The 56,422-nt window shown below is 61.0% G+C and carries 56 protein-coding genes, 2 tRNA genes and 1 riboswitch (2 of these 59 only partly in view); of the genes, 13 read left to right on the top strand and 45 right to left on the bottom strand.

The window, feature by feature from the left end; all coding sequences use genetic code 11:
• Together KSW38_RS14020 and KSW38_RS14015 are read right to left on the bottom strand one after the other, a co-directional pair.
• Positions 1–134 carry the 5' end (the start) of a DUF6504 family protein gene (locus KSW38_RS14020; RefSeq protein WP_216925528.1) on the bottom strand. It extends 211 nt beyond the left edge of the window, so only the first 134 of its 345 coding nucleotides appear in the window; it begins with the start codon at positions 132–134; its stop codon lies beyond the left edge, outside the window.
• Positions 135–243: 109 nt separating this feature from the next.
• Positions 244–1,317, bottom strand: coding sequence for an FAD-dependent monooxygenase (locus KSW38_RS14015; RefSeq protein ID WP_216925527.1), 1,074 nt, complete (start codon positions 1,315–1,317; stop codon positions 244–246).
• Between the two features lie 58 nt (positions 1,318–1,375).
• Between KSW38_RS14015 and KSW38_RS14010 the strand changes: the two genes are divergently transcribed.
• On the top strand, positions 1,376–1,915 hold the full coding sequence (locus KSW38_RS14010) for a TetR/AcrR family transcriptional regulator (RefSeq protein WP_216925526.1): 540 nt from the start codon (positions 1,376–1,378) through the stop codon (positions 1,913–1,915).
• A 45-nt stretch (positions 1,916–1,960) separates the two neighbouring features.
• Positions 1,961–2,350 (top strand): hypothetical protein, encoded by a 390-nt coding sequence (locus KSW38_RS14005; protein WP_216925525.1) that lies wholly within the window; start codon positions 1,961–1,963, stop codon positions 2,348–2,350.
• Here the strand turns inward: KSW38_RS14005 and KSW38_RS14000 are convergent, their stop codons facing one another.
• On the bottom strand, positions 2,351–3,097 hold the full coding sequence (locus KSW38_RS14000; RefSeq protein WP_254186518.1) for an SOS response-associated peptidase: 747 nt from the start codon (positions 3,095–3,097) through the stop codon (positions 2,351–2,353). It lies immediately after the preceding gene.
• Between the two features lie 166 nt (positions 3,098–3,263).
• Between KSW38_RS14000 and KSW38_RS13995 the strand changes: the two genes are divergently transcribed.
• Positions 3,264–3,521, top strand: a complete 258-nt coding sequence (locus KSW38_RS13995) for a mycoredoxin (RefSeq protein ID WP_017197512.1) — start codon at positions 3,264–3,266, stop codon at positions 3,519–3,521.
• A 5-nt stretch (positions 3,522–3,526) separates the two neighbouring features.
• On the opposite strand, the gene KSW38_RS13990 is transcribed toward KSW38_RS13995, so the two are convergent.
• The 4 genes from KSW38_RS13990 to KSW38_RS13975 form a co-directional block, all read right to left on the bottom strand.
• Complete coding sequence (locus KSW38_RS13990) at positions 3,527–5,854, bottom strand: FdhF/YdeP family oxidoreductase (protein WP_216925651.1); 2,328 nt, start codon at positions 5,852–5,854, stop codon at positions 3,527–3,529.
• A gap of 86 nt (positions 5,855–5,940) precedes the next feature.
• Positions 5,941–6,711, bottom strand: a complete 771-nt coding sequence (locus tag KSW38_RS13985; protein ID WP_216925523.1) for a lipoate--protein ligase family protein — start codon at positions 6,709–6,711, stop codon at positions 5,941–5,943.
• Positions 6,711–7,514 carry a thioesterase family protein gene (locus tag KSW38_RS13980; protein ID WP_216925522.1) on the bottom strand — a complete coding sequence of 268 codons (804 nt, stop codon included), beginning with the start codon at positions 7,512–7,514 and terminating at the stop codon, positions 6,711–6,713. Before KSW38_RS13980 ends, KSW38_RS13985 begins: the two co-directional genes overlap by 1 nt.
• 31 nt (positions 7,515–7,545) lie before the next feature.
• Positions 7,546–8,034 carry a DedA family protein gene (locus KSW38_RS13975; protein ID WP_216925521.1) on the bottom strand — a complete coding sequence of 163 codons (489 nt, stop codon included), beginning with the start codon at positions 8,032–8,034 and terminating at the stop codon, positions 7,546–7,548.
• A gap of 105 nt (positions 8,035–8,139) precedes the next feature.
• Between KSW38_RS13975 and KSW38_RS13970 the strand changes: the two genes are divergently transcribed.
• Positions 8,140–9,102 carry a hypothetical protein gene (locus tag KSW38_RS13970; protein ID WP_216925520.1) on the top strand — a complete coding sequence of 321 codons (963 nt, stop codon included), beginning with the start codon at positions 8,140–8,142 and terminating at the stop codon, positions 9,100–9,102.
• Here KSW38_RS13970 and KSW38_RS13965 read toward each other — a convergent pair whose 3' ends face one another.
• Together KSW38_RS13965 and KSW38_RS13960 are read right to left on the bottom strand one after the other, a co-directional pair.
• On the bottom strand, positions 9,103–10,611 hold the full coding sequence (locus KSW38_RS13965; protein WP_216925519.1) for an FAD-dependent oxidoreductase: 1,509 nt from the start codon (positions 10,609–10,611) through the stop codon (positions 9,103–9,105).
• A gap of 79 nt (positions 10,612–10,690) precedes the next feature.
• A complete protein-coding gene (locus KSW38_RS13960) occupies positions 10,691–11,176 on the bottom strand; it encodes a DNA alkylation repair protein (protein ID WP_216925518.1) in 486 nt (161 codons plus the stop codon).
• A 60-nt stretch (positions 11,177–11,236) separates the two neighbouring features.
• On the opposite strand from KSW38_RS13960, the gene KSW38_RS13955 reads away from it, so the two are divergent.
• Positions 11,237–12,340 carry a PDDEXK nuclease domain-containing protein gene (locus KSW38_RS13955; RefSeq protein WP_216925517.1) on the top strand — a complete coding sequence of 368 codons (1,104 nt, stop codon included), beginning with the start codon at positions 11,237–11,239 and terminating at the stop codon, positions 12,338–12,340.
• A gap of 2 nt (positions 12,341–12,342) precedes the next feature.
• On the opposite strand, the gene KSW38_RS13950 is transcribed toward KSW38_RS13955, so the two are convergent.
• Entirely contained in the window at positions 12,343–13,299 is a 957-nt protein-coding gene (locus KSW38_RS13950) for a dienelactone hydrolase family protein (RefSeq protein WP_216925516.1), read from the bottom strand.
• Between the two features lie 123 nt (positions 13,300–13,422).
• Between KSW38_RS13950 and KSW38_RS13945 the strand changes: the two genes are divergently transcribed.
• Together KSW38_RS13945 and KSW38_RS13940 are read left to right on the top strand one after the other, a co-directional pair.
• Positions 13,423–14,460, top strand: a complete 1,038-nt coding sequence (locus KSW38_RS13945; protein WP_254186492.1) for a restriction endonuclease — start codon at positions 13,423–13,425, stop codon at positions 14,458–14,460.
• A 66-nt stretch (positions 14,461–14,526) separates the two neighbouring features.
• Complete coding sequence (locus KSW38_RS13940; protein WP_428982389.1) at positions 14,527–15,843, top strand: HNH endonuclease; 1,317 nt, start codon at positions 14,527–14,529, stop codon at positions 15,841–15,843.
• Between the two features lie 240 nt (positions 15,844–16,083).
• On the opposite strand, the gene KSW38_RS13935 is transcribed toward KSW38_RS13940, so the two are convergent.
• The 7 genes from KSW38_RS13935 to nrdH all read right to left on the bottom strand — a co-directional run bounded on the left by KSW38_RS13935 (position 16,084) and on the right by nrdH (position 23,544).
• Positions 16,084–16,641: a hypothetical protein gene (locus tag KSW38_RS13935; RefSeq protein WP_254186491.1), complete on the bottom strand. Its 558-nt coding sequence runs from the start codon at positions 16,639–16,641 to the stop codon at positions 16,084–16,086.
• 269 nt (positions 16,642–16,910) lie between these two features.
• A complete protein-coding gene (locus KSW38_RS13930; RefSeq protein WP_216925515.1) occupies positions 16,911–18,266 on the bottom strand; it encodes a nucleotide-binding domain-containing protein in 1,356 nt (451 codons plus the stop codon).
• Positions 18,266–19,426: an SAVED domain-containing protein gene (locus tag KSW38_RS13925; protein ID WP_216925514.1), complete on the bottom strand. Its 1,161-nt coding sequence runs from the start codon at positions 19,424–19,426 to the stop codon at positions 18,266–18,268. Before KSW38_RS13925 ends, KSW38_RS13930 begins: the two co-directional genes overlap by 1 nt.
• Before the next feature lie 93 nt (positions 19,427–19,519).
• Complete coding sequence (gene nrdF, locus KSW38_RS13920) at positions 19,520–20,494, bottom strand: class 1b ribonucleoside-diphosphate reductase subunit beta (protein ID WP_216925513.1); 975 nt, start codon at positions 20,492–20,494, stop codon at positions 19,520–19,522.
• 121 nt (positions 20,495–20,615) lie between these two features.
• On the bottom strand, positions 20,616–22,757 hold the full coding sequence (nrdE, locus tag KSW38_RS13915) for a class 1b ribonucleoside-diphosphate reductase subunit alpha (RefSeq protein ID WP_308169382.1): 2,142 nt from the start codon (positions 22,755–22,757) through the stop codon (positions 20,616–20,618).
• An 11-nt stretch (positions 22,758–22,768) separates the two neighbouring features.
• The gene (gene nrdI, locus KSW38_RS13910) at positions 22,769–23,239 is read right to left on the bottom strand and encodes a class Ib ribonucleoside-diphosphate reductase assembly flavoprotein NrdI (RefSeq protein WP_216925512.1); all 471 of its coding nucleotides are present in this window, start codon (positions 23,237–23,239) and stop codon (positions 22,769–22,771) included.
• A 62-nt stretch (positions 23,240–23,301) separates the two neighbouring features.
• On the bottom strand, positions 23,302–23,544 hold the full coding sequence (gene nrdH, locus KSW38_RS13905; RefSeq protein WP_011775022.1) for a glutaredoxin-like protein NrdH: 243 nt from the start codon (positions 23,542–23,544) through the stop codon (positions 23,302–23,304).
• 394 nt (positions 23,545–23,938) lie between these two features.
• On the opposite strand from nrdH, the gene KSW38_RS13900 reads away from it, so the two are divergent.
• Both KSW38_RS13900 and KSW38_RS13895 read left to right on the top strand, forming a co-directional pair.
• On the top strand, positions 23,939–24,904 hold the full coding sequence (locus KSW38_RS13900) for a LysR family transcriptional regulator (protein ID WP_216925511.1): 966 nt from the start codon (positions 23,939–23,941) through the stop codon (positions 24,902–24,904).
• A 50-nt stretch (positions 24,905–24,954) separates the two neighbouring features.
• The gene (locus KSW38_RS13895; protein WP_216925510.1) at positions 24,955–25,461 is read left to right on the top strand and encodes a DUF2004 domain-containing protein; all 507 of its coding nucleotides are present in this window, start codon (positions 24,955–24,957) and stop codon (positions 25,459–25,461) included.
• 52 nt (positions 25,462–25,513) lie between these two features.
• On the opposite strand, the gene KSW38_RS13890 is transcribed toward KSW38_RS13895, so the two are convergent.
• The 7 genes from KSW38_RS13890 to KSW38_RS13860 form a co-directional block, all read right to left on the bottom strand.
• Positions 25,514–26,479, bottom strand: coding sequence for a methylenetetrahydrofolate reductase (locus KSW38_RS13890; protein ID WP_216925509.1), 966 nt, complete (start codon positions 26,477–26,479; stop codon positions 25,514–25,516).
• A 389-nt stretch (positions 26,480–26,868) separates the two neighbouring features.
• Complete coding sequence (locus KSW38_RS13885) at positions 26,869–27,579, bottom strand: hypothetical protein (protein ID WP_216925508.1); 711 nt, start codon at positions 27,577–27,579, stop codon at positions 26,869–26,871.
• On the bottom strand, positions 27,576–28,598 hold the full coding sequence (locus KSW38_RS13880; protein ID WP_308169374.1) for a vWA domain-containing protein: 1,023 nt from the start codon (positions 28,596–28,598) through the stop codon (positions 27,576–27,578). The genes KSW38_RS13885 and KSW38_RS13880 overlap by 4 nt, the downstream gene beginning before the upstream one ends.
• On the bottom strand, positions 28,595–29,578 hold the full coding sequence (locus tag KSW38_RS13875) for a vWA domain-containing protein (protein WP_216925506.1): 984 nt from the start codon (positions 29,576–29,578) through the stop codon (positions 28,595–28,597). Before KSW38_RS13875 ends, KSW38_RS13880 begins: the two co-directional genes overlap by 4 nt.
• Entirely contained in the window at positions 29,569–30,039 is a 471-nt protein-coding gene (locus tag KSW38_RS13870) for a hypothetical protein (protein ID WP_216925505.1), read from the bottom strand. Before KSW38_RS13870 ends, KSW38_RS13875 begins: the two co-directional genes overlap by 10 nt.
• Complete coding sequence (locus KSW38_RS13865) at positions 30,029–30,955, bottom strand: DUF58 domain-containing protein (RefSeq protein ID WP_216925504.1); 927 nt, start codon at positions 30,953–30,955, stop codon at positions 30,029–30,031. Before KSW38_RS13865 ends, KSW38_RS13870 begins: the two co-directional genes overlap by 11 nt.
• A 10-nt stretch (positions 30,956–30,965) precedes the next feature.
• Entirely contained in the window at positions 30,966–31,973 is a 1,008-nt protein-coding gene (locus KSW38_RS13860; protein ID WP_216925503.1) for an AAA family ATPase, read from the bottom strand.
• Between the two features lie 76 nt (positions 31,974–32,049).
• Here KSW38_RS13860 and KSW38_RS13855 point away from each other — a divergent pair, with 76 nt between their 5' ends.
• Positions 32,050–32,283, top strand: a complete 234-nt coding sequence (locus tag KSW38_RS13855; RefSeq protein WP_216925502.1) for a hypothetical protein — start codon at positions 32,050–32,052, stop codon at positions 32,281–32,283.
• On the opposite strand, the gene KSW38_RS13850 is transcribed toward KSW38_RS13855, so the two are convergent.
• The 5 genes from KSW38_RS13850 to KSW38_RS13830 all read right to left on the bottom strand — a co-directional run bounded on the left by KSW38_RS13850 (position 32,280) and on the right by KSW38_RS13830 (position 37,919).
• Positions 32,280–33,095, bottom strand: coding sequence for a carbohydrate ABC transporter permease (locus KSW38_RS13850; protein WP_216925648.1), 816 nt, complete (start codon positions 33,093–33,095; stop codon positions 32,280–32,282). The two genes, KSW38_RS13855 and KSW38_RS13850, sit on opposite strands and share 4 nt — an antisense overlap.
• Positions 33,095–33,964 carry a carbohydrate ABC transporter permease gene (locus KSW38_RS13845; RefSeq protein ID WP_216925501.1) on the bottom strand — a complete coding sequence of 290 codons (870 nt, stop codon included), beginning with the start codon at positions 33,962–33,964 and terminating at the stop codon, positions 33,095–33,097. Before KSW38_RS13845 ends, KSW38_RS13850 begins: the two co-directional genes overlap by 1 nt.
• A gap of 24 nt (positions 33,965–33,988) precedes the next feature.
• Positions 33,989–35,344: an extracellular solute-binding protein gene (locus KSW38_RS13840; RefSeq protein WP_216925500.1), complete on the bottom strand. Its 1,356-nt coding sequence runs from the start codon at positions 35,342–35,344 to the stop codon at positions 33,989–33,991.
• A gap of 32 nt (positions 35,345–35,376) precedes the next feature.
• On the bottom strand, positions 35,377–36,576 hold the full coding sequence (locus KSW38_RS13835) for an ROK family transcriptional regulator (RefSeq protein ID WP_254186489.1): 1,200 nt from the start codon (positions 36,574–36,576) through the stop codon (positions 35,377–35,379).
• Positions 36,577–36,785: 209 nt separating this feature from the next.
• Positions 36,786–37,919, bottom strand: coding sequence for a class I SAM-dependent methyltransferase (locus tag KSW38_RS13830; RefSeq protein ID WP_216925498.1), 1,134 nt, complete (start codon positions 37,917–37,919; stop codon positions 36,786–36,788).
• A 251-nt stretch (positions 37,920–38,170) separates the two neighbouring features.
• On the opposite strand from KSW38_RS13830, the gene KSW38_RS13825 reads away from it, so the two are divergent.
• Entirely contained in the window at positions 38,171–38,548 is a 378-nt protein-coding gene (locus KSW38_RS13825; RefSeq protein WP_216925497.1) for a cupin domain-containing protein, read from the top strand.
• Positions 38,549–38,634: 86 nt separating this feature from the next.
• Here KSW38_RS13825 and KSW38_RS13820 read toward each other — a convergent pair.
• Positions 38,635–38,707, bottom strand: a tRNA-Ala gene (locus KSW38_RS13820).
• A gap of 391 nt (positions 38,708–39,098) precedes the next feature.
• Between KSW38_RS13820 and KSW38_RS13815 the strand changes: the two genes are divergently transcribed.
• The gene (locus KSW38_RS13815; RefSeq protein ID WP_216925496.1) at positions 39,099–39,689 is read left to right on the top strand and encodes a ScbR family autoregulator-binding transcription factor; all 591 of its coding nucleotides are present in this window, start codon (positions 39,099–39,101) and stop codon (positions 39,687–39,689) included.
• Between the two features lie 65 nt (positions 39,690–39,754).
• Here the strand turns inward: KSW38_RS13815 and KSW38_RS13810 are convergent.
• From KSW38_RS13810 to KSW38_RS13755, 12 genes are all read right to left on the bottom strand, one after another.
• Positions 39,755–39,827: transfer RNA gene (locus tag KSW38_RS13810), tRNA-Ala, on the bottom strand.
• A gap of 136 nt (positions 39,828–39,963) precedes the next feature.
• Positions 39,964–40,368, bottom strand: a complete 405-nt coding sequence (gene rsfS, locus KSW38_RS13805) for a ribosome silencing factor (RefSeq protein WP_216925495.1) — start codon at positions 40,366–40,368, stop codon at positions 39,964–39,966.
• Positions 40,369–40,425: 57 nt separating this feature from the next.
• Positions 40,426–41,607 carry a hypothetical protein gene (locus KSW38_RS13800; RefSeq protein WP_216925494.1) on the bottom strand — a complete coding sequence of 394 codons (1,182 nt, stop codon included), beginning with the start codon at positions 41,605–41,607 and terminating at the stop codon, positions 40,426–40,428.
• A gap of 7 nt (positions 41,608–41,614) precedes the next feature.
• Positions 41,615–42,301: a nicotinate-nucleotide adenylyltransferase gene (gene nadD / locus KSW38_RS13795; protein ID WP_223949299.1), complete on the bottom strand. Its 687-nt coding sequence runs from the start codon at positions 42,299–42,301 to the stop codon at positions 41,615–41,617.
• 4 nt (positions 42,302–42,305) lie between these two features.
• Complete coding sequence (locus KSW38_RS13790) at positions 42,306–42,545, bottom strand: hypothetical protein (RefSeq protein WP_216925492.1); 240 nt, start codon at positions 42,543–42,545, stop codon at positions 42,306–42,308.
• A gap of 82 nt (positions 42,546–42,627) precedes the next feature.
• Positions 42,628–43,992, bottom strand: coding sequence for a glutamate-5-semialdehyde dehydrogenase (locus KSW38_RS13785; protein ID WP_216925491.1), 1,365 nt, complete (start codon positions 43,990–43,992; stop codon positions 42,628–42,630).
• A complete protein-coding gene (gene proB, locus KSW38_RS13780) occupies positions 43,989–45,167 on the bottom strand; it encodes a glutamate 5-kinase (protein ID WP_216925490.1) in 1,179 nt (392 codons plus the stop codon). The genes KSW38_RS13785 and proB overlap by 4 nt, the downstream gene beginning before the upstream one ends.
• A complete protein-coding gene (gene obgE / locus KSW38_RS13775) occupies positions 45,157–46,743 on the bottom strand; it encodes a GTPase ObgE (protein WP_216925489.1) in 1,587 nt (528 codons plus the stop codon). Before obgE ends, proB begins: the two co-directional genes overlap by 11 nt.
• A 133-nt stretch (positions 46,744–46,876) precedes the next feature.
• Positions 46,877–47,140, bottom strand: a complete 264-nt coding sequence (rpmA, locus tag KSW38_RS13770; RefSeq protein ID WP_021470683.1) for a 50S ribosomal protein L27 — start codon at positions 47,138–47,140, stop codon at positions 46,877–46,879.
• A gap of 59 nt (positions 47,141–47,199) precedes the next feature.
• Entirely contained in the window at positions 47,200–47,508 is a 309-nt protein-coding gene (gene rplU / locus KSW38_RS13765; protein ID WP_216925647.1) for a 50S ribosomal protein L21, read from the bottom strand.
• 378 nt (positions 47,509–47,886) lie between these two features.
• Positions 47,887–49,428 (bottom strand): bifunctional hydroxymethylpyrimidine kinase/phosphomethylpyrimidine kinase, encoded by a 1,542-nt coding sequence (locus KSW38_RS13760; protein WP_216925488.1) that lies wholly within the window; start codon positions 49,426–49,428, stop codon positions 47,887–47,889.
• A riboswitch (TPP riboswitch) is annotated at positions 49,420–49,518 on the bottom strand. Its footprint overlaps the gene before it by 9 nt.
• A 160-nt stretch (positions 49,519–49,678) precedes the next feature.
• On the bottom strand, positions 49,679–52,945 hold the full coding sequence (locus KSW38_RS13755; RefSeq protein ID WP_216925487.1) for an Rne/Rng family ribonuclease: 3,267 nt from the start codon (positions 52,943–52,945) through the stop codon (positions 49,679–49,681).
• A gap of 479 nt (positions 52,946–53,424) precedes the next feature.
• On the opposite strand from KSW38_RS13755, the gene KSW38_RS13750 reads away from it, so the two are divergent.
• Complete coding sequence (locus KSW38_RS13750) at positions 53,425–54,120, top strand: vitamin K epoxide reductase family protein (RefSeq protein WP_216925486.1); 696 nt, start codon at positions 53,425–53,427, stop codon at positions 54,118–54,120.
• Between the two features lie 78 nt (positions 54,121–54,198).
• Here the strand turns inward: KSW38_RS13750 and ndk are convergent, their stop codons facing one another.
• The 3 genes in view from ndk to KSW38_RS13735 are tightly spaced (at most 41 nt apart) and all read right to left on the bottom strand, a layout consistent with a single transcriptional unit that may run on beyond the window.
• Positions 54,199–54,618, bottom strand: a complete 420-nt coding sequence (gene ndk / locus KSW38_RS13745; RefSeq protein WP_216925485.1) for a nucleoside-diphosphate kinase — start codon at positions 54,616–54,618, stop codon at positions 54,199–54,201.
• Between the two features lie 41 nt (positions 54,619–54,659).
• Complete coding sequence (locus KSW38_RS13740; RefSeq protein WP_216925484.1) at positions 54,660–55,112, bottom strand: DUF4233 domain-containing protein; 453 nt, start codon at positions 55,110–55,112, stop codon at positions 54,660–54,662.
• A 2-nt stretch (positions 55,113–55,114) separates the two neighbouring features.
• Positions 55,115–56,422, bottom strand: the 3' portion of a protein-coding gene (locus KSW38_RS13735; RefSeq protein ID WP_216925483.1) for a bifunctional folylpolyglutamate synthase/dihydrofolate synthase. 54 nt of this gene lie beyond the right edge of the window; 1,308 of the gene's 1,362 nt are visible here — the last part of the coding sequence; its start codon lies beyond the right edge, outside the window; it ends in the stop codon at positions 55,115–55,117.

Raw genomic sequence — 56,422 nt, 5'->3', positions numbered from 1 at the left:
ACCCACCATTGGCGTCGTTCATACCATCTGAGGGGTTCGTTGATGACGACGTAGCGGGTTCCTTTCCACTGGATTTCCTGCGGCTGGCCAACATCCGTGCAGATGACGTCCACGGACTCACTGAAAAGCCCCATATCCACACTCCTTGCCTGTGAGCATCGCCCTGGATCTAAGATCATCGCTAAATCATGATTCGAATGTATGTTCGAATATATCCAGTTTACGCCGCCCCTCCGACAAAACCTACTGGGAAGTTTTGCTCCCTCCGGGCGCCTTGGGCTTTCGATTGACAGCGGACTTCCGCTTGGCAGCAAGGTCGAGCAGCTTGTCGCGCATGGGTTGCGCACCTTCTGCGAGCGCCACGCGCATCATCAAGGATGAACCGATGCGGTATTGCTGGGTCCGAAGAACGCGCTGACGGTTGTAGGCATCGAGGGCCTGGTCCAGGGGCAGGGTGTTGACGAGCTTACCCAAGGCGACGGCGTCTATCAGCGACTCACAGGCGCCTCGCCCGAGGTTGGGAGCCATGGCGTGGGCTGCGTCGCCGATGAGGACCACATTGCCCCGCGAATAACGCCGCAGCGGCGGGGTGGTCCAAATGCGTTGTGCCAATGATGTTTCGGGTGTCGCTACTCGCAGGACATGCTGGATTCCCTGCGAGTGCCCGGCGTAGCGGCGGCGCGTCACTGCAAGGGCTTCGCCGACGTCAATTCCCTCGGGCCCCATCCCGGAGCGGAAGGATGCATACCAGTTGGTTCCGCCGCTTGAAGGGCCTATGCCAAAGAGGTCTCCGCGCCCCCAATACTCGCCTACGGTTTCACTGTCCGGTTCCTCGGCAATGACGCCTCGAACGGCGAGGTAGGGTGTCAGCTTGGCCGCACGCGATTGGCCCCACACGGAGCGCCTCACCATGCTGTGCACCCCATCCGCAGCCACTATCAAGTGGGCGTCGCTTGGGACCGCGTCCAGCTTTTCGATGCGTCGTTGGACTGTTGAGGGTACGGCTGAGTCGAGGAGCCGAAGGAGCGTGTGGCGTGCTGCGCCCACAAGGTTCTGCCCTTCCACACTCAGCCACGGCACTCCTATGGCACTCCGGAGCGCGCCACCCCTGATGACCGGGCTGTTTTCCCGGACGGCGCCAAGGATCCCCAATGAGGCCAGGGCCTCCTGGGCTTCGGGCCACATGGCCAGGGTCGTTCCTACTGCCGGGAGGCCGGCCCGCTGCTCGTACACAGTGACATGAAACTGGCTGGGATCAAGAGTTCCTGCCAAGGCGAGGCCTGCTATGCCACCACCGACGATTTCCACCTTTTTCATGATGCCAATGTACTACTACATTTGTAGTAATGGTGAGGTTAAAGACTAGACTTTCGCCATGCCTGACAGACGAACCGACCTTGCCGACGCGGCCCTCGCCGTGGTGGCCGCTAAAGGCCTCAAGGGACTGACCCACCGGGCCGTTGACGCCGAAGCCGGCGTGGCCGTCGGAACGACCTCCAATTACTTCCGCAACCGTGCCGCTTTGGTGGCTGCCGCCGTCGACCGCGTTGAAGAACGCGACTCGCTCCTGCTCCAGCAGCAGGGTGGATCTGTTCTCCCGACGTCGGTAACCGCCTTGGCGGAACAGCTCGCGGGAGCGCTGCTCCGGCTCGCGAATAATCACGCCGAACTGACCCGGGCACGATTCACCTTTGCCCTGGACCAACCCGAGGTGGTGGCCGCCGGGCACCAGAGGATGCTTTCAACTCTTGAACAGGTGCTCGATTCCATGGGAATTCCTGACCCAAGGGCCCGAGCAGAAGCGGTAGCGGACTACGGCGATGGATTGGCCATGCATCTCCTGACGGCACGCCGCGGCCAGGCGGTGGATCAACCGACAATCGCAGCCAACTTGCGGCGACTCTTGGAGGGATGAAGCAAAGGGGTGGACGCGGGCGGGTCCACAGAGCAGGATTGTGGCATGAGTACCAATGACGCACTCCTGAAGCAGGTCAGTATCTCCGCCGCAGATGACAACCTCGTTGCGAGATTCGAAATCGAAGGCAACATACCGGGCTCCGGCGCTTATGTCGTGGGCCTTGTTGCTGCCAGCGAGGACTATTCCTCCCAACGCAGGCTGGGCATTGAGTTCATGAATGGAGAAGCGATCTCGTTCTACTCCTTCAACCACTCACTCAGTGCCGAGGAAAACTATGACATCAAGGGCGTGGAACATTCTGGAAACGTGATCACCGGAAACTTTCCGATGTCCGCCATCCATGGACTCAGTAAAGGCCACGTCATGACGGCCTTCAGCGAGGCGGATGGCCGCGAGTTCCAAGCCGGCGTTCCGGTCACGGAAGCGCTCTAGCTAGAAAAGGCCCTCCACCGGCTCAATGAGTTCCGGTCCGTTGTTGCGGACATTGCCGACGGCGGCACCCACCGCGTCGAGCGTCCAGCTGGCAGCGGCGTCGTGCGCCTTTGACCTCACCAGATCCACGAGGCCGGCCGCATCATCTTCGCGCGGATTCAACCAGGCTTCCATCGTGTCCCTGCTCATGGGCAATGGAACGCGGTCATGCAGGGCAGTCAGCTCATCGAACACCGAGGCACTCCGCCGGGTAATGGCCGACTCGGCCGTCGGGGTGTCTGCCGTGAGAATCGACATGGACAGCAACCAACGGGCCGGATCATCATCAGACGCTGACTGGTCCCGCCACCATTCATACAACCCGGCAAACACCACACCCCCACCATCCGCAGGATGCACGTAATACGGCTGCTTGCTTTTTCCTTCGCCCTTCTTCCACTCGTAATAGCCATCGGCAGGAACAGCGCACCGCCTGGCCGCAGCAGCTTTTCGGAAGGACGGCTTCTCCAGGAGGGTCTCACTGCGGGCATTGATCAGGCGCGCGCCGCCTTTGGGATCTTTCGCCCACGAGGGCACCAAACCCCAGCGCGCAACGTGCAACTGCCGCTTCAGCCCATCGTCCACGAGCCTTTCCAGCACAATCGGAACAGCATCCGTTGGAGCTACATTCCACGATTTTTCGAGGGCGATCTCGTTTTCAAGTTCGGCATCAAAGTCAGCCAGCAGGTCCCCCACGGCACGGGCCATCACATAACGTCCACACATGGGAACAGTCTGCCGTGTCGTCTATGGACACACCAGCCCGGAATGTGACGTAACCCCGATTCCCGGCCTCACGGGAATTATTGGGCTGCAGGTTACGGTTGATACCAACGAATCACCTGTGGAAACGACCAATACTGAGGAGAGCTCTGTGGACTTCACTCCCGACTCCGGCACCATCACCATGTTCTCGACCACCTGGTGCGGCTACTGCAACCGCCTGAAGAAGCAGCTCGACGCCAAGGGCATCGGCTACACCGAGATCAACATCGAAGAAGTAGATGGCACGGCCGAACTCGTCGAGCAGCTCAACGGAGGCAACCGCACCGTCCCCACCGTCCTGTTCCCGGACGGCACCGCAGCAACCAACCCTTCTGCTTCCGAAGTAGAAAACCGCCTCGCAGCCTAAGGCATTCACTTCCGCTGTCCGGCCGCCGCCTCGAAAATCGGGGCGGCAGCCGGTTCAAGACGAATAATCACTGACTTCGACGCCGGCGTATTGCTGCCTTCCGCTGTTGAATCCAGCGGCACCAACACATTCGCTTCCGGATAATACGCAGTCGCGCAGCCCCTGGCACTGGGGTACGCCACTAAACGCAACTGGCGCAGCACACGGTCAACGCCGTCGTCGGCTTCGCTGTGCACATCCACATAGGCGCCGTCCTGGAAACCCAACCCCGCCAGATCCTCAGGGTTCACCAACAAAACCATGCGGCCCTTCTTGATCCCACGGTAACGATCATTCATGGAGTACGTGGTGGTATTGAACTGGTCATGGGACCGCACAGTCTGAAGGAGCAGTCTCCCCGGCGGTACTTCAATGGTTTCCAGGTCGTTGACAGAAAAAACGGCTTTCCCCGTTGCGGTGGGGAACGTCCGCGAATCCCTGGGGCCATGCGGAAGTACGAAACCGTCGCGCTCGCGGATGCGCACGTTGAAGTCCTCAAATCCCGGGACTACGTGGGAAATGTGGTCACGGATGGTGTCGTAATTACGCCTGAGGCCCGCCCAATCCACCGGAACCTTGTGGTCAAGGACCGCCTCGGCCATCCGTGTGACAATCGCCACCTCGGAGAGGACATCCGCAGCGATGGGTTCCAGCGGCCCTGCGGAGCGGTGCACAGCGCAGACGGTGTCCTCCACCGTGACAAACTGCTCAATCCCGTCCTGCTTGTCGATTTCGGTACGGCCAAGGGTCGGAAGGATCAGTGCCTGCTCGCCGCACACCACATGCGAGCGATTCAGCTTGGTGGAAATCTGTACTGAAAGCCTGGTCCGACGCACAGCCTGCTCAGCGACCGCGGTGTCCGAGATCGCATGCACCAGGTTCCCGCCCAGCGCGATGAGGACCTTGATCCTGCCATCACGCATTCCACGGATACTGTCCACCGAATCGACGCCCGCCTTCCGTGGCGGGTCAAAGCCAAACTCGTCCTGCAAGGCCTCAAGGAACCGCGGAGGCATCTTCTCCCAAATGCCCATGGTCCGGTCACCCTGCACATTGCTGTGACCACGGATCGGTGAGGGTCCGGCGCCCGGTTTTCCAATGTTGCCGCGGAGCAGAAGGAGGTTGATGATTTCCTTGATGGTGGGCACCGCCTTTTTGTGCTGGGTCAGTCCCATCGCCCACGTGATGATGACCTTGTCCGCGCGGATGTACCTGTCTGCGAGTTCATCGATTTCTGCGCTTCGCAGGCCGGTGGCCGCCAGAACGTCCCGTTCCTGCAAGGTTGCAAGGTGGGCAGCGAACCCAACAAAGCCCTGGCAGTGCTCATCGATGAAGGTGCGGTCCAGCACAGTACCGGGCGCCGCACTTTCGGCGTCCAGGACGCGCTTGGAAAGGGCCTGCAGCAGGGCCATGTCCCCGGCGAGCCGGATCTGCAGGAATTGGTCAGCCAGGTCCGTTCCCTTACCGGCGAGGCCGCGGACGCGTTGCGGGTTCCGGAAGTTGATCAGGCCAGCCTCGGGCAACGGATTAACCGCGACGATGGACGCACCCGCGAGTTTGGCCTCCTCCAGTGCCGTCAGCATCCGCGGATGGCAGGTTCCCGGGTTCTGCCCCATGATGATGATCAGGTCCGACTTGGCGAAGTCCGTGTAGGTGATGGCCGATTTGCCCACGCCGATGGTCTCGCCCATGGCTATGCCCGTGGATTCGTGGCACATATTGGAACAATCGGGAAGGTTGTTGGTCCCGAAGGCCCTGACGAATAGTTGGTACAGGAACGCTGCCTCGTTGCTGGTGCGTCCACTGGTGTAAAACGTGGCCTCATTGGGATCATCAAGGGCGTTCAACTCGCTCGCAACAATACCGAAGGCCCGCTCCCAACTGATGGGCGCATAGTGCTCCGCCCCTGCTGCCTTATACACGGGCTCCACCAACCTGCCCTGCTGCCCTAGCCAGTGCTCGGAACGGGACTCCAGGGAACTGAGAGGATTTTCCGCCCAAAACCCTGTGGGGATCCTCAGGGGCTCCGCCTCCCACCCGATAGCCTTGGCGCCGTTTTCACAGAATTCGGCGGCCTTGCGTTCCGGCGGATCAGGCCAGGCACAGCTCATGCAGTCGAAACCGTCTTTTTGGTTGACCGCTGTAAGGGTCTTCCATGCGCGGGACGGGCCCATATGGGCCATCGCGTGGGGAAGGGTTTCGCTGAGGCTGGGCAAACCGGCGGCGGACCTCTTGGGTTCGCTGACGCTCAAGTCGACGTCGGTATCCTGAATTGGGTGCTTCTTCCGGCCCATCATTCCACCAGGTTTCGTGGGGTTAGGTTCCTGTTCCCCTCAGCCTAAGCCCGGCCCCCAGCACGCTCAATGGCGGCGAAAGCCTCCTAGGCCAAGAGAGTCCGGAAATCGCCGTCCACCACGTGTGCGTAGCCGCGGTAAGCGTCAACCACAGCGTCCTCCACCGTTTTGACGTCCAAGTGGGGCAGCAGGTCATTTGCAGCACCGGCGGTAGCCGGATCCCAATCGAGGCCAAGTGCAGCGTAGCTCGCCGTCAGAACGTCACGGATAGGACCGGAGTTCTCCACCACAATCACGGAGCTGAACAGCCACCCTCCGGAAACCACCCGCTGGGCCGTTCCAATCAGCTTGACGCGATGGGCGGGAAACTCCGAGTTCTGCCCGTGCACGCTGAATTCCCCGGGGCAGTACTCCCCTGGAATCTCCCCGACGGCGGCGTGGACGCCGACGCTGCGAAGCGCACCAGCCAGCAACTCACCGAACTCCGCGAAGCGGGCTTTCGCACGGACGATCGCGTCAGGGTGCGGCTCAATATGATCAATCACCAAGGTGCCCTGGTGGTAGGCAGCCGCACGTCCACCGGCTTTCCGCACAAGTGGCTCGAAGCCGAGCTCCCGGCAAGCATCTTCGGCAGCCCTGAAGCCGGGCAGGTTCGCGTCGCGCTGGCCAAAGGCAACGGTGGGCTGCGGGCGGTACAAGCGCAGGGAGGGCCCCAGTTGCCCGCTGCGGGCCCGCTTCAGCAGCTCCAGCGCAAAATCAAGATCCTCTGCTGCACCGAGGGATTCCTCTTGACGGTAAACGGTGAGGTCACGGCGGGTGGATGCTCCGCCGTCGGGTTCGTTCCGTGCTTCGCTCATCAGCTATTCCTCAGCGTCAGGATTTGCTCGGCCCTGCCGAAAGGTCCGTTGATGTCATGGAGCACGCTGGACGTCAGGCCGATGCCATCGGCTCCGAAGGAGACTTTGTTGTCCAGCCCGAGCCACTCGCCAGAAGGCGCTCGGTACATGTGAATCTGCAGGTCCACGTTGGGGAAGATGTAGCTGTTCTCCCCTGGGGGAACCCGTGCCGCGATGCCATTGGCGGTGTCGACCAATCCCATGAGCCGGGCAAGATCACTGCTGTCTTCCTTGTCCGTCAAAGGATGCATGGTCCGGATCCACACCCTGCCCGAACCTGGCCGATGGCCTTCGCCGATACGCATTTCCAAGGAACGGATGTAACCACCGGGCCAGACGCTGGCACCATCCCACAGCTTGCATTCATCCGGCGCGGGCATCGGCTCGTCTTCGAACGCTGCTACAGCGCTGGTGTCGCTGGTGATCATGCGCCACGCTGCGGCACGGATGGCGACACGCCCTCCGGCGGAAAGCTCAGCCTGGATAAGTTCAATGGTTCGTCCCGGCCGCAAGGTTGAGGTGGTTACCTGGAACTCGCCGCCGGGGATCAACCCGAGGATCTCGTAGCTGATACGCGCCAAACGGACGTCCTCGCGCGGCTCATGCCTCTGGAGGGCGTCAGCCATGATGCCCGAGGCAGGGGCCATGTGTTGTTCGTGCGGATTCCAGGCACCTTGGGCATGAATCGTGGAGCGGTAACGGCCCTCACCCAACGATTCGTAGTAGAAGTTGCCCTCCGCCAGTTCCGGTAATGAAGTTGTCAACGCGAGCCTTTCGCCGATCCAGCAGTAGAACTCAGACCACTGTATCCGCTGATTTGGCAGCCGACCGACGCCGCCGGGCAACGACCACCCAGACGATCACGGCGATCACAGCCAGCACGGACAGCCCGGCACCGGCCGGCGACGCCGCCGCTACCGCAAGCCACGCCTCAAGTGCAGCGAGGCCGATAGTTGCGTACAGCAACGCCCAGATGATGGAGCCCCCGACGGCGGCGGGGAGATAGCGGCGCAGCGGCATCCGCGCTGCACCGGCGGCCAGATTAACGGCCGTCTGCAGGCCGATGGTCAGGAAGGAGAGCACGACGGCGTACGGACCCCAACGCTGAATGAGGGCTTGGGCCTGGGCTGCCCGGGGGCGTTGAAGCGACGCGCCGAAGCGGGTGTGTGCGAAGCCGGCAATTGCTCCTCGACCCAGCCAGTACGTGACATTGACGCGGATCATGACAATCGCGAACAGCGCCGCAAGCGCGACGCCAAAGGGCAAGCTCATGATCTGGTCCACGTGACTTAGGCTACCCTAAGCGTTGCTGGTTCCTGGACCAGGTCCCTCGGACAAGTACTCGGGACCACCAGCCAGGGTCGGCACAAGCGCACCTAGGATGAAGTCATGGATCTCCGCGATGCCGCCCAACAGTTGTACGCCATGCTTCCGCGTGAATTCACTGGGGAGCGGACAGCCTTGGCACGGCAAGCAAAGGAGGCAGGTGAGAAGGACCTCGCCAAGGAAATCGGCAGTTTGCCAAAGCCCGCTGCCGGCGCCTGGGCCATCAACATGCTTGCCGTCCACCAACCCGAGGTGATTGACGGCGTCGTGCGTTTTGGCGCTTCCCTCCGTGCAGCACAAGAGGAGGGAGATGCTGAAGCCTTCCGTGAACTTGGCCAGCAGCGCCAAGGCCAACTGACCTTGGCCGTGCACGCGGCAAAGGACCTGGCGAACGGGCTGGGAGCGCCACTCAGCGCGGCTGGCGCTGCCGATGTGGAGCAGACGCTTCGGGCGGCGATGGCCGACGCCGGGGCCGCAGCCGCGGTGGCGACCGGCAGGCTGGTGCGCGGGCTAAGCGGCAGCGGTTTCGAGTCCGTTGACCTGACAGACGCCGTCGCTGCAACAAATCCCGACGAGATCGCGGGTGTGGGCGAACCGCCAAAAGTGAAGCTGCCTGCCGAACCCAGACCGACCCCCCAGGGCAAGAAGAAACAAGAATCACACGCGAAAGAAAAAGCACCCGCGGAAGCGGCAACATCCCTGGCCGAACGCCGGGCGCAAAAGCGCCAGGCCGCGTTGGAAGAAGCCCGCACCGAGTTTGAGGCAGCCGATCAGGAAGCCACGGCGGCCGAAGAAGGCGCATCCAAGGCGTGGAATGTTGTCAAGGAAGTCGCAGGCAGGCGCTCGGATGTCGAGGCTGAGATTGCCAAAGTAAAGAAGCGTTTAGCTTCCCTCGAAGCTGAGCTGATCGGCATCACCCGGGACGCCGAAGCCGCTGAGTCGCAGAAGAAGCTGGCAGTCAGGACCGCCACCCAGCAACGACGCGTAGCGGACCAGGCCCGGCGGCGCGTCGAACGGTTGGCTTGACTAGTCCTTCTTTTTAATCGGCGACTTCTGCAGATTATGGGTTGCCGGGCCTTCCAGGTACTTGCCGTCGGGAGCGTATCTGGAGCCGTGCAAGGGGCAATCCCAGGATTTCTCGGCGTCGTTCCAGCTCAGCAAGCCTCCCAAGTGGGCGCAGCTGGCCGACACCATACAGACATTGCCATCAACGGTAGACACAGCTGCCGGTTCACCCTTGTAAAGCCCGACGACGCCGCTCCCCTCCGGGGGACGGGTCTGGTCCGTGATTTCCGGATTGCTCCTGACCCTGGCTTTGTCCTCGACCATGCGCTTGGCGACGCTGGCATTGAGGCGAACGGCTTCCAAAGCGCCCTGGGGCGACGTAACGCGGTGGTGTATGACCTTGGCCCAATCAGACTGGCCGCCCAGAATGTCCGAAGTAATGGACAACGCGGCAGCTACTCCGTTGCTCATGCCCCACTTGTTGTAGCCGGTTCCGAAGAAGATGCGGCCGTGACCCCGCGGCATCTTGCCGAAGAAGGGAACGAGGTTGGTTGGCCGGTAGTCCTGGGCAGACCACGTATGGGTGACCTCCGCGCCCGGGTAATGCTGGTTGGCCCAGCCGAGAAGGTCATCCAGGTGCGCCTTGGGTGAGGCTGCCCGGCCGCCGGTATGTCCATAGCCACCTACCAGCAACAACTCACCCTCCGGCGTCGGGTGGGTGCGTTGGGAACGCGTGGGTGGATCAATGCTCAAGTACATTCGGCTCGGTGGCTGGGTTTCGCCTGGAAGCCGAAGAGCCGCAGCGTATGACCGATTGGGTTCGAGCTTGGCGAAATAGAGTCCGCGGTCCAAGATTGGCGTGCCAGTAGCAATGACGACGGTGTCCGCGGTGAACGCCCCCTTTCGCGTGGATACTTCCACGGGAAGGTCAGAACCCACATCCTGTACCTGGACACCCTCAACAATTATTCCGCCGTGCTCCCGAATGTCCTTGGCGAGTGTCTCCAGGACTTCCATGGGGTGGATCTGCGCCTGGTCATCGAGTTCCAGTGCCTCAACCACAGGGAATGGCAGCCCGGGGTCACGGCTGAAGTGCACGTCCAAACCGGCGTCCCGTGAAACCGCAGCCTCCTTGCGAAGCCGCTGGCCGCCGTCGTCGGTGGTTGCGAACGTGACTGCCGTCCGGCGCTGAAAGGCGATGCCTTGCTCTTCCATATACCGCATCAGCCACGCCTGACCAGTGCGATTCGCCTCCACATAGGCTTGCACCACTTTCAGCGAGTACTGGCCACGCAGGGCCGAGAGTGCCCCTCCTTGCAGGAGGCTTAGTTTGCCCGTGGTGTTGCCGGTGGTAACAGCCCCCAAGGTCCGCGCTTCCAAGACCGCCACACGCTGACCGGATCTGGACAACAGCAGAGCCGTCACCATTCCTGTGAGCCCGGCGCCCGCCACTATTGTGTCGAAGTGCTTTTCTTCGGGGATTGCATCGGACGTGAAGCTGGATTCCCTGTCCAACCACAGCGATTTCATCGAACAACCTGCCTCTCAATTCACGGAATTGGCGCCTGGCATGTGTTGATGAAAACGGTAGGCCGGTGACCCAGCCTTATCAAGAGGTGTGTGCTGCGAGTTGCGCGGCGCGGCGGAGCCATGGATCCGCGTCCTGGGACCAGCGCTCCAGAACACGTGCGGCCCGTTCCTTAGCCTGTCCTTCGAGCCTGACGAGCAGGGGTTTGACCACGTCCACCGCCAGAGGACCTGCCAGTTCCTCCGTGCCGGACTGCCTGATGAAGCCCTCAATGCGGGTCAGGTCCGTGTTGACCAGGATCCCCACTTTGGTTTGCAAGAGCACCACCGCAGCGAGCCGGCGTTCAAAGACCGGCTCATCCCACAGTTCCGAACTCAGTGCCGTGATGTCGTCATGGCTGAGGTTCTTGAACTTGTTCAAGGCATCGCGCACAGTTCCCCGGACAGCACCAATGGATGCGCCATACACCTTAAAGCTCTCGCCCAGGCGCCATCTGGCTTCCTCGGCCTTCTCCCACGACGACTCACGCTGGAGCGTGTAGTCCACGAACTCGGCGGCTTCACTCACGCGTCTATTTTGTCAGTGCCTCCTCCTAGCGTGACGACAACAGCAATCGACAGGAGACACATGCCGTCCCAAGAGCTCGCAACAGAACCCGGGAAAACAACAGCGTCGTTTCCAGGCGTTCCGGCTGCCTCCTCCATGCCGGACTGGTACCCCAGCTTGCTCGACACCGTGGCCCAGGAGGTCCGCACCGGCCGCACGCGCGCTGTGGCGGCTGTCAACAGCGAGTTGTTGAATTCGTACTGGAGCATCGGGCGGCAGCTCGTCGAACGCGAGTCGCAGCAAGGCTGGGGCGCCAAGGTGGTCACGCGCCTTTCCGCCGACATCCGAAACCGTTTCCCCGAAGCGAAAGGCTTCTCCCCCAGGAACCTGCGGTACATGAAAAGTTTCGCCCAGGCCTGGCCGGACTTCCCAATGTTGCAAGCGCCGCTTGCAACATTGCCCTGGTACCACCAGATCGCGTTGATGGAAAAGCTCGACGACGCCGCCACGCGGCTTTGGTACGCCGCGGCGGCCGCACAGCATGGATGGTCCCGCAACGTCCTGGCGCACCAGATCGCCACCCGCTTGCACGAGCGGTCAGGGCAGGCCATTACCAACTTTGCTTCCACCATGGTGCGGGCGGACTCTGACCTGGCGCAGCAGGCCACCAAAGATCCCTACGTTTTCGACTTCCTGGCCATGACAGATCGGCACACGGAACGGGATCTGGAGGTGCAATTGGTGAAGCATGTGGAGAAATTCCTGCTCGAACTGGGCCAAGGCTTCGCGTTTGTCGGCGAGCAGGTCCGGCTGGACATCGCCGGCGACGAATTCTTCGCGGACCTGCTCTTCTACCATTTGAAATTGCGCTGCTACATGGTCATTGAGCTGAAGGCTGTGAAGTTCGAGCCCGGATTCCTGGGCCAGTTGGGCATGTACATGGCTGCGGTTGACGACCTCATGGCTCACCCGGACGACAAACCCACCATCGGCCTGTTGCTCTGCAAAGAGAAGAACAGCGTGGTTGCCGAATACGCACTGCGTGGCTTCAACGCTCCGGTGGGGATCGCGGAGTGGCGAACCTCTCTGGCTGACTCCTTGCCTGATGAGTTGGTGGAAAGCCTGCCCAGCATCGAGACCCTGGAGGCCGAGTTGGCCAGGCGGGACGGTGTCCTGCCGGACTGACCTCAGACGTTTTCCTTGAACCAAGCCAAGGTGTCGTTCCAGGCAGCCGTAGCCTGGGCCTCGTTGTAGCGGTCGCTTGTGTCGTTGTGGAATGCATGGTCCACACCCGGGTACACCTTGATTTGGTGCTTAACGTGCGTTGCGTCCAGGGCGTCCTTCAACTGCGGCATGGAACCGGTGATCCGCGCGTCTTTTTCAGCGTAGACACCAAAAACGGCGGCTTTGATGTTGGGCACCTTCGCAGGGTCCGGGGCTGGGCCGTAGAACGCGGAGGTTGCCTTCAGCCCCGGGATCTCGGTCGCTGCCTGCCAGGTGATGCCTCCACCAAAACAGAAGCCGACCATGGCAATGCGGCCCTTCTCCACGAAATCCTGGTCGTTCAGATACTCGAATGCAGCTTGGAAGTCGCCAACGTGCCGCTGGGCTCCTGCCTTGGTGAGCGCACCCGGGACAGCGTCTGGATCCATTGATGCGGTGCCACCCTCCCTGCTGAGGAGATCCAGCGCCAAAGCTGCGTAGCCTTCCTTGGCAAAACGCCGGGCGACGTCCTGGATGTGGGGCGTGAGGCCGCGGTTTTCGTGACAGATCAGGACGGCCGGGCCCGGCTTAGCGTTCTCGGGTCTGGCAAGGTACCCGCTGATCTCAGTACCTCCGGAAGTGAACTTCACCGGGCCTGTTGTGAGGCCCACCGTCCCTTCCGGTACCGTCAGCGGACTCTTTGCGTTGGGGACCGCTGTGGTGTTTCCCGACCTTGCTGAGGCCGTGGGCATTGGGTCCCCTATTTTTGGCACCTCGTCCGGTGTACAGCCCACCAGGGTCATAGCCGCCGCAGCCGCGGTCATGCTTCCCATGATGAACGCCACGCGCCTGGTGAAGGTCCCGTGGGACAGGTCGCCCGAGCGGTAATCGTCGTAGAACTCTTCGATCAAGTACTTTTCAAACTTCTCAAGCTTAATCATGGCGAGCCTCCGGACGATGTCGAATATCTTCCCCGGTTTTACAGACGGGGACAAGGACGAGATGGTTCGATGCTTCATCAGATATAAGGTGAACACCAGAAATTGACTCGTACCCAATGAAATTTGGAGGCCCAATTGGCGGTTGTGTGGGGCATCCACAACGATGCTTTGTCCAGCGAACTTCTTGAGCAGGGATTCGTCAGCATCGGCTGGACTGGCATCTCAGACATACGTTCCATCGGCGATGACAGAGAAAAACTTAAGCGTGCCTTGGAAGTTGCCTATCCAGATGCAAAAGCTGGCGCCTTCCCGGTCTGGGCAGGGATACTACGCCGTTTTGCTTTCGAGATGAAGGAGGGCGACGTTGTCATCGCACCGAACCGGGCAGACAGCACCCTGAACTTCGGCGTGGTAACCGGCAACTACACCTACCACCCGGATGCGCAAGTTCACCCGCATCGCCGCGCAGTCCGATGGGTCGAGACGGGCGTCTCACGGGGCTTGTTTCCGCAGAAGGCACTTTACGAAATCGGCTCTGCAATGACACTTTTCCACGTCAAGAAGAACGTACAGGTGTTCTTGGACTATCTCGACTCTGGATCAGTGAAACCACCTTCAGCGTTATCTTCTGAGGTGACCTCGGAGGCTGTCGATGAATGGGTAGAAACGGAACCCAGCGCAGCAAGAATTGATCAGTTCACGCGCGATTTCATATTAAAGACGCTCCTTGAAGAGCTTAGCCATGAAGAATTCGAACACTTCACAGCCGATCTCCTGCGGGCCATGGGTTACCAAGCTCGCGTGACCCCCTATTCATCGGATGGTGGGGTCGACGTCATTGCTCACAGGGATCCCTTGGGTTTGGAACCGCCGCTGATCAAAGTACAGTGCAAGCACACTAGCGCCCAACAGTCTCGCCCGGATATCCAGAGACTGAGCGGCACGCTGGCGCACGGTGAGCTGGCACTCTTCGTCTGCCTTGGCAGCTACAGCAAGGACGCGGTTGGATACGAGCGAGAGCGTCAGAACATGCGATTGATGACTGGGGCGGACGTCGTAAAGCACACGCTTGAAAACTATGAGAAGCTCGCCCCGCGGTGGCAAAATCGTATGCCCCTGCGCCGCGTCTATGTGGTAGATCGTTCGAACGAAGGGCATTAAGAAGTTACTGAGCCCCCCTTGGGCCGCTGACGCTAAATTGTCAGTGCCTGCTGCGAGAGTAAGGACATGAAGCAGATCGGGGAAAGACAAGCGGAGACAACGCCGTCAACCGCGTCTCTTCGTGCCATCTCCCGAAGTGTGGCTCAGCCGGACACTATCAGTGGCGATCTGATTGGTCAGTTGCGGGTCCTGGAGGAGATGAAGTCGGCCATCACCGGATTGCAGGCGCAGATTGCTGTGGCTTTTGATCTAGCGCAGCGAGCCGAGCAAGCCGAAGCCGGCGTCCCCGCGGCGGAGCGTGGCAAGGGCGTGGGTGCGCAGGTGGCTTTGGCGCGGCGGGAATCACCGAACCGTGGCTCCAAGTTGTTGGGGCTTGCCAAAGCTCTAGTCACGGAGATGCCGCGCACCTTGGCAGCGTTGAGTTCGGGAAAGCTTAACGAATGGCGGGCCACACTGCTGGTGAAGGAAACAGCCTGCCTCAGTGCTGGAGACCGAGCCTCGGTGGATGAAGAGCTCGCCCCCGACACCGGTACTTTCGACGGTGCGGGAGACAAGGCCATCATCGCCGCCGCGAAGGCTGCCGCATACCGTCGTGATCCGAGGTCAGTGGCCCAGCGGTCCAGCCATGCCGCCGGCGAGCGGACGGTTAGTCTGCGTCCTGCACCGGACACCATGACGTATCTGACCGCGCTGCTTCCTGTAGCCCAGGGCGTTGCGGTGTATGCCGCGCTGACCCGGACGGCCGATTCTGCCCGCTCCAGCGGCGATCCTCGAAACCGTGGGCAGGTCATGGCAGACACCCTTGTTGAACGCACCACAGGCACACCCGGCGGGGTCTCGGGCGTCGAAATCCAAGTCGTTATGACAGACCGTGCCCTCTTTCAAGGCGACAGTGAACCGGCCAGGCTCCAGGGCTACGGAATCGTCCCTGCTCCCTGGGCTCGAACTCTGATTGGCGCAGGAGAATCCACAACCCGGTTAGGGACTAACCCAGCAGCCAGTCAAAATCAGGACTTCAAGGTCTGGCTCCGACGGCTCTACACCGCGCCGAGGAGCGGTGAGCTGTTGGCCATGGACTCAAGGGCCCGGATCTTCCCACCGCGACTCAGACGCTTCATCGAAGCCCGCGACCACAGCTGCCGCACCCCCTACTGCGACGCGCCCATCCGGCACATCGACCACATTGTGCCCTGGCATTCCGGCGGGACCACCACCCTGGCCAACGGCGCCGGACTTTGCGAAGCCTGCAACCACACCAAGGAAAACCGCGGCTGGACCGCACAACCCCTACCCGCAGACGCACACGCCCCTAGAAATCAGGACACCCACAGGACACAGCTACCGCTCAACCGCTCCCCCGTTGCCCGGGTACGCACGAACTAGGCGTCCTGACTCCTCAGACGAAGGCGGCCCATAGGTACTGGGGGGGGTAGAGCTCTCCATGCCGTCGCCAGTTTTTCACAGTAGGCAGACGGAACTCAATCCTCAGGCGCCCCCTCCGGCGCGTCAGCTGCGTCTCGCTTCCGCGACTTGAACAACCCGGCGACTCTTCCGTTCGCTGCACCTGTGGCCCCGGCCAGAGCGCCGCCAAGGCCCTTGACCGCAACGAGGGCCTGTGGCGCATCAGGGATTCCGTCGACGTCCACGGCGCGGAACGGGGCGGGACACGGCTGCGGCGGCGCCTGCTACCCCTGGTCCCACAGCGGTGGCACCGGTGGCTACCCCTTCGCCAACGGTGCTGGCGGTCCCTGTGATCCAGCTTCCTGTGGATTTCGCAGCATCCTCCAGAGCTGCGAGCGCCCGGTTGGGCTCCATCTCCCGGTCATCGGCGTCTGAGGACTTGTTCTGGATAACCAAGTGCGCAGGGAACTCATCCGGCACCTCAGGAAATGCGGCCCGAGCTGCCACGACAACGTCCCGGCCGAATACGAATCTGCTGACCCCTCCGGTCAGCGCGCCCACACCATATTCGACCACGGACTGTTGTTTCCCACTCAAACTTTCTCGAACGGTGTCCAACTGTCCGGTCTGGATGGTCCGGACGAGGCTTTGGGCTGCCCCACTCGGCAGGGTGTCCGCGAGAGTAGTTGCCCAGTGGGACCAGTCACCACTGGCAGCGGCGAATTTGTGCCCAACTGCCACCACGCCTTCGGGGGATGTCTTGGCGACGTCTTTGGCCATGGTCGCAATTTGCTCCTGGCTAGGGACAACCCTCTCCGCCTGGCCGTAGACTACGCCTTGTACGAATGCCCTGGCTCGATGGAGACGAAACAGCGGGCGAACCGCATGTCGTCAGCTTTCTTCGGCATCAGAGTTCGAGTCTCCAAGAAGGCCTTCGAGACTAGCCCGCCCTACACTTGCATAATCAGCGCGGGGGATGAAACCAGGTACCGTTCCTTGATAGGCCACCTTTGCCTGCCACGAGGGCGCTCTGATCATTCGGAGTTCGGTTAGATGATCACGACTGGCTGGCGGGACCTCGCCACGCAAATTCCATTCTTGACCACGTAGCATTCGACGTAATGGTTACCGGCATAGAGTGTACTTTCCTTTTTCCGCCTCTGACCAGCATCCCTGGTAATCTCGCCTCGCAGGAACTGCTTTCGTTCGGCCTCTAAGCCCGAGTTGCGAACTTTCCAATAAACATCGTAGGGCCCCTTCACACTGGTCCCTTCGACTGCGAAATGAAGATCACGTTGCTTGGGAACAAGCCCCGCACCTGCCCGTAAAGCCCGACGTTGAACCCGATTGAGTTCGCGAGGCGGGGATACATCACACCTGACGCTGACCGTGTCAGTTAGTTGGACAGGGAACATTTCCTCAATGAACCGTTCTTTAGGCGCACGGCGGCCAGTTGAGCTCTTGACCGCCGCGCTGGCGGACACAGGGGCTGCGGTCACGACTGATTCAGGAAACACAGGTCCGAATACCCTCCGCCACGCGGCAATACTATCGTCGACTGTTGAGGCGTCGAACGCTTCTCGGATCTTCGGGGCCAACCTATGAATACTGTCGCGGAAAGCAGCGAACTGACTGTCGGTCCAGCGGTGGTTAAAGGACGTCGTCGGGCAGCTCGGGTCGGCGAGATGTGGTTTTGCCCGCTGTGCCTGTAACCACCGGTCCAAGTCTTCAACCAGGTGAAGGAGGGTCGTAGGCACATCTTCGTAGTAGTCGCCGTCAAGATCGCGCCAGCCGTCCACAATGTTTCCGACCATAGTCGTCAGTAGGACTGACTTCAGCTTGAACGCACCCTGATGATCTCTGAGGTACTTAAGGAGACGGATGACCTTGCGAAGGTTCCGGTTGGTCAACCGGTCTTTTTCCTGAAACCATTCAGAGAAGCCGACAGGATTCGTGTCCTCAAACTGGTTAGTATTCCGATTGACGATGACCTGCCGGCCATTGGCCATCACAACGTAGGTGATGATGTCGATGTGGCAGTCGTTGGCGTACGTCACCCGGACGCAGCGGTCCTTCTTGGAGCTCATGCCTCCGTAGATCGCGTGATCAGACAGCGCGCTGTAGACAGCATTCGCGTAGCTGCGTGGGTTCTCATTCCAGGCTTCATCCTCGCTGAGTTGAACGAGGAAGTCTGCGTCGAATTCAAGGCCAGCAGCTGGACGGATGATCGTTTCATGGGCCCACGAGCCCTGCGGGACCGTGTCGAGGACGCGACCGTCCAACGCACCCGCCGCCTTTAACGCCTCTGTGATGCGGGCGACCCTTGTGTCGAGGTCTTCCAGCCGACTCGCGTTCAGGTTCACCGTATCGGTCAGCACTTTGCCGAAGTACTGGGTCAGTTTCATTATTTCCCAACTTGGATGGCGGGGACGTAATCGCCGCTCGGCGTGCGGTCATAGAGCTGAATTGATGGATATACATCACGTGACAGAACCCGCCCGAACTCCACAGCGGAGGAAAGGGGCATAGCTGCAAACACATGTAGGCGACGGACGTGTTTATGGCCCCGGCCTTCCATCTCGGCGAGCATCCGTCTGCAAGCGTCACTGAAGGCGTCTAGTTCCCGCGGTCCCGCCAGGACATCCGGGTGGGCAAGCTGATCGACAGAGAGCTCAATCACGGGGAGGTGGCGAACCCGGGGCGGCAACTCATCCTGATGAATGGTGCCGCTGACATTAATCACGAGAGTTGCCTCGGAACTGGCAGGCTCCAGGTCTGGCACGCTGAAGGTAAACGTGACTGTCCCGTCCGGTGCAGGCCATTTCCAGTCGCCGGTAGTTCGGTGCTTCTGATAGACATCGACCGGGACTTGGTCGTCTAATTGAGCCCCAAGATAGACCAGGAGCGGCAGACGAGCGAAAGCGAACACACTTAAATGGATGATTTCATCGCTGGCAACCGCTTCCGCCACCTTGGTTTTGACAGCCCTGTCGATCACTTGGCATGCCGCCGCGTAATACTCGGGCGACGGCCCGTCTTCGCCGGGTAAACCGCGCAGGTCTATCTCCACCATGTTCCTCGTGGACAAATCGAACCGCGGCATTCGTCCGGCATTAGCCATCACCGCAGTCGCGACAGCGTCCCGGCCAACCTCGGCTGGGCTTCCGCGCAGCCAACCCACCATCCGAATTGGAGTGGTCCGGTTGTACTCACCGAAGCTCGTCGCTAGAAAAACCTGGTCCTCATGCTTCCGCTTCAATTCACGAAGAAACGGAACCGTAAAAGCATCCCTTGAACCCCATTTGTCGATCTCGCTGTGCTCGTCATCGCAGATAAGCATCAGGTTATCGGCGTTGTCGCGCTCCTCATCCGTCAACACCTCGCCCAGGCCCCTAGGCGACTTCGCACTCGCCTTTTGACCGACTATGTGGGCTGCCTGACCGAATGTCAGTTCCCTGTAGCCCAACTGGCCTTCAAGAAGATGCCGGCGGCAGATCTGACAGCGGCCACCAGACCTGACCCACAGCTTCAACCGCTCTGGATCAGGAATCTTGCGCTCCGCCATCTACTACCTCCCGTTATTCTGATGGTTTGGAATCTCGCTCATACTCGCGTTGCCGTACGCAAAGGACTCTTGCGCCGGCGATGAATGACGGTCTTAGAACTCCCAGTCCTCATCCTCAGTGTTGACAGCCTTGCCAATCACGTAGGAGGAGCCCGAGCCGGAGAAGAAGTCGTGGTTCTCATCGGCATTCGGGGAAAGTGCCGACAGGATGGCCGGGTTCACGTCGGTGACGGAGGCCGGGAACATGGCCTCGTAGCCGAGGTTCATGAGGGCCTTGTTGGCGTTGTAGTGCAGGAACTTCTTGACGTCCTCGGCCAGGCCGACGCCGTCATAGAGGTCGTGCGTGTACTGGACTTCGTTTTCGTACAGCTCGAAGAGAAGCTCGAACGTGTAGTCCTTGATTTCCTGCTTGCGGGCCTCGGAAACCTTCTCCAGGCCCTTCTGGAACTTGTAGCCGATGTAATAACCGTGAACGGCCTCGTCACGAATGATGAGGCGGATGAGGTCGGCCGTGTTCGTGAGCTTGGCGCGCGAGGACCAGTACATGGGCAGGTAGAAGCCCGAGTAGAAGAGGAAGCTTTCCAGCAGCGTGGAGGCCACCTTGCGCTTCAGGGGGTCGTCGCCCTGGTAGTAGTCCATGACGATCTGCGCCTTCTTCTGCAGGTTCTCGTTCTCGAGCGACCAGCGGAAAGCGTCGTCAATCTCCTTGGTGGAGCACAGGGTGGAGAAGATGGACGAGTAGGACTTGGCGTGCACCGATTCCATGAAAGCGATGTTGGTGTACACGGCCTCTTCGTGCGGCGTCAGCGCATCCGGGATCAACGACACGGCGCCGACGGTCCCCTGGATGGTGTCCAGCAGGGTGAGACCCGTGAAAACGCGCATGGTGAGCTGCTGCTCTTCCGGCGTCAGCGTGTGCCACGACTGGACGTCGTTGGACAGCGGCACCTTTTCCGGAAGCCAGAAGTTGTTGACCAGTCGGTTCCAGACTTCCACGTCCTTGTCGTCCTGGATCTTGTTCCAGTTGATTGCTTCGACGTGGCTAAGCAGCTTGACCTTTTCGGTCATTTCATCCCCTTTTAGCGTTGGGTTCTTAAGGTAAGCGTACGACGGCGGGTGGTGACCCGCCGTCGTAATCTTTAGTTTTGCAAGCGGCAACTGCCGCAAGATATCAACCGATACAGGTTGATCAGAGCATGCAGCTGACGCAACCCTCCACCTCAGTCCCTTCCAGCGCGAGCTGGCGGAGACGGATGTAGTAGAGGGTCTTGATGCCCTTGCGCCATGCGTAGATCTGCGCCTTGTTGATGTCGCGGGTGGTGGCGGTGTCCTTGAAGAACAGCGTCAGGGACAGGCCCTGGTCCACGTGCTGCGTGGCAGCTGCGTAGGTGTCGATGATCTTCTCGTAGCCGATTTCGTAGGCATCCTGGTAGTACTCCAGGTTGTCGTTGGTCAGGTACGGAGCCGGGTAGTAGACGCGGCCAATCTTGCCTTCCTTGCGGATCTCAATCTTGGCAGCCACCGGGTGGATCGACGAGGTGGAGTTGTTGATGTAGCTGATGGAACCGGTGGGCGGCACGGCCTGCAGGTTCTGGTTGTAGATACCGTGCTCCATGACTGAGGCCTTCAGCTCGCGCCAGTCATCCTGGGTGGGAATGTGGTGGCCCGCGAAGAGCTCGCGGACACGCTCCGTTGCCGGAACCCATTCCTGCTCCGTGTACTTGTCGAAGAACTCGCCGGAAGCGTACGTGGACTTCTCGAAGCCACCGAACTTCTGGCCGGTCTCGATGGCGAGGCGGTTGGAGGCGCGCAGAGCGTGGAACAGCACCGTGTAGAAGTAGATGTTGGTGAAGTCCAGGCCCTCTTCGGAACCGTAGTGGACGTGCTCGCGGGCAAGGTAGCCGTGGAGGTTCATCTGGCCGAGGCCAATCGCGTGGCTCTGGGCGTTGCCCTGGGCGATGGACGGCACCGAGTTGATGTAGGACATGTCCGACACGGCGCTGAGGGCGCGGATGGACGTCTCGATCGAGAGACCGAAGTCCGGCGAATCCATGGTCTTGGCGATGTTCATGGAACCGAGGTTGCAGGAAATGTCCTTGCCCACGGTCTCGTAGCTTAGGTCTTCCGCGTAAATGGACGGCGATGAAACCTGCAGAATCTCCGAGCACAGGTTGCTCATGGTGATCTTGCCGTCGATCGGATTGGCCCGGTTCACGGTGTCCTCGAACATGATGTACGGGTAGCCGGACTCGAACTGGATCTCCGCGAGGGTCTGGAAGAACTCACGGGCACTGATCTTGGTCTTCTTGATCCGGGAATCGTCGACCATCTCGTAGTACTTCTCCGTGACGGAAATGTCGGAGAAGGGGACGCCATAGACGCGCTCGACGTCGTACGGGGAGAAGAGGTACATGTCCTCGTTCTTCTTGGCGAGCTCGAACGTGATGTCCGGGATCACCACGCCCAGGGAGAGCGTCTTGATGCGGATCTTCTCGTCGGCGTTCTCGCGCTTGGTGTCCAGGAAGCGGTAGATGTCCGGGTGGTGTGCGTGCAGGTACACGGCACCTGCACCCTGGCGCGCACCAAGCTGGTTGGCGTAGGAGAAGCTGTCTTCGAGGAGCTTCATCACGGGGATGACGCCGGAGGACTGGTTTTCGATCTGCTTGATCGGGGCGCCGTGCTCACGGATGTTGGTGAGCGAAAGGGCAACACCGCCGCCGCGCTTGGAGAGCTGCAGTGCGGAGTTGATAGCGCGTGCAATCGACTCCATGTTGTCTTCGATGCGGAGCAGGAAGCAGGAGACGAGCTCGCCGCGCTGGGCCTTGCCTGCATTCAGGAAAGTGGGGGTCGCCGGCTGGAAACGGCCATCGATGATTTCGTCAACAAGGCGGCTGGCAAGTTCTTCGTTACCGCGGGCAAGGTGCAGGGCAACCATGCAGACACGGTCTTCGTAGCGCTCAAGGAAGCGCTTGCCGTCAAACGTCTTCAGCGTGTAGGACGTGTAGAACTTGAAGGCGCCAAGGAAGGTCTCGAAGCGGAACTTCTTCTTGTATGCACGGTTGAAGAGCTCACGGATGAAGTTCATCGTGTACTGGTCAAGGGTTTCGCGCTCGTAGTACTGGTTCTTCACCAGGTAGTCGAGCTTCTCTTCCAGGTCGTGGAAGAACACGGTGTTGTTGTTCACGTGCTGCAGGAAGTACTGGTGCGCGGCTTCACGGTCGGCTTCAAACTGGATCTCGCCGTTGGGGCCATACAGGTTAAGCATGGCGTTGAGCTCGTGATAGCCCAGACCCTTATAGGCCTCCGGCAGTGGCTTCTTGGCCGTTTCCACAGTGCCCCCGGTTACTTCTGTTTCTGCGACAGTAGTGTCCAAAACTTTTCCAATCCTTGATTGACCCGATCGACGTCTTCCGGCGTCCCCATGAGTTCAAACCTGTAGAGATGCGGTACGTTGCACTTGGCGGCGATGATGTCTCCCGCTGCGCAATAGTTGTCCGCGAAGTTGGTGTTTCCTGCACCGATAACACCACGGATCAGTTCCCTGTTCCGTGGGTTGTTGAGAAACCTGATGACCTGCTTGGGCACTGAACCTTCGCCGTTCGTGCCGCCGTAAGTCGGCAGGACGAGGACAAAGGGTTCAAGTGCTTGAAGCGGAGCATCGTGCGCATAGAGCGGGATGCGCGCCGCATCCCTGCCCAATTTCTGGACAAAGCGCTTGGTGTTCTCAGATGTCGAGGAAAAGTAGATGAGGTGACTCCTCGTGGTCACAGTGTCCGTGTCGCTGCGCACGGATGCCGTTGCCAGCGGTGCCATGGGAGTCACCTCGACTACATAGGAATTCTTGCTTGCTGTGGTGGCGAAGTCCGAAAGGAAACTTAGGCCACGGAGGAAACGGCCTGGGCCAGTTCCTCGATCTTGTCCGGGCGGAATCCAGACCAGTGGTCCTGCTCGGTCACGACTACAGGAGCCTGCATGTACCCCAGCGCCTTGAGGCGTTCGAGTGCCTCGGCGTCCTGGGAGATGTCGACACTCTGGTAGGCAATGCCCTTCTTGTCGAGTGCCCGGTAGGTTGCGTTGCACTGAACACAGGCCGGCTTCGTGTAAACCGTAACGGTCATGATCCCTGTCCCCTTAGTTGAAGTCTGTCGCTCTTCGTATCTGGCGGGCTCAACCGGAACTGAATACTGAATCCGATACCGGCCCGCAGGCTGCTGTGGCAGCCAACACGCTTATTTAGTCTTGTGCTGGTTTCCCGCTCAATCCGTAAACCGATACTACATGTAGTGCAAGCGCCTCGCCGGGACCCCAAGATGATGTATTACAAGTATGTCATTCAATCCACCGCTCGTCCACAGGGCAGGTGCCTCAAAATGTCCGTGATTCCGCCAAAGTGAGAGATGAAATCCACACCCTGTGGACTACTTAGCCACATTTAATCTCCAGCGTGTCGCCGGGTTCCGGCGTGTCGTGACACTTTGAAAATGTGGCGTGGCGAACAGCTAAAATCTGCTGATGGTCAATCTTCTCCATCTCAGGACCCTGCTGGAGGTCACCCGACTGGGTTCCTTCGCTGCAGCGGCCGCGCAGCTTGGCTATACAGCCTCCGCCGTTTCCCAACAGATGGCCGCGCTCGAACGGGATACCGGCGTCGAACTGTTCCAGCGTTCCGCGAGGAGCGTCGTTCCCACCGAAGCGGCTGTCACCATGACGCGGCACGCGTCCAAGGTACTGACCGACGTCGAAGCACTGATGGCGGCAGCATCAAGGACCAACGATGCGCCAGCCCAGGAATTGCGGCTCGGCATCTTCCCGAGCCTTGCCACGTATGTGCTGCCGGACATCCTCAGGAATGAGCGGTGGAACGGACTGGGCATAGAGCTGCGGGTATCAGTCGCTGAGCCGGCGCAGACCATCCAGGGACTGCGCAGTGGCGGAGAATTGGACGTCGCCCTCGTGTACCAGGTGGGACAGTCCGGATTGGCGTGGCCACATTCCCTGGAGCGGCAATGGATCGGCGACGACGACTTTCGCGTGGTGCTGCCCGCTTCATGGAAAATCCGCGAGGATGCCGAGATTGAGGCCGCACACCTCTCGGACATGCCGTGGATCATCCACCACCCGGGCACCAGCGACGCCCTGGTGATCGAACGCTTGTTTGCCAGCTGCAACCTGCATCCCCGCGTCGTGGCTTACAGTGACGATTTCCACGCCAGCCTGGAGATGACCGCGGCTGGCCTGGGTGCTTCGCTGGTACCGGAACTGGCGTTGCGCAACAGGCCACCCGGCGTCGTGGTCCTTGACGTCCCGGACATCCGGCTGGCACGAAACGTGTTCGCGCTGCTCATCAACGAAAAGCGCACAGCGCAAGTGCAACTGTTTACGCAACTCCTGGCCGACACCCTCCGTGGCACCTCCGAAAAGAGCGGTTTGCACCCCCTGAAATCAGCGCCTGTCAAGGGTCCGCAGCGTCGGAGGTGAATTCTTCCCAATTGCTGGAACCGGCCCCATGTTGGGGTTAGATTGATCACATGGGCAAGGTAGCGAGCACACATTTTGGGGAGATCGAGCTCAATCACGGGCGTGAACATTGCTTCGTGACCAAACACGAACTCGGCGGCAATCAGCTTGAGCTGGACCTCAACGTCACGGCGCAGGACCACTTCGACGAGGCTGCCATGCACAAGGTGGACTATCGTTTGCGCTTCCTGCCGGAGCTGGTTGACCAGGTCCGGGAGATGATCGCCGATGAGCTTGACCAGGACGGCACCAACCCGCAGCAGTTCCTGCATTTCCATAGTTCCCAGCTCAAGGAAGAGCAGCTCGAATCGGTTTTCGGGGTCAGGGACAAGTCCCAGCTCACCAACGACGTCTTCCTCAAAGCCCTCAAACTGGGTCATGTGGCCATCTACCCTGGCCAGCCCGAGCGCTACTTCGTCCTGGACTTCACCCTCGGCTCGCACTTCACGGATGAGCTGCTGGTAGTGGCCGCCGATGAAGACGGCGTGGTGGATGACGAAATCCTTTGGGAGTCGTGAAGGACACGTTCTTAATCGCAAGACGGTGGCGGGGAGAAGCGGCCAGGTACGTTTATCTTGCGTATTCCTGGCGGAGGGCCATTGTGTTTACGCGGCCAGCCGGCCGGGATGGCCGCGGCAGCGCAAGCTTGTCCAGCACGTCCAGGGCGTCAGCGTGCTCATTGAACGTGTACAAGTGAATGCCCGGTGCGCCGGCATCCAATGCTGCATTGGCAAGATCCACGGTGGCCGCGACGCCGATCCGCCGACACTCTGCTTCAGTGTCCACGGCAGCGAGGCGCTCCACGAGTTCCACGGAAGGGTCGACGCCGGCTAGCTCACCGAGGCGCTTCAGCCGCCGGAGGCTGGTGAGCGGCATGACACCGGGAATGATCGGAATGGTGACCCCGGCCCGACGTGCACGGGTAACCAGATCAGAGTATTCGTTCGCGTGGAAGAAGACCTGCGTGATCGCGAAGTCTGCACCGGAACGCTGCTTGGCCAGGAGAACTTCGACGTCGTGTCCCACACTCGGCGATTCAGGATGCCTGGTGGGGTACGCGGCCACTCCGACAGCGATCTTGCCGGCGCAAAGAAGTGCTGAACGACGCTGCTCCACGCGGCGGATCAGTTCGATCAGATCCTGGGCATACCTGAGTGAGCCGCTGGCAGGCTGGCTTCCTCCCTTGGGCAGATCCCCGCGCAGTGCCAGGATGCCACGGACGCCGTGGTCCAGGAGCTCGCCAATGATCTCCGCCAGTTCCGCCGGTGTGTTGCCTACACACGTCAAGTGGGCCAAAGGCCGAAGCGTGGTTTCGAGCAGGAGGCGGTTGATGAGGTCAACGGCGGTATCCCGGTTGGATCCACTGGCGCCGTACGTCACGGAGACGTAGTCCGGCTCGGTGGCTTCGAGTTCACGGATCGTGGTCCACAGGGTTTCTGCGGCCGCCGGGGAGCGAGGGGGAAACAGCTCGTAGGAAAGTGCTACGGGCGCCGCTCCGGCGGGGTTGGAATGTAGGTCAAGGCTTGGTGGCGACATTTGCGTCCTGGCTGTTCGTCATCGAACCTCACCCATGGATCCAAGGAATCCATTGATTGCATGATCGATGAATTGAGTTTGGGATACACGAAAGAACTCCAGCAGGACGCAGCAGCGACTGGTACGCCTCGAATGAAGCTTTCCGTGTGCAAATGTCAGGCCCACATGGGGGCACCCACACCCTCCTCACCGCCCTTGCGGGGCGGATCCAACGGAGGATCGCTGACACGTTACCGCGGTAACTTGTTTACGACTGTAGGTCGTGGGCGCCGGGCGGTTCAACTCGACCACCGAATTAAGACGCGGTTTTACGATCCGTGAAGATGGATCTGTGAACTTTGTTCGCCGAAAGGCGATCTGCAGTGGAAATCCTCCTGCAGGTGAAAGCTTCACCAGGGCTTGTCTACGCCGGACTCATTCCCGGGGCTGCGTAGATACTCCTCGCGTTCCTGCCCTTCTGCCCGCTCTCGGTGGGCCTCTTGCGCGTTCTTTCCCAGCTTCTGGAGTTGCTCCTGCTGTTGGTCAGGCGGCGTATCCTTGGCTGGCTTCTCCGCATCGGCCCTTCCGTCGGAGCCCGAAGCCATCTTGGCTTTAAGCCGATCAGCAGCTGAATCCAGGGCCTTCCCCTCTCCGGACGAATTTCCGGGACCTTCCTGCGCACACTGGGCAGGTGAGGACTCGATGACGTCCAACGCTTCACGAAACAACGTGGCTGCCGTCGGCTTACTGCCTGCCGACAGGGCAGCATCACCCAGTTTCTCGACGCTCAACACCAGATTGACCCGCACCTGGCATTCATCCTGGCCGGCGCCGGCATCCAACGCCGCCTCGAAGTCCTTCCGCGCCGCAGTGAAGTCGCCTGCCAGAACATGGGCGTCGCCGGATGCAAAGTAGGCCTTGTGCGACTCGAACGAGTTTGCAACCTGCAGCCACGAAGCGGCCCTGGCTGCGCCATCCTGATCGGAGGTTTCGAAGGCACGTGCAGCGTAGCCCCCCAAGGGACCCACGCTCAGGAGTTTCGCTGCCACGGCGAGCGCAAGCAGAGCCGGTGGAGCGGACCACAGCGCGAGGCGGCGTCTCCGCCGTCGAACATTGTTCATGCCAGTGGCTCCTTGGCTTTCGGGGGCAGTCTTTGACCCCGCACTTCCCGTAGCGCGATGAAATGCCGCACGGGTTCGTGAAGGGCCAGCAGGAATCCGGCGAGCGCCAGGAGCCAGTAGAGTTCCACGCGGCCGGGTCCGTCGTCGTTGGTAGGCGTGAGGGCTCCAGGCTGGGCTTTGGCAAGCATGTCAGCCGTGGGTTGGCTCCCGGCCCGGTGGACGTATGGGACCTGGAGTTGGCTTGCGATGTTTTGCAGTTGCCCTTCGTCGATCCTGGACACTGCATCCTCGCCCGAGCCCTTGTCCTGCAGATACCGGACTTCGGTATCCGAGGTGTCCTTCATCCGGCCGCCCTGCCCGGTGCCGTAACCGAGCACCGCTCCCCCGCTGACGCTGTTCGCATCCACCGGCAGCGGCACTGGTGCCTCGGCGGCCGTGTTCTCGCCGTCCCCGGCGTAGAACACTAATGCTGGACGTCCTGGGTGCTGCTCCCGGGCGGCCGCGAGCCTGTCTTTGAGCAACGCTCCCGCACCCGTAACGCTGCTGCCGTTGGCGTACCGCGGGTTTTGCGGCTGCAGTGTTGTCATAGCGGTTTGCAGCGCGGTGGCATCCTGGCTCAACGGCATGCGGACGGTCGCCTTGTTGTCGAAAGTGATGAGGGAAAACCTGGCGCCCGCTAGTTCCTTGGCGATGGCCATCACGTCGCTCGTCGCCCCTGACAAGCGGGTGCCTGTGCCGTTGTAGTCCTCTGCGGCCATGCTGGTGCTGGTATCGACAACGAAGAAGACATCCACGTCCGCGACGGCTGTCCTTGCCTCGCTGCCGGGCCACCCTGGTCGCAGCGCGGCAAGGACCAGAAGCACGACGGCGGCGCCCCGGACGGCGGCTGACCGCACCGACCCTTTTGGTCCCGTGCTGCCGGGGACCGGCCCGCGAACGATGGCCCACAGGGTGAGGGCTATGATCCCGACGCCTATGGCAGCGAGGAGCGCCCACGGAACAATTGGCAGAAGTGTCACGGGTTCAGCCTCCATCCCAGGATCACCATTCCGGCACCCGCCAGCAGCGCGGCCCCAAGCGGCAGCGCCGGGCTATCGCTGACTACAACCTGGGGCGCGGCCAGGTAGCTGCTGGCCTCGGTCTCCTGCACTTTCTGGACTATCCCTGGCACCGCATCAGGACTGTCCAGAGCGAAGTAGCTGCCCCCGGTTCCTTCGGCAACCGCCTTGAGTTGGCCACCAGGCTGATCAGCTTGACCTCCGTAGTCAAAGTCGCCGGGGTTCAGTGCATACACCTTGACGTTCTTGCTGCGGGCCAGCTCCCCGGCCTGCTGAAGGGTGAAGATGGGGTCCCCTGAGAGGAAGTTGTCAGTCGCCAGCACAACAGACCGCGAGCGCTTGGCGTTGCCGGCGTCCGATTCAACATCCGGGAAGCCCTGCACGCAGGATGCCAGGCCGTCGCCGATCAGGGAGGATCCTCTCCCGTTCCATGTCCCGTCGAAGAAGGATCCTGCCCCGCTGTCCAGGGCCTTCTGGGCTGCGGTCAGCTGTTCGGCCGCATAGTCGTAGTCGTCTGTCAGCGGGAACAGTTGGACGCTGCTGCTATCGAAGATCACCATGCCGATGCGCTCGCCATCGAATTGCCGGGCGAGTTCCTGGAACACTTTGGCGATGGCGGCGTCCGTACTGGTCATGGATCCTGAAACATCCAGGCAGAGGATGATGTCCCGGTTCCGGATTTCGGGCTGCTCCGTGGTGCGCTGGGCAGGTCTTGCAGCGGCTGTGGCTGTGGCCGCCAGAAACAACGCACCCAGGACCATGGCGAGGACCAACGTGGCCTTGTACCGCCGCAGCACCTTTTGGTACTCGGGAAGGTCGGTGAGGCGCTCGCCGTGTGCCACTGGCCTGCCCGTCTGCGACCGACGCCGGATTAACAGTCGGGCGGCAATCACCAGTGCCAGGGCAGCAAGGGGAAGAATCCACCAGTAAGTCAGTTCCACGCCCGCACCACCTGGCGTGCGGTGTTTGCGGAGTCCCGAACGGATTGCATGGCTACGGGCGCAAATTCGTTGGGGTAGATCAACGCGATACCCACGGCGAACTGATCCAGTCCGTTGCGACGCAATTCCTCCAGTGTCATGGAAGTGGCCGGAAGGCCTGTGGCTGCACCCGCAAATTCCCGCACGAGGAGACTGAGTCGCTGGTGGGCGTCGCGCCCCGGGAGGCGGCCGGCGTCGGCCTCCCTTTCGAGGGTATCTATCGCTGACAGGCAGCTGGCCCGCAACGTTTCCAGATCGTATGACGTCCCGTGCGCGCCTGCCGGTGTCTTTGGTGCTGCTTTGCGAACAGGCCACAGGATCCATCCGTACCAGCATGCTACGAGCAGCAGCAGCACCAAGCCCAGCCATAGCCACAGCTGCTGATATTGAAGGGGCGCGTAGAAGCCCGCGTTATCCTGCACGGTTGCTACCCTTGGCGGACTTCGCGCCCGAGCGGTGCTTCTCCAGGAGCGCGAACACCGCCGTGAGGACGTCGCCCGTGGCGCCAACCGACTGCTCAGCAATTCCGAGCCTGCGGAAGAAGACGCTGCGCTCCTCCTCACGTCTCCGCATTGCGCTGGCGTATGCCGCACGAACAACGCTGTTCCCCGCCACCGGCGCAGGGATCCGCTGGCCGTTCCCAACGTCGAAGCTGGCCTCCTGCGTAGGCGCCGGGTTCCCCGGTTCCCTGGCCATGCGGGCGTCGAGGATAGTGAGCCAGAGGACTTCGTGCCGGGCCCTCAGGCGCCGAAGCAGCATTTCAGTGTGGGCGTCGGGCCTAACCTCATCGGCGAGAACGGCAATGAGCAGGCGGCCCTTCAAGAACCTCAGCGCGTAGTCGAGTTGCGCCGTGATAGCGCTCGCCGGCCCATCCAGGGAAATGCCGGCCTCCACTTCCCGGAGCAGCCGCTCCAGGTGCTCTTCACCGCTTTGGGGCGGGAGGTAGCGGGAGGTGAGGGCCGAGCCGTGCAGGAGTCCGACGTCGTCCCCGTGCCTGCAGGCGAGATAGCCCAGCACGCCGGCAGCGTCAACGGCAATGTCTTTTTTTGCTTCACCCGAGGCGGCGTGGGCTGCCATGTTCCGTCCTGTGTCCACGAGCAGCAGCACCGAGTGACGGCGGACGGCCACATAGCGTTTGACGAGCGGTGATCCGTGGCGGGCAGTGGCTTTCCAATCAATGTCCCTGACTTCGTCGCCAGGTACGTACGAGCGCAATTCGTCAAAGTCCAGGCTGCGGCCCTTGAAGACAGAACCGTATTCGCCATCCAACAGGGTGAGGGTCCTGCGATGGGCGAAGATGAACATCTTCGACTTCACGCGTCGGAGGAGGCTGGGCATCCGGTGACCGTTACGGCGTCTGCACGGACGCGAGCACCGCATCAATGATGGTTTCCACGGGGATCCCTTCAACCACGGCATCGAACCCGAGCACGATTCTGTGGCGCAGGATCCTGTGGGCCAGTTTCTTGACGTCTTCCGGGATGACATGGTCCCGCCCGCTTAGGAGTGCCAATGCCCTCGCAGCCTGGCTGAAGGCAATGCTGGCCCGCGGACTTGCACCGAACTCAATGAGGTTGGCCAAACGAGGCTCCAGATATTGTGAGGCGTTGCGCGTCACATAGGCCAGGCCAACGATGTACCTGATGATGGCAGGATCAACGTAAACCCTCTTGACGAGTTCCTGCACCTGGACGATGGCGTCCAGGGAAGCGGCTGCCGGGGGCTTCTGCGCTGCGCTGTACACCCCGGCATCTATCCGCCTGATGACTTCGGCTTCCTCCGCCGGGCTCGGATAGTCCAGGACGTCCTTGAGCATGAAGCGATCCATCTGTGCTTCCGGAAGGCGGTAGGTTCCCTCCTGCTCAATCGGGTTTTGCGTTGCCAGCACCAGGAAAGGCTCGGGCAGCGGATATGACTCGCCACCGATGGACGTCTGCCGTTCCTGCATCGCCTCCAGCATGGCGCTCTGCGTTTTGGCGCTGGAACGGTTGATCTCATCAAGGAGCACAATGTTCGCATGAACGGGTCCCAGTTGGGTGACGAATGTGCCTTTGGCTGCATCAAATATCTGGGTGCCGGCGATGTCGCTTGGCAACAGGTCCGGAGTGCACTGGATCCGGCGAAAATCCGCACTTACCGACTCCGCGAGAGCTTGCGCTGCTGTGGTCTTGGCCAGACCCGGAACGCTCTCCAAAAGTACATGTCCGCCGGTCAGGAGGCCGATCATCAGCGTCTCCTGCAGCCTCGACTGGCCTACCACCTTGGTCTCAAAGCTGCGGATAATGCTGCCGACGAGCTGCTGGGCACGGGCCAGGTCCGGTGCATCGATTCCGGTCGTGGCTGTGTTCTGAAGCACTCGTGGTCCCCTCGCTGGCGTGAATCCACTCTATCCAAGCCTCCCCTGAACAAGCCCGCAATGGGGAGCTCTCCCCATGGGCGCTTCTGAGGTCTATCCTTTTGCCATGCCTCAGCTACCAGCCCGCTATGAGCAGTACCTCAACGGCCAAAGCCAGCGCGTCATCGACGCCGTCCGTCCAGTTCTGCTGCAGTCCGCCGCAGACCAAAGGCACGGAGTCCGGATTGTGTACAACGCAGGCCCCACCGGACACCAGGCTCATCTGGACGAGTCGATACCCTACGGCGAAATAGTCGAGGACATCGACTAGCCCTTTACCGAGCCGGACAACGCGAAGGAGCTACCCACGCTCCGGGATACCAGCACGTACAGCAGCAGCACCGGCACTGAGTACAGGATGGAAAACGCCGCCAGCTGCCCATAAGCTATGGCGCCATGCTGGCCAAAGAAGCTGAAGATGGACACCGCAGCTGGTTGCTTGGCTGTGGAGAGCAAGAGGATGAAGGGGACGAAGAAGTTTCCCCATGCCTGGATGAAAACAAAGATGAATACAACGCCCAGGCCCTGCCTCATAAGCGGCAGCACGATGGTGCGCAAGGCCGCCATGCTTGAGGCACCATCCATCCATGCCGCCTCCTCCAATTCCAAGGGAACGGAGTCCATGAAGTTCTTCATCATCCAGATGGCCATGGGCAGCGTGGTTGTAGCCATGAAGAATATGGTGGCCATCATGGAATCGAGCAACTGGAGCTGGACGAACAACCCGTAGACGGGCACCATAATGGCGGTCACTGGCAACGACGTCCCGAAAAGCACCGAGTACATGAACGGCTTGTTGAACCTGGACTGGTAGCGGGACAGCGGATACGCAGCAAGGACGGCTGCCACCAGATTGACCGCCGCTGTTCCGGCCGAGAGAAGGAAACTGTTCGTCAAGGGCTGGAACAACAATTCCGGAGTGAACACCGCGCCAAAATTATCCATCGAAGGCGCCGACGGCACCGCTGTCTGGTACCCGGCGTGAGGATCGACGGCGGCCAGCAGCAACCACAGCAATGGCGCCACAAAGCAGAAACCGATCACGGCCAAAGCGATGTCTGCCGCAATCCGCGGCCTGGACATCACGGCTTCTGCTCCCTGAGCAGGCGGACATAGACAGCGCCGAAGACCACTCCCAACACAATCAATACCGAAGCAACAGCCGTGCCATAGCCGATATCCCCAAATTTGAAGGCCTCTTGGTAGGCCAACACCGGCAGGGTGGTACTGGCATTGGCTGGGCCACCGGCTGTCATCACCCAAATAAGCGTGAACACGGCCAACGTCTGCAGGGTAATCAGCATCAGGTTGGTGGCGATGCTGCTCCTGATCAGTGGCAACGTGATAAATGCCAGGCGCTGCCAGCCTTGCGCACCATCCATCAAGGCAGCTTCCGAGACATCCTGTGGCACGTCCGCCAGGGCGGCCCTGTACACAAGCATGGAGAACGCCGTTCCCCGCCACGTGTTCGCCAGGATAATCGCGACAAGCGGGAACGTGTACAGCCAGTCCGGCCCCTTCCCGCCAAAGAGGGCCAGCATTTGATTCAGTGTGCCGTCACGGTTGAAGTAGGCATAGGCCGCGAAGGCGGCCACGATTTCCGGGAGTATCCAAGCTGCTACCACCGCCGTTCCTACCCACGAGGAAACTGCCTTACGTGAGCGCCTCATGAGCAGCGCGATGAGTAGACCGAGCACATTCTGGCCGAGCACGGCCGAGGCCGCGACGAAAACAACAGTCAGCCATGCCGCCAGTGGAAACGAGTCATCGCTGAACATCCGGACGTAGTTCTCCAGCCCCACCCACTGTGGATCCCGGGCCGCCCGGCCTGAAAGAGCGGCGTTGGTGAAGGACGCATAGAAGGACCAAGCCACCGGGGCAAGCAGGAACACCAGCAGCAGGAGAACGGAAGGAACAACCGGCAGCAGCCGCAGGTAGCGGCGAATCGTCATTTCCCTGCTGTCATTTCTTTGATGTCATCTCTCCAGCACCTTGCCATCACCAACAAGCTTGCGGACCGTGGCGTCATACTCCGCTGCGGCATCTTCAGGGCTTTGCTTTCCAGTGATGACAGACTCGGTGGCTACCTGGACCGCCGTCGAGATCCTTGGGTAATCTGCGGTAGCCGGGCGGTAATGCGTCACCTTCACCAACTCCGAGACGTCCTTCACGAACGGATTCGCCGAAAGGTAGCTCGATTCCGATGCAACATCCGTCCGCACCGCTATCTGGGAGTTGTTAACGTCAAAGGCCAGGGCATTCTTCTTGTTCAGCGCGGTGGTGAGGAACTTGAACGCAAGCTCAGCGTTTTTGCTCTTGGCACCAACTGCAAGGGTCCACCCACCGGACATGCTGACGCCGCCGGGCTCCTGTCCGTTCCGCGTGGGGAACATGGCCACACCCATTTCCTGCTCGTAGCCTGCCCACTCATAGGCCCCGCCTTTTTGCCAGAACGACGGCGTATACGAGCCTTCCACGGTTGCCGCGAGTTTGCCCTGCGGGAACCACTCGCCAAAGACTTTCTTCCAGACATTGGCGTCGAGGGCTTCGGCCGGGCTCACTGCAAGCTTTTCGTCGTAAAGGGTCTTCAGGAAAGCCAGCGAGTCAGTAAAGCCCTGGGAGCCCACCACCCACTTCTTTTCCTTTTCGTCGTACAGCGTGCTGTCAGTCCCGTAGAGGAGTTCGTAGAAGCTCTGCATGACGGTGCCCTCGCCGGTACCCTTGCCGGCGTACATATTGAAGGGAATCACGCTTGGGTCCGAGGCTTTGATGGCACGTGCCGTGGACAGGATGTCTTCCCACGTTTTGGGCTGCCACGGAACAGCAATTCCGGCCTTCTGCAGCACTGCCTTGTTGTACCAGATGGCACGGGTGTCAGTGCCGAGGGGCACCGCGTAAATACCTCCGTCATCGGCCCGACCTGCTGCTTTGGCGGCTTCGTTGAACATGGACCAGTCGTCCCACTTTTCAAGATAGCTGTCCAGCTTCAGGAGGTAACCGGCGTCGACGTCGGAACGCACCTTGAACGTGTCCTCATAGAAGACGTCCGGCGCGGTGTCCGGGGAACGCTGGGCCAGGGCGAGCTTGGTTCCGTAGTCGTCGTCGTTGGCTTGGATCGGTTCGAGGTTAACCGTCACCGAAGAGTTGGCCGCCTCGAATTCCTTTTTGGCGTCCTGCATGACGGTATCCAGGGCCGTGAACGAATCGGATTTCTGGTAGACGATCTTCAAGGTCTTGTTCTCGGCAGCAGGCGTCGTCGAGGAACAAGCGGTTGCAGCGAGAAGAGCAGCTACGACGGGAAGGACGGTGGCAAACCTCATTGGGCGGCGCATTTTGCTCCAATCGAGTCAACGTGGCTGAGTAATTAGCCCTCCAGCAGGAGCCGTTGGGCACGTGGTGCCAGCGTGTGCTCCAGCACGAGGCATGCCGCACCAATGGCGCCCACGTCCTCACCCACTCCGGAACCCACAACTTCAATACCGTGGATCATGCGTGCCGCACTGTTTTCAGCTATCAGGGCCGGAACACGATCCAGGAAGTACTTTGACATCCGCCCCCAGAAAGGACCGCCGAAAACAACGCGTTCCACGTCCAGGGTGTTGGTCACCACCGAGACAGCACGGGCCACGAGGGTGGCTGACTTGTCAAGGATGGCAATGGCTTTTTCGTCGCCGGCGTCGGCTTTGTCGCACAACAAGGCGTAACGTTCCTGGACCTGCGGGCCGTCTGCATCCTCGCCATGGCTGTCAAGCACACCGGCCGCCTCCGCCTCAGCAACGAGGACCTGAGGGATACACGAGGATTTCACACAACCACGGAGCCCGCAGTCACACTGGGGGCCCATCGGATCAACGATGATATGGCCGATTTCGCCCGCGTTACCGGACGTTCCACGGACCACTTCATCGTTCAGGACAATGCCGCAACCAATACCGGTGCCCATATACATGAAGACGAAACTGCCCGCACCGCTGGCCCCGCCGGCCCAGGTTTCGGCCACTGCGGCACTCGTTACGTCCTTGTCCACCAGCGTCTCCAGCCCGGTGGCCTCCGTGAGGGCTTCCCGGATACGCACGCGATTCCACCGAGTCAACAGCGGCGGCTCCACAACGGAACCTTCATCGAGGTCGATCGGGCCCGGGACGGCTACGCCGAGCCCCGCGATCTTGGATGCATCCACGCCCGATTCCTCAATGAGGACCTTGATCTGCTGGGCGATGCTCGTGATCACCGCCGCAGGGTCACCACCGGGAGTAGCCATCCGCGAGTGCCTGACGACATCGCCAAGGAGGTCCAGGACGACGAACGTGATGACTGCCGGGTCAAGATGGACGCCCACCGCATACATGCCCGATGGGTTCAGCCGCAGGATGGTCCGCGGCTTTCCTGGGCCAGTACCCTCTTTGCCAGCCTCCACGATCAAGTGCTGGTCAAGCAGGCGACGGGAAATATTGGAGATTGTCTGGGGGGACAGGCCAACAATCTGCGCTAGTTCAACACGGCTGAGCCCACCCGAGGACCTCCGGATCGCCTCCAGAATGACCGTCAAATTAAAGTCACCCATGCGGGGTAGATTCGTTCCGCGCCTCGGTGTGGGCTGCCGGATCTCAGTCACTGATTCCCCTAAGTAATTTTCGAAAAAACATCATCGTACTTCGTCTTTGTCTGAATCGTACGATACCCATGCTCACACGGGTATGCGCACACGCAGGCAACGGTGTCAGGGGTTGGTAACGATGAGACTAAATTCCTGTCTGGAAGCGCCGGACCGGCTCATCCACGACGACTCCGCGTCACTGTGAACTTCGGGTTCCGGCCTTCCTCCACGGTGGGACCTATGAGCCGCTCAAGGGTGGGCCTGTATTGCAGGTGGCTGTTGTACACGGTCCACAGCTCGCCGCCGGGCGCGAGAACGCGGGCGGCCGCTTCGAACATCTTCAGGGCAGCGCCGGCATGCACGCTTGCTCCAAGATGGAAAGGTGGATTCAACAGGACGAGATCCGCGCTGCCTGCTTCAAACGTCGACAGGGCGTCGTCGTGGATCACGGAAATCCGGGATTCCAGTCCGTTGGCAGCTGCCGTGGCTATAGCTGATGCGACAGCCGCCGCCGACTGATCACTTGCCACCAGGCTCGCCTCCGGCTGGTGTCGGGCAAACATCGTGGCAAGAATGCCGGTCCCACACCCCAGATCCACAACGCGTCGCGCTTCAGGCATCCGGTCCAGGAAGGTCAGGAGGTAACGGGTTCCGATGTCAAGGCGTGCACCCGAAAATGCAGCACCATGAGCACAAACCGTGATCCCCAATTCCTGCAGCTGCTCCACAACAGGGTAGGGAGGCTCGCTGGAAACCGGTTTGGGATTGCTGGCCACCAGAACCCTGGACTTCTGCCGGGCAAGTTGCGGTTGGACAGAAGAGAAATAACGGTCCAGCACTTTGTTCATACCCAGGGACATGTGCTTGATGCGACCCCCTGCTAGCAGGACCGCATCCGGCGCTGCATAGCGGGCAACGGCGTCGGCGTTTTCCTCCAGCTCAGCCAGCGATTTCGGCAACTGCATGAGCACCAGATTGGCGCCCTCCAAGAGTTCAGCGCCCAATTCGTGGGAACTGAACCGTCCCTGCAGACCAGCTGCTTCCGCATTGCGCTGCAGCGCAAGCCTGCCGGTGTAGAGATCCTGGTTAACGCGGACGTGCCCGACGCCGGTCCCCACCAAAGCGCCCAGCGTCAGGGCACCGTACCGGTCGCCAATGACGACAGCGTTGGTTTCGGGCAGGATGTGGTCCGACGCCGCCATCTGCAGCAACAGCTTGTCCGTGGCGTCGTAAGCCTGAAGATTCACCGCCTCGACATCGGGGAACCTGCGCAGCGCGTTGAACAGTGACTCCAACTGCTTTGCGGTCACGATCCTGTTTCTCGCTTTCCCTTGTCAAATTTCCCGGGCGGCTTATGCAGACCTCGTAAGAAATTCGTTCGCTTTAGTGTCTCGACTTCGTGCTGCCTTCGGAGGAATGTGGATGATGCAGCATGCCAAGCACCTGTTGTCGCGTCGGATGGCGGACCCATACCCTGACGGCAGCAGGCACCGGTCCCGCCCAACCGACGAGCCAGGCCCCGGGACCACACTTAACCGGCTCCCTTCCCTGAGAGCAAACCATGAGTGTCAATGTTGTCACGCAACTCCAAGTGAAATCACACAACTCTCCCGACGAAACGCGCAGCCCGGACAAGACGACGGTGGAAGTCGTCACTGTCGGAGATTACACAATCGGCCGGACTACCTTTGAACCCGGCTGGACCTGGGACGACTGCATCAAACCCGTAGTCGGAACCGACTCCTGCCAACTCAGCCATGTAGGCTTCTGCGTCTCCGGCTCCATTGAGGTGGAAACCAATGATGGCGCACAGATCAGCATTTCCAGCGGCGACTCCTATTCGATTCCACCGGGACACCATGCCCGGGTGGTAGGCGATCAGCCCTTCCAAGGCATCGAATTCCTCAGTGCAGCCGAGTTCGCCGTCCGCCCGGAATAGGAATCCGTCCAGCTAACCCACGAATCCCGCCGAGGGACCAGAAAGCAAAAGACCCCGCTCACCTGAGCGGGGTCTTTTATCCGAAGTGGAGCTGAGGGGACTCGAACCCCTGACCCCCTGCATGCCATGCAGGTGCGCTACCAGCTGCGCCACAGCCCCGGATCTCGTTGATTTCAGGAGGAAGATTTCCCTTCCCGTCGAAGCAACTCGTCAATACTAACCACATTCCCCTGAGAAGCGAAATCAGAGGAGCGTGATCCCCATCACGGGCATCAGTGGGCATTTCTGTCCTACTCAAACCCGTAACCTCGCAGCCGGGGTGCGCTGGATTGCTCCACCGCACCTCCCCCCAATCGGCTGCGCGGGAGTCACATCAAGCCCCCGCCTGTGCGACTCCTCTTGAAGTCTAGAATCACGGGAAGAATAAACCAAACCGTCCAGTCGGTTTTACGCGCTGAAATTTAAGCACGATGGTAGCGTTGTGGGGTCCGGCGGCGCGTTTCTGCTGGCCGTCCCACACCGGAACAAGCGAGAGGCTCCCCCACCGCCCATGCAGCAACGTGCGAAAGACACCCGCCTTTCCGTTATTGAAGGCGCCGCCCATGTCTTCGCAGAAGTTGGGTACGGCAACGCAAGCCTGAGCGACATCACCAAGCGTGCCGGAGTCACCAAGGGAGCACTTTACTTCCACTTCACGTCCAAGCGGGAGCTGGCTTTGGCAGTCATCGAGGAGCAACATGCACTAGTCCTGGCGGCCGGTGCAGGCATCGTAGGCTCAAGCATTCCGGCCATGGACAAAATCATTGGCCTCTGCAGGATGTTCGGCCGGCAATTGCTGGACGAAGCAATTGTCCAAGCTGGGATCCGACTGACATTCGAAGCATCCGCATTTGACGCCGATATCTCCGGCCCCTATCAGGACTGGATTGACACCGTGGAGGAACTGCTCCGCCAAGCCCAAGTCGAGGGGGCAGTCCGGACCACGCTGGATCCTGCCGCCTTTGCCCGCTACCTGGTTGCTTCCTTCACCGGAGTCCAGATGGTTTCCAACGTCCTCACTGCCCGCACGGACGTACTTCGCCGCATCGACGAAATGTGGGAATTTATGCGTCCGGCAATCGAAGCGGGCGCTGACAACTAGGGCGAGGCCGCACGCAAAAAAGGTTCTGCCCTTCTTCATCACGAAAAAGGGCAGAACCTCAAGAGTGGAGCTGAGGGGACTCGAACCCCTGACCCCCTGCATGCCATGCAGGTGCGCTACCAGCTGCGCCACAGCCCCATATTCTTGCTGCTTCACGATCAACTTCCCAGTCATCCGCGCGACTTTCCAGCCATCCGCGCCGAAGCAACTCAAATATCTTAGAACAGCGTTTCCGAAAATTCCAAATCGGGCATATTCGGATGCCAGCCTATGTTTAGAGCTCTGATTCCCCCGCTGGCGCTGCCTTTGCCGAGGCGTCATCCCCAAGTTCAAGGTCAACTACGGGGCAGTCCTTCCAAAGGCGCTCCAGGGCGTAGAAAACACGGTCCTCTGCGTGCTGGACGTGGATGACGATGTCCGCGTAGTCCAAGAGCACCCAGCGGCCTTCGGAACGGCCTTCCCGACGAACCGGGCGAAGGTCCTGCTTCATCAGTTCTTCCTCGATGCCATCAACGATTGCGTTGACCTGGCGTTCTGTGGGCGCAGAGGCAATCAGGAAGACGTCAGTCAAGGCGAGGCGTTCGCTGACATCGAGGGCAACGATGTCTTCTGCCAGTTTGTCGGCCGCGGCACGCGCGGCGTGACGGGCGAGGGTGATGGATTGTTCATGTGCAGACACGGGACTCCTTGTTGTGGCCGATGGCCTGTAAATGGCGTTAGCCGGGTTCTAGCGGAATTAGCCGCTGGTGATCATGATGATGCCGACGATGAGCGCGACAACACCCAACGCCAGGACGCCGAGCTGCAGCAGCCTGTTACGCTGCGCGCGGGCCAAGCCGGCCGTGTTGGCGTCCAGGGGGTCAAGCCCGTAAGCCGCGCTGGCAGCAATCGGCGGACGCTGCGTTTCTTCAAGCTGTTCATCGACGGCGACAGGCCGCTTCCGCGCATTCCTTGCCACAGCCTCGGCCCGGGCGAGAACACCCGAGCGGCCACGTGTGCCTCTTCCGTTTGCCGGGGCGTTGCCGGTACCAGCGGTGGGACCCGAAGACGTCACGAGAGGCACAAATGTGGTGCTGGGGCGCTTCATGACCGGGCGTTCAATGCCGGGAACCTTGACGAACTCCAGGGGCGTGACCATGGCAAGGTTGTTGGCAGTGGAGGGGCCTACCGAAACTCCGGAAGACTTCTTTCCTTCGGCCGCACCAGCTATTGCTGCAGGGACCTTGGCTTCGGCTTGGTTCTGTTCGGCAAGCTTCTGCTTGGCCGCTGCCCGCCTGTTCAGCACCGCGGCACGCTCGGCGAGGGCAATCTGCTGGGCAAGGACTTCAGGATCGACAGCCAGTGGATCCTGCTCCGCAATGTGCTCAAGCTTAGAGGTTTGATTCTGGACCTGGGCAGCGATCAGTTCGCGTACCGCAAGTGCCTGCTCCACAGACATTTCAGATTCAGCAGGACCAAAGCTGGCTGCCGAATCGTCGTCGGAATCTTTGGCGCCTGCATCAGGCGCAGCCTTGGCGTCCACGGGTTTACCGGCTGGCTTATCGGCTGGTTTGCCGCCCGGCATGGGGACGATGGGGTTGGCAGAGGTGGCGACTTCTGCCTGGAGTTGCTGCAGGCGAAGCTGGCGACGTGTTGGTGGTCCACCGCCGGATAGCTGCTCTTCCTTGTCTGCGAGCTCTTTGATGGCACGCAGCGCCGCGCGGTCACGGGCGCGGATCTGGGAGGACCGCTCCTGCGCGGTGGCACCCACTGCGTCTACAGGTGCGTCCGCCGCACGACGATTACGACCAGTTACAGCATTCTCCGCTGCGTCCATTACCTGGGGTGGCGTAGCTTCCGCCTGCGGTGCCTGGTTCTCTTCGCGGGCGCGGCGAAGCTCACGCCTGCTGCGGATGGGTCGCTGTTCCTGGCTGCTCATTCAAAACTCATTCAGTACGTGCTTGGTCGTCTGATCCGGATAGTGCGGGGGCCAGCTCCCCTACCCCTGGCTGCGCGGTCCCGGAGTGCGCGGCGTACAGGCCATACTTGGCGATGTACTGCACCACGCCATCGGGCACGAGGTACCAGACGGGGTTCCCGGCACCTACCCGTGTTCGGCAATCCGTTGAAGAAATCGCCATGGCTGGAACTTCCAGGAGGCTGACGTCTTCCCTGCCCATGCCGTCCAGTTCGTGACCAGGCCGCGTGACACCAACGAAGTGCGCCAAAGACCAGAGTTCGTCAACGTCCTTCCAGGACAGAATCTGGGCCAACGCGTCAGCGCCAGTGATGAAGAACAGATCAGCGTCGGGTCGCTGGGCCCTAAGATCGCGCAGGGTGTCGATGGTGTAAGTGGGGCCGGGTCGGTCAACATCAACCCGGCTCACCGTGAACCTCGGGTTTGAGGCCGTGGCAATCACAGTCATCAGATAGCGATGCTCGGGTTTGCTGACCTGCTTGCTGGACTTCTGCCAAGGTTGACCAGTAGGCACGAAAACGACTTCGTCGAGATCGAACTTGGCGGCAACCTCACTTGCAGCCACAAGGTGGCCGTGATGGATAGGATCAAAAGTTCCACCCATCACGCCCAGCCGGAGCCTGCGCTCCGACTCCCCGCGCGGAGTTGCGGCGATAATGTTAGTGGCCCTGCTTGTGGGTGTGCTTGTTCGGGTGCTGGCGGTGCGGGTCCGAGTGCTCTTCTACAGCCTCGTGACGGTTGCCAAGGTTGGTGTAGGAGAGAGCAACGAACATCAAAACCAGCAGGATAGCAAACATGCTGACTCCGAAGACCCACGGCTCGGCCCAGAGCGGGGCGGGCGCTTCGTGGCCGCCTTCTGTTTGGGCTGCAATGGACGTGGCGATCTGCTGAAACAGCATCTTCTCCCCTAGTTGGTTCTCAAGGATTTTCGACGGCGGGACTCCCCACCGTTCCGGACTTCTGTTCTATGTTACCGCGTAGCTAGCTGCGGATCTGGCCTTCGCCTTGCACGATCCACTTGGTAGTGGTGAGTTCGGTAAGGCCCATGGGCCCACGCGCGTGCAGTTTTTGGGTGGAAATACCCACTTCTGCTCCGAGGCCGAGCTCGCCTCCGTCAGTGAAACGCGTGGAAGCGTTGACTATGACAGCAGCCGAGTCGATTTCAGCGATGAATCTCTCGGCGTTGGCGAGGTTGTTCGTCAAGATCGCTTCGGTATGTCCGGTGGTCCACTTGCGGATGTGATTGACGGCATCATCGAGGTTGTCCACCATGGCCACAGCGAGGTCCAGGTCCATGTATTCGGTGGCCCAATCGTCGTCGTCGGCGGGGACGGTTTCAACGTCCTTGCCCAGGGCTGCGGCTATACGCTCATCCACGTGGAGGGTGACTCCGGCAGAGCGAAGTGCGGCGGCAACGGCAGGCAGCACGGTGGAGCCCGAGTGGACCAGGAGGGTTTCCACAGTGTTGCAGACGCTGGGACGCTGGGTCTTCGCATTCAAAAGAATGTCAACGGCCATCTCTTCACTTGCCGATTCGTCGATGAAGATATGTACGTTGCCTTCACCCGTTTCAATAACAGGCACGGCAGAGTTGGTCACGACAGTCTGGATAAGATCCCGTCCGCCGCGGGGAATCAGAACGTCGACCCGCCCCCGGGCACGCATGAGCACGTTGGCGCCCTCGCGGCCGTACTGGTCCACGGTTTGCACGGCATCGGCAGGCAGGCCTACGGAATCCAAAGCTTCCCGAAGAATCTGCACCAAGGCCTCGTTGGTGTTCGCAGCTGCCGATCCGCCGCGCAGGATGACAGCATTGCCGCTCTTGAGTGCCAGACCGGCAATATCCACCGTGACATTGGGGCGCGCTTCATAAATGGCGGCAACAACGCCCATGGGGACATTGACCTGGCGCAAGCGCAAGCCGTTGGGAAGGGTCTGGCCTCGGACTACGTTGCCCACGGGATCCGGCAGGCCGGCCAGGTTCTCCAAAGCCGCAACCAGGCCATCAATGCGGGCAGGTGTCAGTGTCAGCCTGTCCAGCAGTGCGGCAGACGTACCGTTGGCACGGCCTGCGGCGACGTCCTTCGCGTTTGCTTCCAGCACGTGCTTCCGGCGCTCCTGAAGGGCGGTCCCTATGGCACGCAGGGCGCGGTCCTTCCAGGCTCGGTTGGCCTGTCCCATGCGTCGGGCAGCCTTACGGGAACGGTCTGCAATGGCGTGCACCGCGGTTTGGACGTCTTCCGGTGACAACGGAACGCCGCCTGCCACAGGGCTCTCCGGCGTCTGGCCGGCGGCACCGGAAACGTCGGAAATCACAGGGGCGTCAGGGGTCAGCGCTTCAGTCATGTTCCAAGTTTAGATGAGCGGACAGCCTGAAGGAGTACGAGGTCGTCAACATGAACAACTTCGCGGTCGTAACCCCTGCCCATCGCCTGCCCGAGCTCCTGGGTGCTGCGGCCAAGCATGCGGGGAAGCTCTTCCGAGGAATAGTTCACCAGGCCACGAGCCACAACAGTCCCGTCCGAGGCCACCATTTCCACGGGGTCGCCAGCCTCGAAGTCTCCAGAGACACTCGATATTCCTGCAGGAAGGAGTGACCTGTGCCGGTCGCGCACGGCTTTCACCGCGCCGTCGTCGAGCATCAGGCGCCCGTGAACCGTTGCCAGGTGCGCCAACCACAACAGGCGAACTGGCTTTCGGTTGCCGTTCACGGCGAACCACGTTCCCACGTCCTCCCCCGCAAGGGCTGCTGCGGCGTTCGCCGTGGACGTCACCAAGGCGTGAATCCCGGAGCCGGCGGCAATGGAAGCCGCCTCCACCTTGGTCATCATGCCGCCGGTGCCCACACCTGCTTTGCCCGCCTTGCCAATGGTCACGTCTTCGAGGTCCTGCGGACCGCGCACCAAGGCGATCCGCTTGGCCCCATGTGAGGGTGGACCGTCATAGAGGGCATCGACGTCGGAGAGCAACACGAGAGCGTCGGCGCGGACCAGATGGGCCACCAAAGCCGCAAGGCGGTCGTTGTCGCCAAAGCGGATCTCGTGGGTAGCGACGGTGTCATTCTCATTAACGACCGGAACGACGCCAAGATTCAGCAAGCGGTCCAAGGCCCGGAACGCGTTGGTGTGCTGGGTCCTGCGCATGAGGTCGTCAGCCGTCAGCAGGACCTGGCTGACCGTGACGCCATGCGCGCTGAAAGCCTGCGTATAGCGCGCCATCAGCAGGCCCTGCCCCACGCTTGCCGCGGCTTGCTGGGTGGCAAGATCCTTCGGACGCTTGGCCAGCCCAAGCGGGGCAAGGCCGGCTGCAATCGCACCCGAAGAAACCAGGATGATTTCCGTGCCGGCGTTACGCTTGTCAGCCAACGCATTAACCAGCGACGTCAGCGATTTCTCGGAGATGCCACCTTTGATACTGGTCAGCGAGGACGAGCCAACTTTGACCACAATCCTCTTGGCAGTAGCCAGGGCCTGGCGCTCAAGAACCTCTTCGTTCGGAACTTCGACGGTCCTAGTCGTCATCACCGGTATCCAGGTTGCCTTCCGTTACAGGCTGGGCACGACGGCGGCTGACGGACTCAGTCCAGATGCCCGCCTTGCGCTCGGCTTCCAGTTCGGCGCGGGCAGCAGCCTTGGCTTCGCGGCGCTCAATCTGTTCATCGCGCTTCTGTGAACGCGTGGGACGGTCGCCGATGTCGGCAACGCGGATGTCGGTACCGCGGGGAGTTGCCAGCAGTTCAGCGCCGGCCATCATGGTGGGCTCCCAGTCGAAGACCACGCCATCGTCCTCACCGATGACCACGGTATCGCCAGGCTTGGCACCAACTTTGAAGAGCTCAGTCTCGACGCCAAGCTTGGCCAGGCGATCAGCCAGGTAGCCGATGGCTTCCTCGTTGGTGAAGTCGGTCTGCTTGACCCAGCGGACAGGCTTCTCCCCAAGGACGCGGAACAACGGTTCGAGGTTCTTTTCCTCGCGGCGGATCCGGAATCCGCTCTCGTTGACGGCACGCGGACGAAGGATGGGCGGGGCAACCTTGGGAGGCGCAGTCTCAACCGCGTCCCGTGCGGCCTTGACGATCTCAGCCATGGCGAAGCCAAGCTGGCGCAGGCCTTCATGGCTGGTTGCCGAGACTTCGAAGACCCGGTAGCCGCGTGCTTCGAGGTCGGGCCGGACGAACTCGGCCATGTCCTTGCCGTCAGGAAGGTCCACCTTGTTCAGGACAACAAGCTTGGGACGTTCATTCAAGGGCACAACCTCGCCGTCGACGCCGGCATAGCTCATGTCAACGGCGTACTTCTCCAGTTCCGCCTCAATGATCGCCAGATCGGAGAGGGGATCACGGTCCGATTCCAGGGTTCCGCAGTCCAGGACGTGCACCAGGGCCGCGCAGCGCTCCACGTGGCGCAGGAAGTTGTGGCCAAGGCCCTTGCCCTCGCTGGCGCCCTCGATCAGTCCGGGCACATCCGCGATAGTAAAACGGATGTCGCCGGCCTGGACAACGCCAAGGTTGGGAATGAGAGTGGTGAAGGGGTAATCGGCAATCTTGGGCCGTGCAGCTGACATCGCTGCAATGAGGCTGGACTTTCCTGCGGACGGGAATCCGACCAAAGCGATATCGGCGATGGACTTCAGCTCCAGGACGATGTCGCTGGATTCGCCTTCGATGCCCAGCAGCGCAAAGCCGGGCGCACGGCGCTTCTGGGACGAAAGCGAGGCATTTCCAAGGCCTCCCTGGCCACCTGCAGCCGCAACATATTCGGTGCCCTCGCCAACGAGGTCAGCCAGGACTTCGCCGTCCTTGGTCTTCACCACGGTGCCGTCCGGCACAGGAAGGATCAAGGTTTCGCCGTTCTTGCCGCCGCGCCAATCGCCCATGCCAGGGCCACCGTTGGTGGCGTGGCGGTGGGGGGCGTGGTGATAGTCCAACAGGGTGGTGGTCTGCGCGGAAACCCGAAGGATGACGTCTCCACCATTGCCACCGTTGCCGCCGTCAGGACCACCGAGTGGCTTGAACTTTTCCCGCTTGACAGAGACACAGCCGTGGCCGCCGGTTCCGCCGGATACGTGCAGGACTACCCGGTCTACAAAGCTCGCCACGTGAATCTCCTCTTGCTGTTGCCAGCGCTGTTGCAAAAACCAGAGCGCCATAAGCGCCCTAATCGATTGTAATGCGGTTAAAAGAACGGTGGAGCGGGCCGTTTGGCCCGCTCCACCGGTTCAGAACTTGTTGTTACTCTGCAGCTGCAGCAGCAACGATGTTCACTACGCGACGACCGCGGCGAGTACCAAACTCAACCGCACCGGCCTCGAGTGCGAACAGGGTGTCGTCGCCACCGCGGCCGACGCCTGCACCCGGGTGGAAGTGGGTTCCACGCTGGCGAACGATGATCTCGCCTGCGGAAACTACCTGGCCACCGAAACGCTTGACGCCGAGGCGCTGTGCGTTGGAGTCACGACCGTTGCGAGTGGAGCTCGCGCCTTTTTTGTGTGCCATGTGAAATGCCTGCCTCTAAATTTCTGGGGAAACTGAAAATCTGAACAGAGTAACGAAAGTTACTTGATGCTCGTGATCTTGATCTTGGTCAGTTCCTGACGGTGACCCTGGCGCTTCTTGTAGCCGGTCTTGTTCTTGAACTTCTGGATGACGATCTTGGGACCGCGAAGGTCCTCAAGGATCTCAGCCGTGACCGTGACCTTGGCCAGGTCCGCGGCAGCGGACGTGACCTTGTCGCCGTCAACCAGGAGCAAGGCGGGCAGCTCAAGCGTGCTGCCGGCTCCACCGGGGACGCGGTTCAGCGTTACGTAGTCTCCAACGGAAACTTTTTCTTGGCGGCCGCCTGCGCGGACAATCGCGTACACCACTTGGGTACTCACTTCTCTCGACGTTTCTTACTAAATTTGCGTGCGGAACCTTGAACCGGAATCAGGCTTGGTTCGCGCTGTGCCTCAACGCCGTGGACTTCAGATCGAAGCCCGCGAGTCATCCCATGAACAATTCCAAGGGGCATAACCCAAGTGTTGGCGTAAGCACCGAAGATCAAGATTACGCTAGTTTGACCTTCAGCTGCAAATGAGGCCGGGTCCGGAGGCTATCGAGTGACTTGCGCCACCAGTTGTAACGGACTCTCCCGGCACCGTGCCCATACAGCCTACAGGATTTGCACGGCGATACTGCGGTTTGGCCCGCGACGCGCTGGAGCTTTGTGGATTTGTTCCACTCGGCAACCTCGGAAACCCTGCTTAGGCGAAGAGCCTGGGGGCATCGAAGAAGGCCGTTTCGTAGCGGCAGGACTGGGCGAAGGCCTCAACCATGGCCTTGCGTTCCTGCGCAGAGGCGCCAGCTGCCGCAGCATCGGTAAAGTCGATCGCCTTCCGGGTTGCGGCAGCAAACTCCTCGTCCGCGTATGTCTTCAGCCATGCGGCATAAGGGTGGTCGCTGGGAGCGCCGGCTTGGACATACGCCGCGTGAAGTTGCTGCCCTACCTCCGCGTACAGCCAGTAGCAGGGCAGGATTGCCGCCAGCAAAACGGCGTAACTGCCCGAAGCCGATGTCGCCAGCAGGTGGTCCACGTACGACCTTGTCATGGGTCCGGTTTCTGTTGAAGCCGGACGCGTGCTCAGCCAGTCCCGGTGGAGTTCGGACTCGACCTCAAGGCAGAGTTGCGATGATTTTGCCCAGAAGAGCTGTTCTTCTTCCGTGGGGGCAAGCGCACCCGCACGCGCCAAAACCCGGGAATAGCCGTTCAGGTAGATGGCGTCCTGGGCGAGGTAGTAATTGAACTGGGGCTCCGGCAGACGCCCCGACTGCAGGCCCTGAATGAAAGCGAGGCCGTATATTGCCTCCAATTCAGGTACAGCTTCGGCCCACAGCCGCGCGGCAAAGTCGCCGGATTTCCCGGCAGGATTCAGCGCTGGCTCCAGGTGATGGAAGTGGTGGACCGGCCCGCTACCCTTGCCTACCTTGAGGCCGTCGGCCGTCGCGAGGGCCTGCAGCAGCCACGGCTTGACCTCGCGGAGCGATGCCTCCCAATCGTCCGTGCGGGCTTGGACCGTGGCCAATGCCGAGGAAAGCGAGCACCCTGTTCCGTGGCTGTTCCTGGTATCCACTCGGGTCCCCGGCACCTCGATGACGTCCTGGCGCAGCAAACCGCTCGTGTTGACCAGCGCATCCGGACAGTCGTTTCCTGCCAAGTGGCCACCCTTCAACAAAACGGTCGTTCCGCACTCAGCAGCCAGTCGCTTGCCTTGGTCAAGCGCCGTCGCCCAGTCCGGGGCTTCTGGCTCACCTAACAACATCGCCAGTTCGGGAAGGTTTGGGGTGATGAGATCCGCCAACGGCAAGAGGCTGCGCAGAGATGCTTCGGCGGTCTCATGCAGAAGACGGTCGCCGCTGGTGGCTACCATCACCGGGTCAAGGACCACGACGGCGGGACGCACCTCTTCGAGCCAACTGCGGACTTCGTCGATGACGGCCGCGTCACCCAACATCCCGATCTTGACCGCATCAATGTCAATATCGCTACTGATCGCGTCCAGTTGCTGACGGAGGAACTCCACGGGCGGAACATGAACAGCGCTGACGCCCAGGGTGTTTTGGGCCGTCAAAGCCGTAATGGCAGCCATGCCATAGCCACCGTGCGCTGCGATGCTCTTCAGGTCTGCCTGGATTCCGGCGCCGCCAGAAGGATCCGAGCCTGCAATGCTGAGCACACGCGGATGTGGCCGGGCCGGAACTGCTCCGATACCAACGGGGTAGACGGCGGAATTCGACGATGAAGCCATGGTGGACATCCCTTCGCCGGTGCTAACCGGACAGGTTCAACGGGTCTGGATCTCAGCCAGGCCCAGTGCCCGGCACCCCGTGTCAGTTTCCTAGCGTAGCCCGTAAGCCCGTCGGCCCGGGAACCGGACGGCCTCCGGGAATGGATGTGACTGGCAGCAACGAAAGAGTCCCGCAGCATCCGCCGAAACGGATGCTGCGGGACTCTTATTGCTCTACGACCATGTCACTGCTTAGTGGCGTGTGCCGTGCTTACAACTCGGAAGCAGGAACTCCCACCCCAAGGATGATGGGCTCGTCAGCTACCTTCTTTTTGGCAGGCTCTTCTGCTGCCGGCGCCTTGGCCTCATGGGCCGATCCACCTGCGGCGGCAGCAGTTACGTCGTGATGTTCCACACTGGTTTCGTTGGCGGCACCCTGCGCCCTGCTGGCACTGCGGTTCCTTCGGCCGCGACGGCCACGGGAACGCGATGAATGATCGTGCTCATCCTCAGTGACAGCAGGAGAACTGGCCGGGGAAACCGCGGAAGCAGTCGCAGGTTCGGAAACCGAAGACGCCTCTTCCTCTGCAGCCGGTGCGGCACCGAGGTGCGAAAATGCCTCTGCCAACAGGTCCAGGCTCATGGCCGGCTTGCCGGCAGGTGATTCCTCGTGGTGCTCCACAAACGGAAGAGCCACTTCTTCGCCACCGAAACGCAGAACTGGGGTGGAGCGTGCTTCCCGAACCGCAGCGTCATGACTGGCGGCATCACGTGCAGCCGGTACCCCGGCATCGCCGGTTGCAGCTTCAGGGGCGGATTCATCCGTGTGACCCTGCTGGCCTCCTGCGCGGGCTTGCTCCTCCGCACGGTGAACCTCATCATCGTGCAAGTGGGCGGCATGCGCTGCGGCGGCGATGGTGGCAAGAGCTGCCCTGGTGGCCTCAGCCTTGGCCTGGCGGACCGGGTCCACGGACTCAGTGGCCGCCGGAGCCGCGGGGGCGGCAGGCGTGCTGTGGAGCGTAGGGGGCACTTCGGCCATTGCGGCTCCCCCACCTTTCCCACGGCGACGCTTGCGATCCGTGCGCGCAGCAGGCTGTTGGGGTTCGGCGTGCGGACGGTGGTGCTCGGCAGCAACGACGTTGGCGCGTCGGTGTTCCACGGGCTCGTCATGGGTGACGACACCGCGCCCGGCGCAGTGCTCGCACTGCTCACCAAACACCTCAAGCAGGCCTGTGCCCATGCGCTTGCGCGTCATCTGCACCAGGCCCAGCGACGTCACTTCGGCCACTTGGTGCTTGGTGCGGTCACGGCCCAGGCATTCCACCAATCGGCGGAGCACCAGGTCACGGTTCGATTCGAGGACCATATCGATGAAGTCGATGACGATGATGCCACCGATATCACGCAGGCGCAGCTGGCGAACTACTTCCTCGGCCGCTTCAAGGTTGTTCTTGGTGACGGTTTCTTCCAGGTTTCCACCGCTGCCGGTGAACTTACCTGTGTTGACGTCCACCACGGTCATGGCTTCGGTGCGGTCGATGACAAGGGAACCACCAGACGGAAGGAAAACCTTGCGCTCCAGTGCCTTGTGGATCTGCTCGTCGATCCGCCAGGCAGCAAAGATGTCCTGATCCTTGGTCCACTTCTCAAGGCGGCCCACCAAGTCGGGAGCAACGTAGGTGACGTAAGCCTCAATGGTGTCCCACGCGTCGTCGCCGGAAACGATCAGCTTGGAGAAGTCTTCATTGAAGACATCCCGGACCACCTTGATGGTCAGGTCAGGCTCGCCGTAGAGCAATTCCGGGGCCAGCACCTTGGTGGAGGACGCCTGCCCTTCAATGCCTTCCCACTGCGCGCGCAAACGGTTGATGTCGTGCGTCAGTTCTTCCTCGGAAGCACCCTCTGCGGCCGTGCGCACAATGACGCCGGCGTTCTCCGGCAAGCGGTCCTTGAGGATGCGCTTGAGGCGGTTGCGTTCGACGTCGGGCAGTTTGCGCGAGATACCGGTCATGGAACCGCCCGGCACGTACACAAGGTAGCGGCCCGGAAGGGAAATCTGGCTGGTGAGGCGGGCGCCCTTATGGCCAACGGGGTCCTTGGTAACCTGCACCAGGACGGAATCGCCGGACTTCAGCGCATTCTCGATCCGGCGCGGTTGGCCCTCAAGGTTTACTGCATCCCAGTTCACTTCACCGGCATACAACACCGCATTGCGGCCCCGTCCGATGTCAACAAAAGCAGCCTCCATAGAGGGCAGGACGTTCTGGACCTTGCCCAGGTACACGTTGCCAATGAGGGAGTCCTGCTGGGTCTTGGACACAAAGTGCTCAGCCAATACGCCGTCTTCAAGAACCGCGATCTGGATTCTGTCGTCGCGCTGGCGGACGATCATCTGGCGATCCACGGACTCGCGGCGGGCAAGGAACTCAGCCTCTGTAATTACCTGGCGGCGGCGTCCGGTCTCGCGGGACTCGCGGCGGCGCTGCTTCTTAGCCTCAAGCCTGGTGGAACCCTTAACGCTGGTAACCCGGTTTGACGGGGCCGTCTCAGTGATCGGGCGGGGCGCGCGGACACGGGTCACCGTGTTGGGTGGGTCGTCGTCGGACCCGCCAGTCAGTTCAAGATCCTGGTCACCCCTGCGGCGACGCCGGCGACGACGCGACGTGACGCCCTCTTCGAGCGCTTCCGCTGCCGGAGCATCTTCTTCATCCTCAGTCTCAGCGCCGTCTTCGGAATCGGTCTCATCGCGTTCCGTTCCGCGGCGGCCCCGCCGGCCGCGGCTCCGGCGACGACGACGGCTGCTGGAATCCTCCAGCTCGTCAGTTGACCGGGTTTCCGCAGTTTCGTCTTCAGCCTCTTCGGCCTTTTCCTCGACGGCCGGACGCGTCACAGTGCTGAGGTCAGGGGCCTGGAAGATCATGGACGTAATGGAGACCGGCTCCAGGAACAAAGACGTTGAACCGGGGGCGGACTCCTCGGATGCTTCAGACTCTTCCTCGGCGGGAACAGTGCCTTCTGCGGAGGTGCCTTCCGCAGAAACGTCTTCTGCGGGGACGCCTTCTGGAGAAACGTCAGCCCCTGCAGGAACATCTGCTTCTGCAGGAACGGGGCCCGGGGTGGCCGGCGCAGGCTGGGACAAGGCGTCCGTGGTTTCAGCAGCGGGTGAAGGCTCCTCGGCGGGCGTTGCGTCTATGGCGTCAACGTCCTTGGGCTTGGTAGTCCGACGACGGCGGACCGGCTTTTCAGGGGCAGGTTCGGCATCGGTTTCCGGCTGGGACGCTACCGCGTCCGGCTCGTCAAAACCGGGGAGGGGCTCAGCAGGCACCGTTGTCTTGCGCGCGCGGCTACGACGCGCCGGCGCCTTGACTGGTTCTTCGATGCCAGCCACGGATTCGGCAGGGGCCACTTCTTCGGTGGCAGCTACTGCAGTCTGCTTGGGCGCAGCCTTGCGCCGGGTCCGGGTGGTCTTTTTAGGCGCTTCCGCAGTTTCCGCGGTAGCTGCATCTTCATTAACGGCTACAACCTGGTCATTATCCATATGTGGCAACACTCCTGCCCCAGCGACGCCGCCACATCCGGCGCCCAGTGGGGCAATTATTTGTCAAAACCCTCAGGCGTTGACAGAAGTCGGTAGTATTCCTTCCGGTTCGCACCATCATTGGGGTGCGGCAGCCCTGGAAGGCCAGTGGCTTTGCTCTGAAACCCGTTGTTCTGCTGCCACAACCAGGTGCCGTCCATTGTCATGGCGGGCATGCCGGGGATCACGTGATCCAGGCAGGCCCTGCTCATGCTGGCGGTCTTGGGAACAAGTCACCGGACCGGATTCCGAATGTGGATCGGCTTCCAGCCATGTTCATTCTCTCACACCCCTGCACATTCGAAGCGTAGGAGACTGTGTCGCACGGTGGGGACAGTGCCTTCAGAAGCTGGGGACCGTGTCCAGCCTCCGGCGTTACAATCCTCACAAGAGCCGTTCCCGGACTGGCCGGGTCATTGTCGAAAGGGATTGCGTCCGCGATGCCAAGCACCGCCAGGGAAAACCTGGCCAATCAAGCCTCCACCCCCGCGGGTGGCAAGACCACGGAGCCGGGATTGCAGCGCGCGGCCCGGCCTGACCATCTGCCTAAAGCAGTGCAAGACAAGCCATTTGCGTGGCTCCTGCTGATCACCGGCGTCATCGGCTGGCTGGCTTCGGGGGCATTGGTCCTTGAGAAGTTGGAAGTACTCAAGGACCCCAACCACATCACGCTCTGCGATGTGAATCCATGGGTTTCCTGTGGAGCGGTGATGCAGACACCGCAAAGTTCCGTTTTCGGGTTCCCCAACATGTTCATCGGGATCGTCGCGTTTGCGGTGATCATCACCACTGCCATGGGACTCCTGGCCGGCGCCAAATATTCACGCGGCTACTGGCTGGGCCTGCAGGCGGGCGTAACCCTCGGTTTTGCCTTTGTTGTGTGGCTGTGGTCCCAGGCCCTGTACGTCATCAACATTCTCTGCCCGTTCTGCATGGTGGTGTGGGCGGTCATGATCCCCATGTTCGTCTGGGTGACCATCCGCAACATCTCCCATGGAGTCATCAAAGCACCGCCTGCACTGGCCAAGGTCCTGGGCGACTCCGGATGGATCGTCGTGGCACTGCTGTATGTAGCCGTGATCGCCACGATCTTCTTTGCCTTCATCCACGTCTTCGCCGGTACGTCCGGTTACTAAACCAACTCCGCGAGATAACAGTTAAGGCCAATGTTCATTGCGAACATTGGCCTTAACTGTTATCTCGGTGAGGCGTCGTTAGCCCGCGAACCAGATCTTGATCTCACGCTCGGCGGAGTCAACGGAGTCCGAACCGTGCACGAGGTTCTGCTGGACTGCCAGGCCCCAGTCGCGGCCGAAGTCGCCGCGGATAGTGCCCGGTGCCGCGGTAGTGGGGTCGGTGGTGCCCGCCAAGGAGCGGAAGCCCTCGATCACGCGGTGGCCTTCAAAGACAGCCGCAATGACCGGGCCGCTGAGCATGAATTCCACCAGTGGCTCGTAGAACGGCTTGCCCACGTGCTCTTCATAGTGCTGCTCCAGCAGTTCGCGGGTCGCGTTGACCTTCTTCAGCTCAGCCAAGGCGTAGCCCTTGGCTTCGATCCTGGCGAGGATGCTTCCGCTGAGGTTGCGGGCGACGCCGTCGGGCTTGATCAGGACAAGGGTCCGTTCAATGCTCACAGTTGCTCCAATGTGATGGGTGGGTGGGTTTCCCAGCCAGTTTACGGGGTTTCCGGGCCTGCCTCGTCACGGTGGGCCGCGTCCCATTCAGCCTGCTCCCGGTCGCGTTGCGCCACCTCGCGGTCAATCCTCATCCCGGTCCGGATTCCGTACCACCAGCAGATCGCGAAGAGGATGCCGACGATGAACATCATGGGCTCTGCGATTCCTGTCAGGATCAGGAGGACCTGCAGCCCCCAGCCGAGGCCTACACCCCACGGCTTGGACAACACGGCACATGCCAGGACGAGCACCACGCTAAGCGTGATGCCTACACCCAGGATGATTCCGGGAGCCACTTCGCCCCGCTTCAATCCAAAGACCACCAACGTGCCGAAGAACGCTACGAAAGCTTCGAGCAACAGCACGGTGGAAGCGAACATTACCTTGGTGGATCGGCGCTTTTTGGGCATGCCAGGGCGCCATTCGCGTTGGGCCTTGGTCAGCTTGGCCATCTTCAGGCACCTTCCTTTCCGAGCAGGATGCGTGCCTCGGCCACCAAGGTGATGGAGCCGGTGACCAGGACGCCGCCGGCAAGGTCATCGTTGGACTCAGCCCGTTCGACAGCCCACTCCAGGGCATCATCGAGTTTCTCGGCGATGTGGACGTTGTCCTCGCCAAAGCCAAGATCGACGGCGAGTTCGGCCAGTTCCGCTGCAGGGACGGCGCGCAGCGAATTGGACTGGGTGAAGCAGAACTCCTCTGCCAGGTCTCCGAGCTGCTCCTTCAAGGTCTTCAGGATCTCCTCGGCGTCCTTCTCCCGGAGTACTCCGACTACGACCACGAGCTTGCTGAAACTGAAGGCTTCACGGATCGCCTCCGCCGAGACGCGGATGCCATCCGGGTTGTGGGCGGCATCGACCACAATGGTGGGGGCAGTCCGAACCACTTCCAAGCGGCCAGGGGACGTCACGTTGCCGAAGGCTTCCTTCAGGACGTCAAGGTCGAGCTCCTTCTCTCCCCCACCGAAGAACGCTTCCAACGCGGCCACAGCCACGGCGGCATTCTCCGCCTGGTGGGCACCGTGCAGCGGCAGAAGGAGGTCTTCGTAGCGACCCGCCAGGCCTTGGACGGTGATGACCTGTCCGCCTACAGCTACGGTGCGTGACTCTACGCCAAATTCCACGCCCTCGAAGCGGAACGGTACATCCACCTCACGGGCTTTTTCCAGCAGGACCTGGGCAGCGTCCACCGGCTGGGCAGCGCTCACTAGGAAGCCACCGGGTTTGATGATCCCGGCCTTCTCATACGCGATGTCCTCGGTGGTGTCGCCCAGGAGATCCGTGTGGTCCAGGGAAATCGGCGTGATAACAGAGACTTGGCCATCGCCCACGTTGGTGGCATCGGTAATGCCGCCCAAGCCGACTTCCACGACCGCGACATCCACCGGCTGGTCTGCGAAAATCGCGAAACCCAAGATTGTCACGCACTCGAAGTACGTAAGCCGGGGCTGGTTCTCAGCTATGAGCTCGTTGTCAACGATTTCCAGGTAAGGCCGGATCTCATCCCAGATCCGAACAAACGTCGCATCTGATACGGGCTCGCCATCAATGCTGATGCGCTCGGTGACTTTTGAAAGGTGCGGGCTGGTGTAACGGCCTGTGCTCAACCCGTGTGCGCGGAGCCCGGCCTCAATCATGCGGGCCGTGGAGGTCTTGCCGTTGGTTCCCGTGATGTGGATGATCGGAAAAGCCTTGTTGGGCTCCCCCAGCACGTCCATGGCCCTGAAAAGCGGCGCCAACCGGGGTTCCATCTTGTTTTCAGG

It is taken from the genome of Paenarthrobacter aromaticivorans (genome assembly GCF_019038615.1).
GTDB lineage: Bacteria > Actinomycetota > Actinomycetes > Actinomycetales > Micrococcaceae > Arthrobacter > Arthrobacter aromaticivorans.
Note: the sequence above shows the minus strand (reverse complement) of the source record. Positions and strands in the feature narration are given on the sequence as shown.

Bases quoted from the DNA above. Each gene is read 5' to 3' on its own strand.
- KSW38_RS14015 (WP_216925527.1), bottom strand. From the start codon at position 1,317: ATGAAAAAGGTGGAAATCGTCGGTGGTGGCATAGCAGGCCTCGCCTTG.
- KSW38_RS14010 (WP_216925526.1), top strand. From the start codon at position 1,376: ATGCCTGACAGACGAACCGACCTTGCCGACGCGGCCCTCGCCGTGGTG.
- KSW38_RS14005 (WP_216925525.1), top strand. From the start codon at position 1,961: ATGAGTACCAATGACGCACTCCTGAAGCAGGTCAGTATCTCCGCCGCA.
- KSW38_RS14000 (WP_254186518.1), bottom strand. From the start codon at position 3,097: ATGGCCCGTGCCGTGGGGGACCTGCTGGCTGACTTTGATGCCGAACTT.
- KSW38_RS13990 (WP_216925651.1), bottom strand. From the start codon at position 5,854: ATGGGCCGGAAGAAGCACCCAATTCAGGATACCGACGTCGACTTGAGC.
- KSW38_RS13985 (WP_216925523.1), bottom strand. From the start codon at position 6,711: ATGAGCGAAGCACGGAACGAACCCGACGGCGGAGCATCCACCCGCCGT.
- KSW38_RS13970 (WP_216925520.1), top strand. From the start codon at position 8,140: ATGGATCTCCGCGATGCCGCCCAACAGTTGTACGCCATGCTTCCGCGT.
- KSW38_RS13965 (WP_216925519.1), bottom strand. From the start codon at position 10,611: ATGAAATCGCTGTGGTTGGACAGGGAATCCAGCTTCACGTCCGATGCA.
- KSW38_RS13955 (WP_216925517.1), top strand. From the start codon at position 11,237: ATGCCGTCCCAAGAGCTCGCAACAGAACCCGGGAAAACAACAGCGTCG.
- KSW38_RS13950 (WP_216925516.1), bottom strand. From the start codon at position 13,299: ATGATTAAGCTTGAGAAGTTTGAAAAGTACTTGATCGAAGAGTTCTAC.
- KSW38_RS13940 (WP_428982389.1), top strand. From the start codon at position 14,527: ATGAAGCAGATCGGGGAAAGACAAGCGGAGACAACGCCGTCAACCGCG.
- KSW38_RS13935 (WP_254186491.1), bottom strand. From the start codon at position 16,641: ATGGCCAAAGACGTCGCCAAGACATCCCCCGAAGGCGTGGTGGCAGTT.
- KSW38_RS13930 (WP_216925515.1), bottom strand. From the start codon at position 18,266: ATGAAACTGACCCAGTACTTCGGCAAAGTGCTGACCGATACGGTGAAC.
- KSW38_RS13925 (WP_216925514.1), bottom strand. From the start codon at position 19,426: ATGGCGGAGCGCAAGATTCCTGATCCAGAGCGGTTGAAGCTGTGGGTC.
- nrdF (WP_216925513.1), bottom strand. From the start codon at position 20,494: ATGACCGAAAAGGTCAAGCTGCTTAGCCACGTCGAAGCAATCAACTGG.
- nrdI (WP_216925512.1), bottom strand. From the start codon at position 23,239: ATGGCACCGCTGGCAACGGCATCCGTGCGCAGCGACACGGACACTGTG.
- nrdH (WP_011775022.1), bottom strand. From the start codon at position 23,544: ATGACCGTTACGGTTTACACGAAGCCGGCCTGTGTTCAGTGCAACGCA.
- KSW38_RS13900 (WP_216925511.1), top strand. From the start codon at position 23,939: ATGGTCAATCTTCTCCATCTCAGGACCCTGCTGGAGGTCACCCGACTG.
- KSW38_RS13895 (WP_216925510.1), top strand. From the start codon at position 24,955: ATGGGCAAGGTAGCGAGCACACATTTTGGGGAGATCGAGCTCAATCAC.
- KSW38_RS13890 (WP_216925509.1), bottom strand. From the start codon at position 26,479: ATGTCGCCACCAAGCCTTGACCTACATTCCAACCCCGCCGGAGCGGCG.
- KSW38_RS13885 (WP_216925508.1), bottom strand. From the start codon at position 27,579: ATGAACAATGTTCGACGGCGGAGACGCCGCCTCGCGCTGTGGTCCGCT.
- KSW38_RS13865 (WP_216925504.1), bottom strand. From the start codon at position 30,955: ATGCCCAGCCTCCTCCGACGCGTGAAGTCGAAGATGTTCATCTTCGCC.
- KSW38_RS13855 (WP_216925502.1), top strand. From the start codon at position 32,050: ATGGGCGCTTCTGAGGTCTATCCTTTTGCCATGCCTCAGCTACCAGCC.
- KSW38_RS13850 (WP_216925648.1), bottom strand. From the start codon at position 33,095: ATGTCCAGGCCGCGGATTGCGGCAGACATCGCTTTGGCCGTGATCGGT.
- KSW38_RS13845 (WP_216925501.1), bottom strand. From the start codon at position 33,964: ATGACGATTCGCCGCTACCTGCGGCTGCTGCCGGTTGTTCCTTCCGTT.
- KSW38_RS13840 (WP_216925500.1), bottom strand. From the start codon at position 35,344: ATGCGCCGCCCAATGAGGTTTGCCACCGTCCTTCCCGTCGTAGCTGCT.
- KSW38_RS13835 (WP_254186489.1), bottom strand. From the start codon at position 36,576: ATGGGTGACTTTAATTTGACGGTCATTCTGGAGGCGATCCGGAGGTCC.
- KSW38_RS13825 (WP_216925497.1), top strand. From the start codon at position 38,171: ATGAGTGTCAATGTTGTCACGCAACTCCAAGTGAAATCACACAACTCT.
- KSW38_RS13815 (WP_216925496.1), top strand. From the start codon at position 39,099: ATGCAGCAACGTGCGAAAGACACCCGCCTTTCCGTTATTGAAGGCGCC.
- KSW38_RS13800 (WP_216925494.1), bottom strand. From the start codon at position 41,607: ATGAGCAGCCAGGAACAGCGACCCATCCGCAGCAGGCGTGAGCTTCGC.
- KSW38_RS13790 (WP_216925492.1), bottom strand. From the start codon at position 42,545: ATGCTGTTTCAGCAGATCGCCACGTCCATTGCAGCCCAAACAGAAGGC.
- KSW38_RS13785 (WP_216925491.1), bottom strand. From the start codon at position 43,992: ATGACTGAAGCGCTGACCCCTGACGCCCCTGTGATTTCCGACGTTTCC.
- proB (WP_216925490.1), bottom strand. From the start codon at position 45,167: ATGACGACTAGGACCGTCGAAGTTCCGAACGAAGAGGTTCTTGAGCGC.
- rpmA (WP_021470683.1), bottom strand. From the start codon at position 47,140: ATGGCACACAAAAAAGGCGCGAGCTCCACTCGCAACGGTCGTGACTCC.
- KSW38_RS13760 (WP_216925488.1), bottom strand. From the start codon at position 49,428: ATGGCTTCATCGTCGAATTCCGCCGTCTACCCCGTTGGTATCGGAGCA.
- KSW38_RS13755 (WP_216925487.1), bottom strand. From the start codon at position 52,945: ATGGATAATGACCAGGTTGTAGCCGTTAATGAAGATGCAGCTACCGCG.
- KSW38_RS13750 (WP_216925486.1), top strand. From the start codon at position 53,425: ATGCCAAGCACCGCCAGGGAAAACCTGGCCAATCAAGCCTCCACCCCC.
- KSW38_RS13740 (WP_216925484.1), bottom strand. From the start codon at position 55,112: ATGGCCAAGCTGACCAAGGCCCAACGCGAATGGCGCCCTGGCATGCCC.